Below are 55,597 nucleotides of genomic sequence, written 5' to 3' on the forward strand. Positions count from 1 at the left end.
TTGCCTGAAATTTTACGGGCGCCAGATTACTTCGACATCCGAAATACATGCCGTTTTTAACCGGGGGGCTAACGTGTAGCGAATTCGATCAAGCCCTCAAAAAAAACATGTCTGGCGACTTCAGCAACGCTTTTTCACCGCCGTAAAAAGGGCAAAGCTCCACCCCTTCCGGTGTCACCATGAGAACCCCCGCGCAAATCCTGCGACTGAAATCGACCACCCGCACCGCCACTGCGGCGCGCACCGCCGGCTGCGGCGCCACCGCGCGCACGAGCGCAGCGCCGCGTGCGCGCCGCGCGCCGTCGCGCAGCGCTCATGCGCTTACCGGCACGTCGCGTCACTACGCCGTGCGCCGCCTCGCGGCGCAGGTGCGCACACGCAGAATCTAAAGCCACACGGACATCGAGACACGAGACAGGAAACCGTGGCGGCCATGCCCGATCGCGCCGCTGCCTTGAATCCCACGGCGGCGCTTGCCTGTCAGTGCGTGCGCGCGCAACGTCGCGCGCCTTGCTGAACGTGGATCGTGCGGCGAACGAGGCGTGGCTCGAGCGTCTCGTCGAGCCGGCCTGACCAGGTTGACCCGTAGTACTTTGAGAATGAAAAGGTAGACAACATGTTTGTAGCAATTGGCTGGATCGTCGTGCTCGGATCGGTGATCGGGAGCTTCGTGGGCGTGGGGGGGCACCTGCCCGCGCTCGTTCAACCGTTCGAACTCCTGTGCATTTTCGGCGCGGCGCTCGGCGCGTTCGTGGTGAGCAACCCCACCGCCACGCTCGGCAAGACGCTCAAGGCGCTGCCCACCTGCTTCGAGGGCGGTGGCTATACGAAGGCGCAATACCTCGAGCTGATCGCCCTCCTTTACGAGCTGCTGCAAAAGGCGCGCAAGGAAGGCATGATGGCGCTCGAGGCCGACATCGAAGCGCCAGAGAACAGCCCGACTTTCCAGAAGTACGCACGCGTGCTCGACGACCATCATCTGCTCGACTTTATCGTCGACTATCTGCGCATGATGTCGAGCGGCAACGTGAATCCCCTGGAAATGCAGGACCTCATGGACGAAGAGCTCGACACGCACCACTCCGAGGTGTCGATTGCGCCCAACGCCATCCAGAAGATGGCCGACGGCCTGCCGGCATTCGGCATCGTGGCCGCCGTGATGGGCGTGGTGCACACCATGGGCTCGGTCGGCAAGCCGCCCGCGGTGCTCGGCGAGATGATCGCGGGCGCGCTAGTGGGCACGTTCCTCGGCATTCTGCTCGCCTACGGCTTCGTCGGTCCGCTCGCCGATCTGCTCAACGCCAAGGGCCGCGCCGCCAGCAAGCCGTTCCAGTGCGTGAAGGCCGTGCTGCTCGCGTCGCTCGCCGGCTACGCGCCGCCCGTGGCCGTGGAATTCGGCCGCAAGGTGCTGTTCACCGCCGACCGCCCGAGCTTCCAGGAGCTCGATGAAGCGGTGCGCGCCACCAGGACGCCGAAAGCCGCTTAGGAGTCCAGAGATGGCAGAACGTACTCCAGGCTCGCGCGCCGCGCGCGACACAGAGGGCAGCAAGACCACGCTCGTGGTGCGCCGCGTGAAGAAAGGCGGCCACGAGGGTCACCACGGCGGTGCATGGAAGATCGCCTATGCCGACTTCATGACCGCGATGATGGCGTTTTTCCTCTTGTTGTGGCTGCTCGGCTCCACGTCGCAGTACGATCGCGACGGCATCGAGAAGTACTTCAACACGCCGCTTTCGGCCATGCTCGGCAGCAAGCCCGACGCCGCGAACCCGAACCCGAGCGTGGTGCAAGGCGGCGGCCGTGACCTTTCGAGCAGGACGCCGGCCGTGGGCGGCTCGAACGCACAGCCCACGCTCTCGCACGCCGTGCCCGCGGAAACGCTCGACAAGTCGCGCCTTTCGCAGCTCAAGGAAAAACTGTCGGCGCTCATCGAGCGCAAGCCTGAGTTGCGCGCGTACCGCGACCAGATCCGCATGTCGATCACCGACGAGGGCCTGCGCATCGAGCTGGTCGATTCGCTCAAGCGCCCGATGTTCGCGACCGGCAGCGCGAAGCTCGAGGACTACGCGTACGAGATCCTCGTGCAGATCGGCAGCGCGCTGAACGACGTGGAGAGCGGCGTGTCGATCGCGGGGCACACCGACTCGGTACCTTACTCGGGCGGCCTCGCGGGCTACTCGAACTGGGAGCTTTCGAGCGAGCGCGCCAACGCCGCGCGCCGCGCACTGGTGGCCGGCCACCTGAGCGAGGAGAAGCTGCTCCAGGTGCGGGGCCTCGCCGATGTCCTGCCGCTCGACCACGACACGGCGGACAGCCCGCTGAACCGGCGCATCAGCATTCTGGTGATGAACAAGGCCGCCGAGCGCGCGTTCTTCGAGCAGGCGAAACGCTACGACGTCGACACCCCGCGAAAGGCGGCCACGCCGGCTTCATAAGGCATTGACGGCGCGGCCCGGAATGGGTCTCCAAAGCGGGTCCAAAGCCGTCTCCAGAGAGGCACGAACTGCCCCGATGCGCCGCGCGCCAGCGCGTCGAACCGGGAACGCGACGCGGTACGCCGCTTGCTGTATCGCCAGAACGCGGCCAGAACCGCCGGGGCATCGCCTGCCGCCTGAACACGGGAATCGTCGGGAGTCTGGCCGGACTCAACATTGTTCCCCTCACATCTGGAGACCAGCATGCCCACCTTCATTCCTCCGCCCATGCCAACCGGCAATGGCGTGCGCATCGTCGGCAAGGGCCGCGTGAGCGCCGCGGGGCCGGGCCCCGACGTGATGGCCGCCAGCACGCTCGACAGCGACCGCGTGCTGAGTTCGGACGGCCAGGAAGTCGGCAAGATCAAGGAAATCATGCTCGACGTGCAGAGCGGCCGCGTGGCCTACGTGGTGATGTCGAGCGGCGGCTTTCTCGGCATCGGCGACAAGCTGCTCGCCATTCCCTGGAGCGCGCTCATGCTCGATACGAGCCGCAAGTGCTTCCTGCTCAACGTCTCGTCCGAGCGCGTGAAGGAAGCGCCGGGCTTCGACCGGGACAACTGGCCGTCGATGGCCGACGCGAGCTGGGGCAGCACGCTGCACGCGTATTACGGCGCCGAGCCGTACTGGGCCGCGGTCGAGCCGGTGACGCCGCGTCACTGAGCGTAGTAGTCCAGCACACGGCTCCGAGCGGGTAAGCTGGCGTTCGGAGCCGCGTATCGCATCGAGCGCGCGCCGGAATGCGCGCGTGGGGATGGGAACGGGGAACGGCTGATCGGATCGGCCCATTGGACCAGTTTTTGGTTCCCGATGGCGACAGGCGCAAAATACGCGCTGTTGCAGCACGACGTCGATGTCACTGCAATCAGCGAACACTAGGCAACACAGCCAACGCCTGGCAACCCTACAGATAACCCCGAACCCATGACCCAGTTCTTCAGCGAAGCCGCCTCCGCCGACGCCGTCAATGCGCGTATCGGCGAAAACGCCGACGAGCGTCTGCGCGAGGTGATGAGCGCGCTCGTGCGCCATCTGCACGCATTCGCGAAAGAAGTGCAACTCACCCAGCCGGAATGGGAAACCGCCATCGACTTTCTCACCACGGCGGGCCAGCTCTGCAGCGCCGAGCGCCAGGAGTTCGTCCTGCTCTCGGACACGCTAGGGTTTTCCATGCTCGTGGACGCCATCAACAACCGCCAGCCCGGCGCCGCCACCGAAAACACCGTGTTCGGCCCGTTCCACGTGGCCGGCGCGCCCGAGCGCGAGATGGGCGCGTGCATCACTGCGGACGGCAAGGGCGAGCGCTGCCTGTTCGAGGGCCGCGTGCTCGATCTTGATGGCCGGCCGGTGGAGGGCGCGCGCATCGACGTGTGGTCCGACAACGCCGACGGCTACTACGACGTGCAGCAGCCCGGCGTGCAGCCCAGGTGGAACAACCGCGGCATCTTCACGACCGGCGCGGACGGCGCCTATCGCTTCGTCGGCATCAAGCCGGTCTCGTACCCGATCCCGCACGACGGCCCGGTGGGCAAGATGCTCGCAAACCTCGGCCGCCACCCGTACCGGCCCGCACACATGCATTTCCTTATCACCGCGCCGGGCTTTCAGAAGGTGGTCACGCATACCTTCGTGGGAGACGATCCCTACCTGCAGTCGGACGCCGTGTTCGGCGTGAAAGCATCGCTCGTCGCGCCGTACGAGCGGGTGGCAGACAGCGCCACGCCCTGGCGCTCCACGTTCGACTTCGTGCTCATGCCGCTCGCGGCGCCCGCCTGATCCGGCAATGCGGCGAACTGGACGCGATATCGCGCCTTGCTCGCCGCATCGTCCGCCGCTCCCGGGTCATAGACTGGTCTCGCAGTCGAACGAACAACCGGGAACACCTTTGGGGGCGGCGATGCGGGTTACGAACTGGATTCTGGTGCTGGAATGCGCGTATATGGAATTTTCCAGCTGGCGCGGCAAGAACGTGTATCGCCGTACCGTGGCGTACGACAGCGTGGTGTGGTGCTAACCCCTTCCGCAACCCTCTAGCCATCGACGCAACGGCGTTCCTCTACTACAGTCGAAGACTTTACCGTCATCACTGCCGGAATCGAGGATTCGAACATGTTGTTCCCCGCCGTTGCCACCGCCGCCCTGCTGATCGTCGTGTATGTCCACGCGAACATTCCGCGCTTCACCGAGCGCGGCCCGAAGCGCCTCATCGCCCACGCCACGCTGTTGCTGGCCGGCCTGTGCTTCGGCGTGGTCGGCGCGATGATGTCCGGCACGATCGCGCCGCCGTGGGCGGTGATTGCGTGTGGCATGGGCGTCGTGCATTTGCCGGCGCTCTGCGTGCTCGTGCTCAAGCGCCTGAGGCATTCGGGGCGCAGCTAAAATGCCGTGCCCAGGCGCCTCACTGGCACTGCAACACGACGACGCCACCCATGCCCTGCCCGTCGGCAACGCGGCCGAGTAACCAACGGCAACCAGCGGCTTCGTCGCGTCGTGCCCCACGACAACCGACTGAACGGACAACCGCCCGGTCGTCGAAATGCCATCAACGGCGACTGAGAGTTCGTCAGCGCATACTGCGTAGGTCCGTGGCGCACTGAGGCGCTTGCAATTTTCCCCGATTGACTGGGGAAAACCACCATTGCGCAAGAGGTCCAGCGGGCTCCCGCGCTGACCTTCAGTTCCTTCGCCCAGCGCCGTAACATGTTCAGTGCTTTGCCGTCTCACGCTCGAAGCACGACCGTTTTTCTGCTACATAGCCCCTTGCGTTCTGGAGCCCTCTTCGTGTTTGCACGACTCTCTATCTCTGTTCGTCTGCGCATCGCGGTCGGCCTGCTGGCCTTGCTGATCTTGGCAGCCGGCGTTTCCGGCCTTGCAGGCATGTCGCGCACCAATACGGCGCTCGGCTATGCCTATTCGAACCAGCTGGTCGCCGCCATCAACATCGGCAAGTCGAACCTGAACCTGACCATCGCGCGCACGACGCTCGACCGGATCCTCCTGCACCCGGACGCGCCCGATGTTCAGCCGTTGCTCGACAAGGCACAGAACTATCTCGACACCTCGAACAAGGCCTGGGAGGTCTACCGCTCGCTGCCGCACGCTCCCGAAGAGCAGGCGCTCGCCGACGGCGTTCAGGCCGCCCTCACCGGCATGCTGGAGCAAGGCATCCAGCCGCTCATGGCCGCGATCAAGCAAGGCGACCGCCAGGCCCAAGACGATATCGCGATGAAGCGCATTCCGCCGCTCTCGGTCGCGCTCACCAAGGCCTCGACCGCGCTCGAGGCATGGCAGAAGGCGCATGGCGAGCAGGCGTTCGACCGCGCGCAGGACCGCTATTCGTGGCTGCGGGCCGGCAGCATCGCGCTGATCGTGCTCGGCCTCGCGGTGGCGGGCGTCTGCGCCGCGGGACTGCACCGCGCGATCGCTGCGCCTCTCGAAAACGTACAGGGCGCGCTCCAGCGCATCGCGGACGGCGACTTGACCGCCAACCTCGAAACGCGTTCCAGCGACGAAATGGGCCGCCTCGTAGCGAGCCTCAAGGCCATGCAGGACGCGCTCGCCCAAACGGTGCGCAAGGTCAGCCACAGCTCCGAGTCCATTTCCACGGCGACGCGGCAGATCGCCGCCGGCAACGACGACCTGTCGCAGCGCACCGAAGAACAGGCGGCCTCGCTGCAGGAAACGGCCGCGAGCATGGAGCAGCTCACCGCCACGGTCAAGCAGAACGCCGAGAACGCGCGCACCGCGCAGACGCTCGCCAACAGCGCGCAGGAAGTCGCCGATCGTGGCTCGCAGGTCGTGAGCAACGCGGTGCAGACGATGGAGCGCATCGACGGCAGCTCGCAGAAGATCGCCGACATCACCGGCATCATCGAAGGCATTGCTTTCCAGACCAATATCCTCGCGCTCAATGCGGCGGTGGAAGCCGCGCGCGCGGGCGAACAGGGCCGCGGATTCGCCGTGGTCGCGAGCGAGGTGCGCTCGCTTGCGCAGCGTTCGGCGGCGGCCGCCAAAGAGATCAAGACGCTGATCGCCGAATCGGTCGAGCACGTTTCGACGGGCTCGGACTATGTGCGCTCGGCCGGCGAGACGATGAACGAGATCGGCGAGTCCATTGGCCGCGTGACGACGATCATGCACGAGATCGCGAACGCCTCCGAAGAGCAGCGCGACGGCATCGAGCAGGTGAATCTCGCGGTCTCGCAGATGGACCAGGTCTCGCAGCAGAACGCCGCGCTAGTGGAAGAAGCGGCCGCGGCCGCCATGGCGCTCAGCGAGCAGGCCGACTCGCTACGCGATGCCGTTGGGGCGTTCAGGCTCGCGCGCTGAGCGCAGGACCAGGCGTTAGAGCCGCTCGATCGAGGCGCGGCCGGCGAACCGGCCGCCTCGATTCGACGCGCTGTTCAGCAAGATCATGCCGTGGATCCTGGCAAGCGCCTGCTGCCATGCGGCGGTGTCGCGCGTGGCGTCGCCTTTCTCGATCAGCGGCTCGAGCATCGAGAGCAGGTCAGTCGAGCGTGAGGTGCCTTTCGGCGAGTTGACGTCGGAAACGAGCCCACCTCGGCGAGATCTCGCCCTCGCGCGCCGTGCCTTCGAATTGCGTGCTTTGCGCAACCCCGTGTGTCAGCTTGCCCAGGCCAACTCCGGCATCCGGCGGGAGGCGTCGAAGCCCCTGGCTTTCATGGCAGCCGCTGCGCAGCCGCGCCTTTCCAGCCGCTCGGCCAGCAGCCAGCAAAACACGTCCAGTTCGGCCCTGCCGTGCGTCGCGATGAATTCGTGCATCACTTCTTGCACGGCGCTTTCCTGTGTCGCCGTCGAAAGCATGCTGGAAATATGCGACGCGCCGCGCGCGAGTTCGAGCGAATACGCCGCTTCGTAGTAGTACAGGCCGCCTTGACGCGGCCTTTTGTGGGCCCTTTTCATGTTTCCCCCGTTTGCCTGGATCTCGCAGGCGTCTGCATCTTTGCAGTCGGCGCATGACGCGGCAATGAATCGGCAGTGCCTCGGGGCAAATCTGTCCCTATGTCTCAAATACTTGTTGTTTTGTCTCACACGCGGCTTGCATGATCGGGGCGTTTCATGCTCAACGCATCAAGGCCATCCAGTAGCGCCAGTCGTCCGCGCTCGCCTCTTTCGCCACTTCGGTATCGCCATTGAGCGCCAGCATCCGTACCGCCCGCGGTGAGAGGCCAATCGAGCGGCGAAATGCGCGTGTGAAATTCGCCGCGTCGGTGAAGCCGTGTGCGGCGGCGATGTCGGCAATCGTCATGATGCGTCGCGCCGGGTCGGCGAGCATCTGGCGGCAGCGCCGCAAGCGACGCTCGCGCACATAAGTCGCGAAGCCGCCCTCCTGCTCGAAAAGGCGGTACAGCGTGGCGCGCGAGATGCCGAAGGCATGCGCAACGGATTGCGCGTTCAGTTGCGGATCGGTCAGGCGCTTCTCCACATAGCGGCAGATCGACACGAATGCGCACTGCTGAACGGCCGGCACGTGTTCCGGGCTCACGCTCGCGTTGAGCGCGCTGGCCGCGAGCTGAAGCGTTGCCGGCATGACGGCCTGGGCGTGGGTGCGCGTCATCTGTGGGGCGTGCCGGTAAAGCGCGCCCAGATGCTCGCGCAGCAGCGCAACCGCAGGATCGGCGCCGCGTATTACTCGCATGCTCTGCTGGTCGGGCGCCGTCAGGAGAGGGGCAAGCAAGCGCCGCGGCACCGCCAGATTGATGAATTCGCTCTGCGTGGTTTCGGTCGCGAGCGCTTGGGCCGCGTCCACGATGAACATGTCGCCCGGTTGCGTACACGCTTCCGGGCCCCCGTCGCGCGCCCGGCAATGGCCGCCTAGATAGAACTGCAGAACATATTGATCTTGGCCGTCGCGCCCGATCTTGGCGTTCGAGCGGTCGTAGCGCTGCGCGCCCGTGCGTATCGAGCCCAGCACCACGTCGCCGAACAGATAGCCGGTCACGCTGGTGCCGAATCCCGCATCGCGCGATTCGGCAGTCTGCGTGTCGAAGATGACGCTCACCGCCTCGCGCCACGCGGAAAACTGCTGATCGCGAGGCAGGACGCTGGTATCGAACGCGGAATACGGCAGGGAATTGGGCGTTGGGCTCATGAGCCACCTTGGTATGCGAAACGACTAGGGGATGGTATATCCTCCACTCGACTACTGCGCTATCGGTTGCGCGCGCAAATTCTTTAGGGTCGTGCTCGCCGCATGGACTTCAGGATTTCGAAATACCGATATTGTTTCTCAATGTATATGCTGCGCGGGCGAATACATTGTCATGCAATAAGCCACTCTCCCGACACAAACCAGATACCTCGCCCAGTTTTAATGCACTCAACGACGGCAATCTGATGATTTTCGAAATGCTATGGAAGCGCGGATGACGCGTTCCACGTCGTCGTGCCATCGATACCCGGCTTCGGTTTCCCGGAGCAGCCGCAGACGACAGTTGGGGCTCGGATCACATCGCGTCCAGATGGAGACAAAGGACATGACGCGTCCGAGAGAGTAGCAGCAGCTATCGGATCAGTTTAGTGGTCCACTTTGAATCGGTCCGGCCTTGGCCGCACCCATTCCCAGTATCAGGAGCTTTGATTCCATGTTCGATCTCGGATTGACCAAAATGGCGCTGATCGGGGTCGTCGCACTCATAGTGCTAGGGCCAAAGCGCTTGCCAGGCGTGGCGCGGACGGCGGGCGTGCTGTTCGGCCGTGCGCATCGGTATGTCGACGACGTCAAGGCGGAATTCGCCCGCGAGATTGAACTCGACGGTTTGAAGAAGATGCGCGCGGGGTTTGAAACAGCGGCATCGGATGTCGAGAACAAGGTTCAAGAGGTACTGCGCTCGCGGGAAAGCGAACTCGACGACGCACGGGATTCGGGCCCATCAGTGCCGGACAGTGGGGCAGGCGTCGAAGGTCGAGGTCTAAGGCGCGTCGACCGTGATACCTCTGGTGTCGTCATGGGCATCGGCAAGGCGTCGCAAAGGAAGCGCAGGAACTGGCGCGTCCAGAAGGGCGCTATCCCGACTTGGTACAAGCACGCGACAGTGCGTAAAACGCGCTTGCAATCGCGGGCGTCGCAGACTGTGGGGTGTATTCCCGAGGCGACGCGCCGTGCGTGGCTTTTCTGATGGCTTTCCCGTTGTCATTTGGCACTGACCCATTTTTCTCCCATCGATGATTCCCGCGGAGGCCTGGCATGAGCGACCTGCAACACACTGGAGACGAGCCAATCGAAGAGACGCTCATTTCACACCTTGTCGAACTGCGCGAGCGGATTATCCGCGCCGGCGGTTCAGTGGTCCTGGTGTTCCTGGGACTGGTTTACTGGGCGCCCTATATCTTCCGACTGCTTGCGCACCCGCTTATCCAGAACCTGCCGAAGGACGGCAAGCTGATTGTCACCGACGTCGCCGGCTCGTTCTTCGTCCCGGTGAAAGTCACCATGATGGTTGCGCTCGTCATCGCACTGCCTGTCGTGCTGTACCAAATCTGGGCGTTTATCGCTCCGGGGCTTTATCGGCACGAGAGGAAGCTCGTCGTGCCGCTGGTCAGCAGCAGCTACACGCTGTTTCTATGCGGCATGGCATTCGCCTATTTCGTCGTGTTTCCCAACATTTTCCATGTGATGGCGCATTACAACGCTCCACTCGGCGTGGAAATGACCACGGATATCGACAAGTATGTGAGTTTCGTCCTCACCATGTTTCTTGCCTTTGGCGTGACGTTTGAGGTGCCGATCATCGTGGTGATCCTCGCACGCACGGGGATCGTGACGGTGAAGAAGTTGCGTCAGATCCGGCCGTATGTGATTGTCGGTGCGTTTGCGGTTTCCGCCGTGGTGACGCCACCGGACGTGTTCTCTCAGTTGATTCTCGCCTTCCCGCTGGTCATTCTTTACGAAATTGGAATCGTTGCAGCCTGGATATTTACACGCAAGGACGGGATCAGGGAGCAGGAAGCAGAAGGACAGTGATGGGCGTGTGGCGGCCCAGGAAAGCGCCTTCTCACTCACTCACTTTCGCGCGCCGCACCGAGAGAAGCGCCCTTTACAACATGCTGTTGTGGAAGGCCTTGCGGTAATTCTTTGCTCTGTTAATGACTGTCTAGTCGCCAGGTTGATGAAAGGAGATTTGAAATGTCTAAAGTTTGGCTTATCACTGGAAGTGGAAGCGGTCTGGGTCGATTCATTGCCGAGGCAGCGCTGGCAGCGGGCAATCAGGTCGTCGCAACCGCCCGTAACGTTCGCCAGCTCGACGAACTGGTGGGCCTCTATGGCGAGAGTGTCAGGACGGTCAAACTCGACGTCACGGACGAGCCTCAAGGCCAGGCGGCGGTCGACGCAGCGATCGATGCTTTTGGCCGGCTTGACGTGCTCGTCAATAATGCCGGTTATGGGGATACCCGTCCGTTTGAGCAGGTTCCCTCAGACGAGTTTCGCCGACTGGTCGAGACGTGTTTTTTCGGAGCCGTGAATCTCGCGCGCGCGGCGCTACCTGTCATGCGGCAGCAGCGCAGCGGACACATCATCCAGATTTCTTCGTTGGGTGGTCGCACGGCGTTCCCGGGCAACGCGGCCTATTTCGCGTCGAAATGGGCCGTCGGCGGCTTCACCGAAGGCCTGGCGCTGGAGACTGCACCTTTCGGTGTCAAGGTTACCGCTCTTGAGCCGGGCGGCATGCGCACCAATTGGGGAGCACGTGCTCACGCAAACCGACCGGTCTTGCTGCCAGATTACGAACCATCAGTCGGCGCCAGCGTGAAACAGATGGAAGGCTATTGGGGTAATGAGTCCGGGGATCCCGTCAAGGTTGCACAGGTGGTCCTCCAGATTGCTGACGCCGAAACCCTTCCGCCGCACATTCTGCTCGGAAGCGACGCTTTCCATTTTGCTCGTCAGGCCGAGCAGGCAAGAGCGGCCGAGGCAGACCGTTGGCACGCGGTCAGCGTATCAACCGACGTCGATGCCGTCGGCCCCGTTCCGCCGTTTCCGACGATTTGAATTGGGTGTAATTCACGACTCACTTGTTCTGACCGGGCCACTTTGAAGAACGGCGACTGCCTGCAGTGGGCCGTTACGGCCGACTGCATCAGGCGGTGGCTGCCAGTTTCGCCGTTCATCACTTATCCTACGTACTCGGGTGACGGGCATTCATCCAGCGCTGAGTTCGGACGATGCGACTGAGCGCCCGGCCCGAACGCGACGACGCTGAGCAGTGCCACAGCCCATACACAGGTCGCGGCGTACAGCTCTTCCGTTGAAGACTCTTTGCGCGATCGATGCACTGGTTACCGAAATTCCGCCGATGAACCTCGTTTGAGGCTGGAGTGGCGTGCCCCGCAAAAAACGTGCTATTCGTCGCCGAACTGCTGAACTAGTGCGTGCAGAAACTCGTGCCTCACGCCTGGCGTGACTGCGCGCTCACGCACTCCGGCGAACACTCAGGCACGCACCACCGTCACGCCGGCCGCTTCGATCGGCTCGGTCAGCTTCGCATCGGTCGAACGCTCGACGACGATGGTCTGCGCCATGCCGATCGGACCGATGCAGTACGGCGATGCGGCGTTGAGCTTCGCGGCGGAAGCGAGGACGACCGTTTCCGCCGCGCGCGCGGCCAGCGCGCGCTTTACATAGGATTCCTCGAAATCTCCTGTGCTGAGCCCCGCCTGCACGTGCACGCCCGTCACGCCCATGAAGTACAGGTCTGCGTGAATGTGCGCGATCGCCTCCACGGCCGCCGCGCCCACGGTGACCACCGAATGCTTGTAGAGCTTCCCGCCGATCAGCACGACCTCGATAGCGGGATGCTCCGCGAGCGCCACCGCGACGCCGGGGCTATGCGTGACGATGGTCGCCTGCAGATCGCGCGGCAGGCACTCGACCAGCAGCGCCGAGGTCGTCCCGCCATCGACGATCGCCACCTGCCCCGGCGCGATCATGTCCGCGGCCTTTTGCGCGATGCGCCGCTTGGCCGCCACCTCCATGCCGCGCCGCTCGGCAATGGGCGCCACCGCCGGCGAAGCCGGCAGCGCGCCGCCATGCACGCGCTGCAAGAGGCCTTCGGCGGCCAACTCGCGCAAGTCGCGCCGCACCGTGTCCTCGGAAACGCCGAATTGCGCGCTCAGTTCGCCGGCGAGTACCTGGCCGTCGCGCTTGAGCGCCGCGAGTATCGCTTTCTTTCGTTGATCTGTGAGCATGGGAATGGTCGGCAACGGGTGACACCGGTTTGCACGAATTTTCTTGATTTTGCACGAAACTGCACGATACCATGAATGGCGAATGCCGACCAAGGGGAACGAAATGACTGCAACGAAAGACCGCGTGCGAATGATCGAAACCACCGTGCTGTCCGACGACTGGTATGTGCTGCGCAAGGTGACCTTCGACTTTCTGCGCAGCAACGGCACGTGGCAGCGCCAGAGCCGCGAAACCTACGATCGCGGCAACGGCGCGACCATCCTGCTGCACGACCCGAAGAGCGGCAACGTCGTGCTCACGCGGCAATTTCGCATGCCGACGTTCGTCAACGGGCATGACGGCATGATGATCGAGGCTCCGGGCGGACTGCTCGACGACGCCGCCCCCGACGAGCGCATTCGCGCCGAAGTCGAGGAAGAAACGGGCTACCGCGTGCGCAACCTGCGCAAGATGTTCGAGGCGTACATGAGCCCGGGCTCCGTGACCGAGAAGCTTTATTTCTACCTTGGCGAATACGACCCCGCCGAGCGGCCCGGCGCGGGAGGCGGAGTCGAGGAGGAAGGCGAGGATCTGGAAGTGGTCGAAGTGCCGCTTGGCGAGGCGCTGAGGATGATCGAGCGCGGCGAGATCGTCGACGGCAAGACGATCATGCTGTTACAGCACGCGGCGTTGCGCGGTCTCGCGCGCTAACATACGCGTTTCGCTCGCTTTCTACCGACCACCCATGTACATCGTCTCGCTGTTCTATACCGCTTCGCTCGAACGCATCGACGACGCCCTGCCCGCGCATCGCGCGTACCTGGACGCGCAGTTCGAAGCCGGCAATTTCATCGCTGCCGGCCCCAAGATGCCGCGCGACGGCGGCGTGATCATCGCCTCGCATATGCCGCGCGAGCGGCTCGATGCGCTGCTCGCCGCCGATCCTTTCGCTCAGCAGGGCGTCGCCAACTACGAAGTGACGGAATTCAAGGCCACGCGCCTCGCGCCCGGCCTCAATCTGCCGCGGCCCGAAACGCCTTGAGTGTTGGCGCTGCGGGCTAGCGCCGGTTCAGTTCGGCGAGCCCGCAACCGGCACCACCATGCCCGACCACACGATCTCCAGCTCCACCGCAATGGATCGCGCGAGCCCGTCGAGCCCCGGAAACAGCGATGCATTCGTGATGTTCATGCGGTAGAGCCACTTCATCGCGTCCATGCGGATGCGCTCGGGCAGCACGATCTTGTGCAGCAGCTCCTCGTGGCTCTCGTAGCCTTCCAGAATGGCCTGCAAGGGCTTGTCGATCACGCCCGGCACGACGAACGTGCCCGACTGCGCGACGAGCCGGTCGTCCATCTCGGTGGGCTCACCCGACCAGAGAATTTCGTTCGTGTTGCTAAAGAAGTAGCGCTCGAAGTTGTCGTGCGCGCGCGGGTCGATCACGTCGCGCGTGAGCGTGGGATTGGCCTTGGGCAGTGCGCGGCTGTTCCAGAGCGCCGGCGTGTTCAGCGCGTAGACGGCCGCGTCGCCGGTTGCGCGTTCGAGCGCGAAAAAGGCCGCGACGAACGGGCTCTTGGTGAAATCGAGCAGCCGCGTGGGCGCGCCGTGGTGCTGCATGAGCGCGAGACAGCGCAGATCGTCCTTGAGCAGGTCCGGATGCGCGAGAAAGTTGTGCGCCTTGCGGCGAAACACGCGAATGGCGCGCTCCTCGCGCTGGCGCCATTGCAGCCGGTCGCCCACGTAGTCGCGCATGTAGCGCGTGAGCGAGCTTTCCAGGTGCCACTGCGCGTTCTGCTGGCCGCGAAACGCCCAGCCGTCGAGCTGCGTCGTCAGCGACATGAACTGCTGCCAGTCTGTGAGTACCGTGGTTTGCATCGTGGTTCCGGTAGCGTTTGTTGTTGCGTTGCGCTGGGCCGCCTGAAGCGCGCGCCCGCTGGAGACGCTAGCACATCGACAATGACAACGTCACGAAGGCCTCTCCATGCACGGTGTGCAAACTCAGGCGAACGTACGCAGCATCGCGATCTGCTCGCGCCAGCGCGAGAGCGCCTGCGCGGGCTCGTAGAGCCGGAACGTCACGCCGCTCAGCACCTCGGCATACTTCGCGCGATGCCCGCTGACGGATTCGATTTCCACGCGAAATACGCTCAGTTCGAGTGCCGTTTGCCGCTGCGCCACGGCATGTGAGCGTGCGCGAATTTCCAGCAGCGCGCCGTCATGCACGAGCGAGAGCGTGAGGCGGCCGTCGCGCATGAGGTTCGCGGTGGTGCTGGATTGCGGCCAGAGCGCGATGAGCAACGTGGTGGCGTTGACGGCCAGGATCTCGCCGGCGCTCAGTTGCGCGCCGTGGGGCCAGCCGTCCTCGCTGACGGTCGAAAGGCGAACCGCATCGGCAAGCCGCGCTTCGAGGTGCTCGCCGTCGAATTCGCGCACGAGCGCTGCGGGCAATTGCGTGGGCGACGCGGGTTGCATGGCCTGCGGGGCGGGTTCGTTTTGCTGCATGGGGGCATTCCTTGCGGGTGTTGCGTGCGTCGGGTCATTCCAAATTGGACCGTAGCGCCGCGCCGAAGTCAAATCGCCCCGCCTTTCAGCAACCGTTCAACCCTTGGTCGCGCCGAACGTGAGCCCCGCCACGAAGTGCTTCTGCATCGCGAAGAACATCATCACCGAAGGCAGCGCAGCAAGGACCGAGCCTGCGGAAACGAGGTTCCATGCCGTCGTCCACTGTCCCTTGAGGGCCGCAACGCCTACCGTGATCGGCGCAGCGTCGTCGCCCTGGGTCAGGCACAACGCCCAGAAGTAGTCGTTCCAGACGAAAGTGAACACGAGAATGGCGAGCGCAGCGAGCGCCGGGCGAATGAGCGGCAGCACGATGCGCACGAACACGGTCCATTCGTTCGCACCCTCGATGCGCGCGGCCTCGACGAGTTCGAACGGCAACTGCTTGATGAAATTTCGCAGGAACAGTGCGCAAAAACCGGTCTGAAACGAAAGATGGAACAGGATCAGGCCGCCAACGGTGTTGTAGAGCCCCAGTCTGAGCGTGAGGTCGCGCACCGGAATCATCAGCACCTGGATCGGCACGAAGTTGCCCGCAACGAAGGTCGCGAACAGCGCCGCATTGCCCGGAAAACGATAGATGGCCAGCGCATAGCCCGCCAGCGCTGCGAGCGCAATCGCCCCGGCCACGGCGGGCAGCGTGATCTGCACGCTGTTCCAGAAGTAATGGAGCATCGGCGAGGTCGTGAGCGCGTCGCGATAGTTCTCGATCATCGCGAAGTGCCTCGGCCAGCCCCAGTAGTTGCCTTCGCTCAGTTCCTCGGTGGAGCGCACCGACGTGACCAGCACGGCAATCAGCGGCAGCAGCCAGATGACGAGCGCCACGGGCAGCGAGAGCTTGTAAAGGCGGCGCGGCGCGGGCTTCCATTTGTCGACCGAAATCGGAAACATGGGGGGCTCCTCGTAGCGGATTCAGTGCTCGCTGCGCAGCAGGCGGCGCAGGTGATAGACGATATAGAGCAGCATGATCGCGAACAGCACGACGGCAATCGCGGCCGAATAACCGAGCCGGTAGTATTTGATCGCCTGGTCGTACATGTAGTACGCGAGCACGGTCGAGCTTTCGAACGGTCCGCCGCCCGTCATCACGGAGATGAGGTCGAAGCTGCGCAGCGCGCCGATGACCGTGACCACCACGGCCATGAACGTGACGGGCCGAAGTTGCGGCAGGATCACGTGCCAGAGCATGGTCCATCCCTTCGCGCCTTCCATGCGCGCGGCCTCGATCTGCTCGCTGTTGAGCGTGGTGAGGCCCGTGAGATAGAGGATCATGCAGTACGCCGTTTGCGGCCAGAGCGCCGCGAAGATGATGCCCGGCGTGGCATAGTTCGGGTCGCCGAGGACGGGAATGCCGCGGCCCAGCATGAGCGCGAGCAGGCCGAACGTGGGGTCGTAGAACCACGAGTAGATGAGGCCCACCACCACGCCCGACAGCACGAACGGTGCGAAGAACAGCGACTTGACGATGCGGATGCCGCCCACGGCCTGGTTGAGGTACAGCGCGATCGCGAGGCCCATGGGCGGCGCGAGCAGGAACAGCACCAGCCAGATCACGTTGTTCTTGAGCGCCGTGTAGAACGTGGGCGAGTGGAACAGTTCGATGTAGTTCGCGAGGCCCACGAAGCTCGCTTCGGTCATGCCGTCCCAGTTGTAGAGCGAGAGACGCAGCGTGGAGAGAATCGGCCAGATCACGTAGACCGCGAACATGATGACCGCGGGCGCGAGAAAGAAGCAGGCGGCACGTCGCTGGCGACGCGCGGTTGGCGACGCGCGGCGGCGCGGCTGAATGCCTCGCCCGCTTGCGTGCGGCATGCCGCCGTTCTCGCCGCCTGCCGGCGCGGCGCCGTCCACGCGATGCGCAACGGTGTGACTCAGTGCCTGTCTCACGGCAAAAACCTCCACTTGATTACCCGGCGGGCAGCGCCGACGCACCGCCCGCCTTCGCTTCGAACACCTTACTTCTTGTAGATCCGCTGACGCGTCTGCTCCAGCTGCGCGAGAATCGAGTCGAGCTTGGTCGGATCTGACACGAACTGCTGCATGCCCTTCATGCCTTCGTCGGCCATTTCCTTCGTCATGTCGCGGTCATAGAACTGCGCAATGCCGCCCTTCGTGTTCGAGAGGATCTGGAAGCCGATCTTCGAAATCGGGTCGTCGGGTTCCGGCGACTTGCTGTTGGCCGAAAGCGAACCCAGTCCCTTGGCAAGCTGCGCGCCAACATCCGGGGTCTCCGCAAACGCGAGGAACGCATGCGCATCGGCCTTGTTCTTCGCCTTGCCCGGAATGTGCAGCGATTCGACCGGACCGTCTTCGGCGGTCGGCACGTTCGGGTCGATGATCGGGAACTGGAAGTAGCCCATCTGCTGCTTGACCGTCGGGCTGAAACCGCCCGTGATGAAGGTACCCATCAGCATCATCGCGGCCTTGCCCTGGAACAGGAACGGCTGCGCCGCATCGAGATCGTATGAGAGCGAATTGGGAATGAAGTCGCCGTCGTCGAGCAGTTGCTTCCATGTGACGTAGACTTTTTTCACGCGCGGGTCGGTGTACGGCACTTCGCCCGCCATCAGCTTCTGGTGGAACGCGTTGCCGTTCAGGCGCAGGTCCAGATAGTCGAACCAGCCGGCCAGCGTCCACGCGTCGCGCCCGGCCACGGCGATCGGCGCGATGCCCGCGGCCTTGAGCTTCTTGCAGGCATCGAGGAATTCATTCCACGTTTTCGGCTCGCTCTTGATGCCTACCTTGTCGAACAGGTCCTTGCGATAGAACATGCCCCACGAGTAATACACCGTGGGCGCGGCGTACTGCTTGCCCTGGTACGACGAAGCTTCCTTCGTCGAGGCGTACATGCTGTCCCAGTTGTTCTTTTTCCAGTCATCCGAAAGATCCGCGAAAAGGCCGCGCTTCGCGTAGTAGGCCATGCGCTCGCCGTCGTGCCAGTTCACGATGTCGGGCGGCGCGGTCGTGAGCCAGTTCGGCAACTGGACCTTGTAGGCTTCCTCGTCGACGAACGACACCTTTACGTCGGTGCCGGGGTGCGTCTTCTTGAACTGGTCGATCACCTGTTCCCACACGGCGCGCTGGCTTGCGCCCTTGTAGGCAATGTTCATTTCGAGCGTGCCGGCCTGCGCCGCGCTCGCGAACGCGCCTGCAAGCGCGCCCGCCGCCAGCGTCGCAGCAACGAGCAGGGTGCGTGGTCTGAAGGTCTTGCCGATCATGCGTGTCTCCTTGGTTATACGTCGTTGTCGGTGCTGCATCGTCAGGAACTACGTCTATTGCGAACGGTAGGCGCTCACGCCCTGCGGCTCTATCGTACGCGAGCCGATCACATATGCATCGTCGGGAATATCCGCAGAAAGCGTGTGCGTGCTGGGCCCGTAGTTGAACACCCAGGTGAAGCCGCCGCGCCGGCTCACACGGATCGCGTCGCCGAGCGGCTGCGGCGTGAGGCCCGCTTCGCGCGCCACGCGCGCAAAGAGCACCTGCGTGCTCGCCTCGTCGAACAGGCTCGCGAGGTAGTGGACCGCGCCGCTCTTCACATACGCGGGATGGCCGTCGCTGAACGTCGCGCGCACTTCCGGCACGGCCCATTCGTTTTCGCCGGTATCGGCGCCGAGTTCGATCAGATCGCGCCAGTGGCGCGCGTGGCCTTCGTGCGTGCCGTCCAGCTCGAAACGCACCGGCTCGCTGATATTGGGCCGCAGCGACTCCACGCGCCACACGCGCAGCGGCAGCAGCGCCGCGAGCGGCCCCGGCGGCAGGTTGGCGGGAATCTGCAGATCGGTGGTTTTCGAGCCCGTGCGCGGCCCGATCACCACTTGCGCGCCCGAACTGGCAAGGCGCTGCGCGAAGTCGTCGGGCACGATGGGCAGCGGCGGCACGACCACGAGCCGGTAACCGTCGAGCGGCGCGTGCACCGAAACGATATCCACGTCGAAGCCGAGCGCGCGCAGCGCCGAGTAGTACTCCACAGCGAAGCGCGGATAGTGGAAATCCGCGCCCTGCGGATGAATGTCGAAAAGCCACTTCGCTTCGTAGTCGAACACGAGCGCAACAGGTGTCTTCACGTCGAACTCGCGGCCGCCCTTCGCCGCCGCGAGCACGGCCTCGATTTCCTCGGCCACGCGCGCCGCCTCCGCACTGCCGAGGTCGGGGCGGTTGTCGGGCGTATTCAGGCCCGCGTGCATCTGCTCCTGCGCGAACGGCGCCTGGCGCCAGCGGAAATACGACACGCAGCCCGCGCCGTGCGCAAACGCTTCCCAGCTCCAGAGGCGCACCATGCCGGGCAGCGGCGCGGGGTTCCAGTGGGCCCAGTTCACAGGACCGGGCTGTTGTTCCATGACCCAGAACGGCAGCTTCGACATGCCGCGATACACGTCGTGATTGAACGAGGCGAAGTCCGGGTGGCCGGTGCGCAGATAGCGCGCCTTCACGTCGGGCGCGAACCATTGCTGGTCGAGTGCGCCGAGCGGATAGCTGTCCCACGTCGCGACGTCGAGATCGGAGGCGACCTTGTAGTGATCGAACTCCATGAATAGCTGCATGAAGTTGTGCGCGATGGGCCGGCCCGGCGAGTGCGCGCGCAGGATATCGACCTGCATGCGGTTGTAGCGCTGCACTTCGTCGGAGGCGAAGCGCTGGTAGTCGAGCCGATGCGACGGATGCGCCTCGGTCACGGTGCCAACTGGCGCCTCGATTTCGTCGAAGCTGCGGTACTCCATGCTCCAGAACACGGTGCCCCAGGCGGTATTCAGCGCGTCGATGCTGCCGTAGCGCGCCTTGAGCCATTCGCGAAAGCGCTGCACCGCCGCCGGCGAGTAGCTGACCACCGTTTGATGGCAGCCGTACTCGTTATCGGTCTGCCAGTACGCGACAGCGGGATGCTGGCCATAACGCGCGGCGACCGCCTCGCAGATGCGCCGCGAAGCCTCGTAATACGCCGGCGAAGAAAAATCGTAGTGCCGGCGCGAGCCGAACCCGCGCACGCGGCCATCGGCGCCCACGGGCAGGATGTCCGGATGCTGGTCTATCAGCCACTTGGGCGGCGTGGCCGTGGGCGTGCACATCACCACTTGCAGGCCGGCGTCGCCGAGCGTGTCGATCGCGCGATCGAGCCAGACCCAGTCGAACTTGCCCGGCGTCGGCTCGATGCGGCTCCACGCGAACTCGGCGATACGCACCTGCGCGATGCCCAGCGCCTTCATGCGCGCGGCGTCGTCTTTCCACATGGCCTCCGGCCAGTGCTCCGGGTAATAGCAGACTCCAAGACGCATCCCTGTGTCCTCGGTTGTTGTTCTCATGCGGGTTGACCGGCGGTGGCGAGCGGCGTAACGGCGAAGCCGTCTTCCGCGAACAGATGACAGGCGCTCGCGCTCGCATGGAACTGCGCGGTGTCGCCGCTAGTGAGCCGGGCGTCGCCGGGCGCCTTGGCGACGAGAACTGCCCCACCCGGCTGATCGAGATGCACATAGCTGTGCTCGCCAAGTTCCTCGACCAGCGTGATGGCGCGCGAAATCGTCAAGGCATCCTCAGCATCGCGCGAGGTGCGCGAGGCCACGCCATCCACCACCAGTTCGAGATGCTCGGGACGCACGCCGAACGTGACCGGCGCGCCCACGGCGAGCCGCGCGCCCTGCACCGGCAGCCGCACCGTTTCGCCGCTTTCGTCGAGCGCGACGCTCACGCCGTGCGCCTCGATGGCGGCCACGCGCGCCGGCAGAAAATTCATGCGCGGCGAGCCGATAAATCCCGCCACGAAGCGGCTCGCGGGCCGGTGATAGAGCTCGAGCGGCGCGCCCACCTGGGCGATGCTGCCGTATCGTTCGGTATCCTTACCGCTATGTAAAAGGACGATCTTGTCGGCAAGCGTCATCGCCTCGATCTGGTCGTGCGTCACGTACACCACGCTCGCCTGCTCGAACTGGCGATGCAGGCGAGCGATCTCGATACGCGTCTGGCCGCGCAACGTGGCATCGAGATTGGAAAGCGGTTCGTCGAACAGGAACACGCCGGGCTCGCGCACGATCGCACGGCCAATCGCCACGCGCTGCCGCTGGCCGCCCGAAAGCGCCTTGGGGTGACGCTCGAGCAACGCCTCGAGCTGAAGAATGCGTGCGGCTTCGCGCACCTTGCGATCGATCTCGGCCTTCGGCGTTTTCGCGAGTTTGAGGCCGAACGCCATGTTCTCGTACACGGTCATGTGCGGGAACAGCGCGTAGCTCTGGAACACCATGGCCACGCCGCGCTGCGCGGCGCTCACGTCGTTCACGAGCTTGCCGCCGATCGATATATCGCCGTCGCTCACGTCTTCCAGGCCCGCGATCATGCGTAGCAGCGTGGACTTGCCGCAGCCCGAAGGGCCGAGGAATACACAGAACTCGTTCCTGCCGATTTCCAGATCGACGTTGCGAATCACCGGCGCATTCTCGCCGTATGCCTTCTGAACGCCGCGCAACGAAATGCTCGCCATCGTGCCGTCTCCATGTTCTAATCAGCGCGACACGGAGATTAAGCGCTTAATCAGCGGCCCATAAAAAGTGATCGCTTGCGCGATCTGGCTGCCTTGTCTCCGATATTCGCTTTGATTGTGGGCCCAATGTTGCAATGCCCCTCTCGATCATGCAAATGTTGAATCGCCTTCCCATATTTTGAGATGGATGTTTGAGTCCCATGCCGACCCTGAACGAAGTCGCGCGCCGCGCCGGCGTCACGCCGGCCACCGTCTCGAACGTACTGCGAGAGCGCGGGCGCGTGGGCGAAGCCACGCGTCAACGCGTGCTCGAAGCGGTCGAGGCGCTCGGCTATCGCCCGCATTTGTCGGCGCGCGCACTCGCCGAAGGGCGGCCGCCCACCATCGCGCTGATGGTGTCGAGCATTGCGAACCCGTTCTATCCGGAGTTCGCGCTTGCCGTGGAAAATGCGCTGCGGCGCAGTGGGCGCTTCCTCATCATCTGCAATACGGATGGCGACCCGCAAACGGGCCGCGCCTACCTCGAACAGATTGCGGGCACGCTCTCGGCGGGCGTGCTCGTGATGAACGCCAATCTCGACTTTGCCGACCTGCGCGCCACCGTGCGGCGCGGCGCGCCGGTCGTGCTGTGCATGTGGGAGCGCCCGCTCGACCCGCCGGGCCTGCCGTGCGTGGCCGTGGACTTTCGGCGCGCGGGCGAGCTTGCCGCGCAGCATTTGCTCTCGCTCGGGCATCGGCGCATTGGCGCGATCGTCGGCAGCAAGGTTTACGGCATTCACGCGGCGCGCTATGACGGCTTCGTCGCGGCCATGCAGGCCGCCGGACTCGACGGCGCGGGCGCGCCTGTACGCTATGCGCCGGACACGACACAAGGCGGCTACGCGGCCACGAGCGAGTTGCTGGCGCGGCATCCCGACCTCACCGCGATCTTCGCGACCAACGACCTGCCCGCGCTCGGCGCGATGCAGGCCGCCGCCGATCTCGGGCTCGACGTGCCGCGCGAGCTTTCCGTGGCCGGCATCACCGATATTCAGCTGGCGCGCGAGTCGCGGCCCGCGCTCACGACCGTTGCGGTCGCAACGACCGAGGCGGCGGAGCTGGCCGTCGAGTTGCTGACGGAGCTGGTCGAAGCGCCCGATTCGGCCGCCGGCGCGGCCGCGCGCGTATGTGTGGTCCCGGCGCCGCGGCTGGTCGTGCGGGCTTCGACGGCGGCGCCGCGGGCGCAAGGCTAACGAAAGAATCGGCACCTATCCCCCACCCGACGCAAAGAAGCCAGCAGCAAACCTTCAGGTTCCGTTCGATCCATCCGTTAAACACGATGGCGCTGCACCTGTGCACCGCCGCAAGAATACAAATCGAAGACGGCTGGAGAAAAACGAACGTGAAGCGAACAACGTTGAATCAGAAAGCCTGGGGCATCGTCGGGCTGCTGTGGATCTCGCTCGTCGTGCTGGTGGTGGCCAACGCCTTCATGACGCGCTCGGGCATGGTGACGGACCGCAAGAGCCTGCTCGAGCAGGAGACGCAAACGGCATTGGGCGTGGTCTCGTACTACCAGAAGGAGGCGGACGCCGGCCACATGAGCGCCGACGACGCGAAGCGCCTCGCCATCGCCACGCTGCGCGGCATGCGCTACGGCGACGACCAGAGCGGCTACTTCGGCATTTACGACAGCAACGTAATGGCGCTGCTCGTGCCGCCCAAGCCGGAAATGGAAGGCAAGAGCCAGGCAAACACGACGGACCCGCGCGGCACGCGGGTGGCGTATGGCATCGTCAAAAGCTCATCCGCGGGCGGCGACGGCTACAGCAGCTACTGGTGGCCGAAGCCCGGCAAGATCGCGCCGGTCGAAAAGATCACCTATTCCGTATTCGTTCAGGGCTGGGACTGGCACCTCTTCACCGGCATCTATACCGACGACATCGACGACGCCTTCCGCAGCGCGCTGATCAGCAACCTTTTGCTCGTGACGGTGATCGGCGCAGCCGTGACGCTCGGCCTCATGTGGCTCATCGGCACGATCCGCCGCAGCCTGGGCGGCGAGCCGGACTACGCCTCGCAGATCTGCCAGCGCATCGCCGAAGGCGATCTCACAGCCCACGTGAATCTCGCGCCCGGCGACCAGCACAGCCTGCTCCATTCGATGCAGCAAATGCAGCGCCAGCTGGTCGAAACCGTGCAGCGCATCCAGACTTCAGCCGAATCGATCACGACGGGCGCCAAGGAAATCGCGGCGGGCAACCTGGACCTTTCCTCGCGTACGGAAGAGCAAGCCGCCTCTCTCGAGGAAACGGCCGCCAGCATCGAAGAGCTCACGACCACGGTCAAGCACAACACCGACAACGCGCGCCAGGGCAATACGCTCGCGGTGAACGCATCGGAAGTCGCCGCGCGCGGCGGCGAAGTCGTGCGCCGCGTGGTCGAAACGATGAACGAAATTTCGAGCAGCTCGCAGCGCGTGGAGCAGATCATCGGCGTGATCGACGGCATCGCCTTCCAGACCAACATCCTCGCGCTCAACGCGGCCGTGGAAGCGGCGCGCGCCGGCGACCAGGGCCGTGGCTTCGCCGTCGTGGCGGGCGAAGTGCGCAGCCTCGCACAACGCAGCGCGACGGCCGCCAAGGAGATCAAGGACCTGATCGGGCAGTCGGTGGCGCAAGTGTCGGAAGGCACGAAGCTCGTCGATGAAGCGGGTAAGACGATCGACGAGGTGGTGATTTCGGCGCGCCGCGTGGCCGACCTGATGGGCGAAATCGCGGCGGCTTCCGAGGAGCAGCACACCGGCATCGAGCAGGTGAACCGCGCCGTTGCGCAGATGGACGAAGTGACGCAGCAGAATGCGGCGCTCGTGGAGGAAGCATCGGCGGCGGCGCAGTCGATGGCGGCGCAGTCGAATGGCTTGCGCGACGTCGTGACGGTGTTCCGGATCGGGACGCAGGCCGAATCGACGGTTGCGCCTGCGGTGGCAGCGCCCGCTCAACGCGCGCGTGCCATGCGCCCGGCCGCACCGCTCAAGCGCCCTGCCCCCGCGCCCGCGAAAGCCACGGCAACCACGCCGGCGCGCAGGGCCGCGAACGCAGCACCCGCGGCAACGGCGAAGCCGGCTGCCGCCAGCCCCGTGGCCACCGCCGCTAATCAGGCGGCAGACTGGGAAACGTTCTAGGCGCTGGTTGGGATGTGATCACGCAAGGCGCGCGCCTTCACCGGGCGCACCTTGCTCCGCCCGCCACCGGGCAAACGTGATCAACCCAGGCGCAAGTCCCGGATCGCCGATACGAGTCCAGCTCGTATAGGTATCGTCGAGTCCCGGCACCGGCTGCGGCGTGGCGAACTCCACGCGCGACATGCCGGGCCGATACGCCTCGTTCGGCCAGTAGACCGGCATGACGCGGCGCGCCGCCATTTCCTCGCGCAATGCTTCGGGGCCGCCTTCGTCGGTCACGACATCGCATTGCGCCGCCCAGTCGTGGCTGTCCCACGCGAGAAACACGCCGGCGTTGCCTTCGGCGTCGAACGTGAGCACGGCGTTCTGCTCCGGGCGCCAGTAATACTCGACGATGCGCTCGCGCTGCGCGACCTCGTGCAGCACGTCGGCGATGCGCCGGTTCGCGTAGATCGCGCCCACGCCATGCACGCCGATATGGCCGCGCCGCGCGCAGAACTTGCGCTTGGCGTCGTCGATCGCGCCGCGCAGCTTGCGGGTCATGGCGGGATCGGACTTCTTCACGTAGAAGTCGATCAGCCCCGCGTTGAATGCCTCCACCGCGTGCGATTCGTCGGCCGTGGCCGTGAGCAGGATGCGCGTGCACGCCACGTCCTTAGCAGCGGCCAGGAAATCGACACCGGTCATCTCCGGCATTTCATAATCCACGACGAGCGCGGCGATGTCGCCAAAGCGCGCCGCGTCGGTCATCACGTCCTCGCCCAGCGCGTTGCCGCCGCGCTTCTCGAACTCTGACCATGCCGCGCCCGCAGCGGGATTGCGCGCACTCTGGCGCGCCTCGTGCGAAGCGACGAAGGCCAGCGCCTCTCTCGCGCTCGCAAAGTAGCGGTCCGTGCCAGCGCCCGGAAAGAGGCCGCGCAGCGCGTAGAGGAAGTCGGGGCTGTCGTCGACGAAAACGACGGAGACGGGATGGTAAACCGGCTGTCTGACGATGGAACTCATGCTGGATCTCGGTAAGCGCGCTGCGCCTCATGCGGCGCACCCGTCACCCGGAGCGGCACCGCGAGGAAAACATGTCGATTATGCGGCGTCTCGCCTGGACACAGCAACCCGAACTCGCAGGTGCGCGCTCAATCGAACGCGCGCAAACGTTATCGCACCCAGCGAGCATGAAGCGGTTTGCGTATGTGGGGAGCACGGTATTGGATGAAGAGGAACGCGAAGAGAATGGTGCATGCCTCCGTTTCTCCGGAGGCACGCGCGGCTGCCGCCTGCAGTCCCTATCTGGAGTCACTCTGATGTACGCACGCGAATCCATTCCCGCCGTCCTGTCCCGTGGCACCGCCGGATTCTCCGACGAAATCATGGAAGCTACGCCGACCAAAACGTTCCATCACGTCATCGACATTTACCTGAAGGACTCGAACGCATTCATGAACACGTATTTCGCCCGCTATTTCGAATGGCAGGGCATTTGCCGCGAACGCTGGTTTCACGAGTGCATTCACAACAATCTGCTCGCCTCGGGCGGCGTGTTCGTCACCAAGCGCGCGCACCAGGAATACGTGCAGGAAACCTTTCCGTTCCAGCGCGTGGATTGCTACCTCAACACCTTCCAGGTGCGTCAGTGCTCCGCGTATCTCGTGTTCCGCTTTTGCGTGGACGGACGGCCCGTTTCGCTCGGCTATCAGCAGATTCTTTTCGCCGGCACCGACAAGCGCATTCGCCGCTTTCCGCCCGGCATCATCGAGCGCGTGAAGGAATACGAGCTGGTCCTGCCTTCGGGTTCGAACTAAGCGTCTTGAACCCGGCTACATGAACTAGCCCGCGAAATCCTGCCCCGCCGGAAAGCGGCGGGGTTTCGCCGGCGCGTCGTGCAGCGCGCGGTCGGCGCTCGTGCCAGGCTCCGGCAGGCGGATCGTGAACGTGGTGTGCACGTGCGGCTCCGACTCGCAGCCGATCGTGCCGCCCAGCGCCTCGGCCACGCGGCGGCAAAACGTGAGGCCCATGCCGGCGCCCCGCCCGTGCGCCTTGGTCGAATAGAACGGGTCGAACACGCGCGGCAGAATATCGGCGGGAATGCCGCAGCCGTTGTCGGTAAAGCGCAGCACGCAAAAGCCCGCTTCGCTCGTCGCGCTGATCTGAACGCGGCCCACGTAGTCGCTCACCTTGTCGCTTCTTTCGGCCATTTCCGCGTGAATCGCGAAGAGCGCGTTCTTGAGCAGATTGAAAAGCACGAACACGACGAGCGAATCCGAGCCCGAGAAACTCAGTTGCGCGTCCATGGGGGCCACCTGCACCATGTCGCGCTCGCCGGTGCGGAATGGAAAACGCTCGAGCGCGGCATTCACGCAGGAGCGCACCGGGTAGGTCTCGAAGCTGCGGCGGTCGAGCCGGTCGAGCGTGAACGAAGCCAGTGACATTTCGACCACGGTGCTCGTGCTGTCCACCTGACGGCGTATCGAGGTGGCAAGCGAGGAAAGGCGCTCGGACTGCCCGGGGTAGAGTCCGTCCACGCACAACTGGTGCTGCACGGCCAGCTGGTAGCCGCGCATGAGTTCGGGCAGCACGTTGCCGATTTCCTCGGCATGCATGCCGATGGCCGCGAGCGGCGTGGCGACCTCGTGCGCCACCGTGGCCGCGATGAGATACGGGCGCATGAGACCGTAGCGCACGATCGTGACCGCGAGAATGCCAAGGCTCACCGCAATGAACACCGCGCCCACGGGATAGAACGCGAACCCGTAATTGACGGCGTAATCGGTGGCGGCGAGCGCGTACAGGCCGAGGCTCACGAAGCACAGGTCGAGCAGCTTGCGGCGGTCGTGCGCCTGCGTCTGGCCGCGCGCCGCGTATAGCAGCCAGGCGCTGCGGCACGCGAGCAGCACGGTCTGCGCCACGTGCACGGGATGCAGCATGCCCGCCTTCGGATACTTGCCGAAGAAGAACGTGCCGTAGCCGTCCACGACGAAATCGCTCAACAGCAGAAGGGCCGCGAGCAGCACGCTGAGCAGATACGAGGCGATCAGGAGCGGTCGTTCACCGCGCCGGGCGCTCACTTCGGTCACGAAGTGATAGAACGTGGTGGGCAGAAAGAGGATGAAGAAATAGCCGACCTTGACGAGCACGGCGGACAGTTCGGGGTCGGACGTCTGGAACAGAAAGGCCCAGGTGCCCTGCCAGAAGAACGTGGTCGCGCACATCAGGGCGAACGGCACCGAGAGGCGCGTGAAGCCCTCAGTCAGGAGCACGTAGACGCCGAATCCGAGAAATAATGCGGACACGAACGCTGGCAGGATCGAATACATAGTCTGTCGCGTGGGTTCTTGTTCTTACCGACCTGGTTGGCGCGGCGCGTTCCCGGCAGCGTCCCCGTGCGCCCGATGGGCGATTCGCGGGCCGGATCTCGCCGCCCGATGCACGGCGCATGAAATGCGCGGCGATCGAATCGATTTTGCCGATTATCGCCGTTAATCCATTGCTGCGGCGATATTTTGCCGCTTTACGAGTCGCTGCTATGCGCCGCGACTCCGCGATGGCCCAATTCCGGTCGAATTGGCAGAAAACCACGGTATCCGTCGATTGAGGACAACCCTGGCGCCGCCCAGAATAGAGGTCATCACCCACCCCTACGGAGCACCCCAGATGACCCCGACCCTTGCCGATGTCGCCATCCCCGACAGCAAGCTTGCCCGCGAAATCACCGAACTCGTGCGCGACACCGAATCGCCGCTGCTCTTCCATCATTCGAGCCGCGTCTATTATTTCGGCGCGCTGGCCGGCCGCCGGCTCGACCTGAAGTTCGATCGCGAACTGCTCTACGCAGGCGCAATGTTTCATGACATGGGCCTCACGCACGCGCACAGCAGCGAGCACGAGCGCTTCGAAGTGGACGGCGCGAATGCCGCGCGCGATTTCCTGCGCGGCCACGGCGTCTCGCAGCACGACATCGACCTCGTGTGGACAGCCATCGCGCTGCACACGACGCCAGGCATCCCGCAGCACATGCATCCGGTGATCGCCCTTGTCACGGCGGGCGTCGAAATGGACGTCCTCGGCATTGCCTACGACCGCTTCAGCGACACCGAACGCGAGGCCGTGGTCCACGCGCACCCGCGCAGCGAGCACTTCAAGGAGGACATCATCCAGACCTTCTATGACGGCATCAAGCACAAGCCCGCCACCACCTTTGGCAACGTCAAGGCCGACGTGCTCGCAGACAAGGATCCGCACTTCCATGCCGGCAACTTCTGCAGCGTGATCCGCCATAGCGCCTGGCGCGGTTGAACAACACCGGGAGCGATCCGGGACGCCCGAGGCAGGGCTAGGCGCGGTTCCGACAGGCGATGCTATGCTCATCGCGCTGCCCGGAAACGCGCCGCCGGGCCACGCCGCAACGCGATGCGCGCGCGCCCATTCGCTGTCCGGGGGCTTCATGCAGCACACGCCAGGCCGCACGCGGCCGCACGGCTTCTCCAGCATGGTCATGAAACGCCCGCACCTCGTCGTGACGGTGTGCTTTCTTGCGGCCATGGCGCTGGTGAGCGGCGTGGGCCTGCGCCAGCTCTACCAGATGACGCGCAACGAACTCCATAACCGCCAGCGCGACCTGGAGGTGCGCGCCGTGGGCGTGGACGCGCTGATTTCCGCGGAGCGCCGGCGCCTGCTGTTCCTGCGCGACTACGCGCAACACGTGCTCGCCTCGCCGAGCCAGCAGAGCGCCGGCTTGCAGAATCCGAAGGTGCAGGCCGCGCTGCGCGACAGCGACAAGCTGCAGTGGGACATTCCCGGCGCAATGGATGGGCCGCTCGTTTTCGGCACCAATGCGCAAGGGCTCGCGGGAATCGAGGGCTTTCACCGCGACGCCGCCACGCTGGCCGCCGACATCGTGCTCGCGCGCGCGATCAGCCCGCTGCTCGCGATCAGCCAGAGCGCCGACGCGGTGCAAAGCACGGTCGCGTACATCTCGGCCAACGGCCTGTACGTGCTCTCGCCGGAACGCCCGGACGCGCACGCGCCCGACCTGTTGCGGCGCTTCAGCGCCATGCCTTACTACCGCCTGCATGTCACCGGCCAGAACCCCGCACGCGATATCGTCTGGACTCCGATCTATACGGAATCGAAAAGAAGCGAGGCCATCTCCACGCTCAGTGCGCCCGTCTACGCGAACGGACAGTTTCGCGGCGCCGTGGTGATGGACGTCGCGCCCTCGCGCCTGCTCGCGCTCCAGCTCGCCACCTCGAACCTGAGCGACGACGAGGCGCCCGCCGAGTTCGGCCTCCTGAACAGTAACGGCGACCTTGTCTATTTCGTCGATGGCAAGATCACCGCGCAGCGTCCCGCGCGGTTCGATCCGTCTCTGCTCGACGCGGCGCGCGCGTCTGCGGCCGCATGGATGAAGCGAGGCCAAGGGTATGCCGTACGCTCGGGCCGGTATCTGCTCTTTCAGCACGTGGGGGATTCGCACTGGATCCTGCTCACGAATACCGACGACTCGGAGCTCACGCTCGCGGCGGCGCGCCGCGTGTTCAGCAGCCCACTGATCGTCGCGTGGCTGGCGATCGCCGTTCTGCTCGTCGGCACGCTGCGCGTCGTCAAGCACATATTCGGCCAGTACGTCGAAGCGAGTACGCGGCTTGAAACGCTCGCGCGCAGCGACCCGCTAACCGGCCTCGCGAACCGCCGGCGCTTCCAGGAAGTGTTCGACGAGACGCTGGAGCGCGCCGCGCGCGAAGGCGGTGATGAGGCGGCGACGCCCGCCATGGCGATGCTGATGCTCGATATCGACTACTTCAAGCGCGTGAACGACCGCTTCGGCCACGCGGCGGGCGACCGCGTTCTGGTGATCTTCGCGGGCATTCTGCGTAACAACCTGCGCAGTGCTGAAATGCCCGCGCGCGTGGGCGGCGAGGAGTTCGCGGCGCTGCTGCCGGGCGCCGATCTCGCGACGGCCGCGGGCGTGGCCGAGCGTATCCGCCGGGCGGTCGAAGCGCACGCGGCAAACGCCGCGCATGCCGCCAGCACGCCGGGCGACGCCGCCAACCAGGATGCGGATACGATTGCGTTCACGGTCTCGATCGGCGTGGCGGCCAGTCCCGCCGACTGCCCCGCCCGCTACGAAGCGCTCATGCAGGTCGCCGACCGGCGGCTCTACGCCGCGAAAGCAGGCGGTCGCAATCGCGTCGTTGCAGAGGATTCCCGATCGATCGATCCCGCGCGTGCCTGACGTGGGCTTGCCAATCCTGTTGGCTGCCGTCATGCGCGGTGCATGAGCGGGAGCGCCGGCGGCCACTGCGATTGCGCCGGCGCGCGGGACAGCAGCGCGTCGCCGCCAGCGGAAAGACGCTACCATCGGCAGCGGCGATCGACGAAAGCCGCGCCTCGCCTTCGTTCGCGACGCCGGAGCCCGACCGTACCATGAGCAGCCGACTCACCGCCCTGACGACGTTTTGTGTCGTGGCGTTCGCCGTCCTGGCAACGCTCACGGCGGCCGTGTACGCGTCGGACGCCGTATTCGAACGCCAGCAGCGCCAGCACGTTGACGTCTTTTCGCATCGCGCGCTGCTGCGCGCCGACCTGGTGACCGCCGAGGCAGAGGCCGCTTTGCGCGAACTGATGCCATACTCCGACACCCCGTGCACGAGCGAGCACACGCAACGCTTGCGGCATGTCGAGGAGCGGTATCGATACATTCGCGAAGTCGCCACGACCGATGGCGCACGGCTGAACTGCAGTTCGCAACGCGGCGCCATCGATACCGCATTGCCGCCGCCCGAATGGACCTATGCCCAAAGCTTCACCGCATGGCATACCGAAGTCGGCAAGCCCGGCAGCGAACGGCGCATGCTCAACATGCGCCTCGGCAATCACGTCGTGGTGATCGATCCGCGCTTCTACCTCGATATCGTGCCGCTCGACGACACCCTCGAGCTGACCGTGCTCGAAACGCAGAACGGCGCCGTGATTTCAAGCTTGACGAACGCCGACCCTGCCCTCGTACGCGCAGCGCTGCAGCGCACCGGCAGGAGCCCGTATTTCGAGGGACGCTATTACGTCGTCGAGCGCTCGCAGCGCTATCCCATCGCGGTGGTCGCGTATGAGCCCGAGGAACGCATGCGCCGCAACCTGCCCGCGCAACTCAGGACCATGATCCCGCCCGCGCTCGTCCTGAGCTTGCTCGGCACATGGCTCGTCCTGCGCTGGCGCCGCAAGCTGCGCACGCCGCGCAACGCGATACTGCAGGGCATCCGGCGGCGCCAGTTCGTGGCATGGCTGCAGCCGCTCGTCTCGCTGGAAAGCGGGCGCTGCGTCGGCGCGGAAGCGCTCGTGCGCTGGAAGCTCGAAGACGGCACCCTCGTCGCGCCGGACACATTCATTCCGATGGCGGAATCACTCGACCTCGTCGAGCCCGTCACCGATCAGGTCATACGTTCCGTGTTCGAGGGTGTGGGCGCAGCTCTCGCGCGGCGCCGCGACCTGCATGTCTCGCTCAATCTTGCCGGCAAGGATCTCGCCGGCACACGTGTGCTCGAAACCCTCAAGGCCAGCCTCGCGAAATATGCCGTGCGCCCCGAACAAATCTGGTTCGAAGCGATCGAGCGCACGCTCATCGACACCGCCCGCTCCGCGCCCGTCCTCGAAGCGTTTCGAGCAGCCGGCCACCGCATTTTCATCGACGATTTCGGCACGGGATATTCGAGTCTCTCGTATCTGCAGGACTTGCCCGTGGACGGCATCAAGATCGACCGCGCATTCATCCGCTCGCTGGCGAGCGGCGAGGAAATGAACAAGATCGTGCCGCACATCATCGAAATGGCGCGCAGCCTCGACCTGCTGATGGTCGCCGAAGGTGTGGAAACCGAGGCGCAAGCCGAGTATCTGCGCGAGCGCGGCGTGCAGTTCGCGCAGGGCTGGCTCTATGCGAAGGCCATGCCCGCCGACGAATTCCTGCGCTACCTGGAGCGTGAAGCGGCGCGCACGCGCGAGACGTGAGCGTGGCGCGCGCTCTCAGGCGAGCGGACCCGGCGACGCGGCGTGCGGCAACCCACCGGGCAGGTGTGGGAGTGTCACGCCGCTGCGCGCCGCCGCGGCCTTGCTGAGCACGGCGCTGTCGTAGCCGCGACCGGCGAAGCGCACGACATCGACGAGACTGAAGCCTTGTGCGCGATAGAACGCGATGAGGTGGGCGGCGGGAAACGGCGTATCCAGCGCGAGCTGCGTATAGCCGCGCGCAGCCGCCCAACGCCCCGCGAAAGCGAGCAGCGCACGGCCGATACCGCGGCTTTGCCATTTGGGCTCGATACCGAACTGATGGACCGAAGCCACGCTGCGCTGCCGATAATGTTCGCACTGCGAATGGCTATCGTGACCTTCCACCGTGAGCGTACCGATGATCCTGCCGTTGCAGACAGCGACGAAGCAATCGCCAGCCAGCGCGCGCTCACGCGTGAGGCTCGCCGCTTGATCGGCACACGAGCAGTGCAATCCGAGCGACGCGAGCCGCGAGAACGCGCGATGCAGCAGACGCGTCAGCGCTTCCCATGAGTCGTGGCGCGGATCGAAGCGCCTCAGCACGAGCCGGCCGAGGCCGGGCTGCACGGAGGTGATCTGCTCATCCGGGCGCTGGGTTGCACGCGAGATCGACATGGCGTCTCCAGTCGTTTCGATGCCTCCAGTCTAGGGTTGGCCCGTAAGGGCAACAAGAAAAAATCTCGTAAAAAACGGCGTGTTGGTTGTGAATGCAGGGGTGTATGCACGCTAGCCTTGCTCGGCCATACGCTCCGCCACGGCGAGCACGATGCGTCGTGCCGAGTCGCTTCGCGCAGCGAGTGCGGCTCACCTCGAGGGCATAATGACGAACCCCTTTTCGATCGAACGGAGAGTCAGCATGGCGCATGGCGAACACACCTACCGCGTTTCGGTGCAATGGACGGGCAATCGCGGCAGCGGCACTTCGGGTTATCGCGACTACGACCGCGATCACGTGATCCGCGCGAGCGGCAAGCCGGACATTCCGGGCTCGTCGGATCCGGCCTTTCGCGGCGACGGCTCACGCTGGAATCCCGAAGATCTGCTCGTGGCCTCGGCTTGCGCGTGCCACAAGCTCTGGTATCTGCACCTGTGCGCCGAGGCGGGCATCGCCGTGCTCGCCTATGAAGACGAGGCCGAAGGCACGATGGCCGATACGCCGCAGCGCGGCGCCTTCACGAAGATCGTGCTGCGCCCGCGCGTGACGATCCGCGCGAGCGACAACCGCAGCCTCGCCGAGCGGCTCCATCATGCAGCGCACGAGCAGTGCTATATCGCCAATTCGGTCAACTTCCCCATCGTTTGCGAGCCGGTCATCGAACTCGGTGCGTAGCGGCTGGCGCAAGCCAGGAACGGCCCGTCCGGCAATCCCAGGAGTGCCGGAAAAAGGGGCTCTATCGAAAGTGACGGCGCATATCGGTCGATAACGTTTTAGCGATCGACTCCCTCCGGAAGCCGCCCCATATATATCGCATACGATTTAATCTCATGCGCTTGACATGCCGGAATTTCTCGTCCATTATGCATCGCATGCGATTCGATCTTACGCGACGCATATGACCTACCCTCTCAAATCCATCCAGGAGCGCAACATGGCAACGATCGACAAAGTGCTGTTCTCGGGCAACACCCACACCACCATCAATCACGACCCCGCGGCCCAACGCGGCGAATTCGGCGTGGTCGACCTCGAACTGTCGTCTTCAAGCGGCGAAACCCTCGACATCGTCGCGAGTGAACCGCATCCGCGGGCCGAGCAGCTGTTCGCCGGCGCATGGTCCGCCTGCTACATCTCCGCGCTCGGCATCGCGGCGTCGCTGAAGAAGGTCGCCCTGCCGGCGGAAGCTTCGGTGGACATTCAGGTCGATATCGGCCAGACCGGCGCCGCCTGGTTCCTCGGCGCGCACTTCACGGTCGCGCTGCCGGGCGTCGAGCAGAACGTGGCAGAGGCCATCGCGCGCAGCGCCCATCAGATCTGCCCGTACTCGAAGGCCGTCCACGGCAACATCGACGTCAGCCTCACCGTCGTCACCGCATAACCGATAAACGCAATCGCCTCTTTCACCCAATTTCACTGCAATTCACCTCGCGAGATCCGATCATGAAGACCCAATTCATCGCCAAGCTCCTCATCGCCCTTTCTGTCAGCGCAGCCGCCCCCGCATTCGCCAGCGGCTACGGACCGGCGCCGTCGTATCGGCCCGAAGTCGGCGCACCGGCATCGCAACGCGGCCAGAGCGTGCAAACGCTCGCCGCCGAGCGCGCCGAAAGCGGCACCGCAGCGACGGCATACGGCGGCATGGCCGACGCCACCTCGGGCGCGGGCAGCCGCGTCTCGATGGAGCGAAACAACCTCTTCGCCCACCATTGATTGCGCCACCGCGTCGTGGCTGTTTCGGCGGACATCGCAATGGCGAGGTGCGGCGGAACCGGTGCCGGCCTGCGATATAATCGCAAGCGATTTATTCAAGTTTGCGAGTCGTTGAGGCCTTTGCCCGAAGAGGATGACCATGAAATCGACGGACCACCCGGCGCAGGGCGCCACGCCCGCGCCGCTCGCAGACTACCTTTGCTTCGCGGTTTACTCGACGAATCTTGCGTTCGGCAAGGCGTACAAGCCGATCCTGGATGAACTCGGGCTGACCTATCCGCAGTACATAGCGATCATCGCGCTCTGGGAGCAGGACAACCAGACGGTGAGCGGCCTGGGCGAGAAACTCTTTCTCGAATCCAACACGCTGACGCCGATGCTGAAAAAGCTCGAAGCGATGGGGTATGTGCAACGGCGGCGCGATCCGGAAGATGAGCGCCAGGTGCGTGTGAGCCTGACCGCGAGCGGCCGGAAGCTGCGCGAAAAGAGCCTGAAAGCCGCGGATCTCACCGACGCGACCGGGCTGGGCCACGACGAATTCATGAAACTGCAAAAGGCGATCGTGAACCTGCGCGCCAATTTGATTCGTTCACTCGACACCGAATAGCCGTCGCAGCCGCGCCCACGTTTTTTGCGGACCGGCTTCGATCATCAATAGTCAGGACTACGACAAATACCGTGGTTGAAGGAAGGCATACGCACGTCCAATGCGTCCTGCTCGCCACGGCCCAACGTCACCATCAGGAATTGATATGTCAAACGAACTTCGTCCCACCCCGCTTTCGCGCCGGCGTTTCATCGGCGCCGCTGCCGTCACGCTTGCCGGCGCCGCAATGAGCCGTTTCGCCTTCGCTGAATCGAAGCCGTCGGCCGGCGGACTCACGCAGATTGCCGCCGGCGATCCGTCTTCGATTCGTCCGCTGCGCGTGCATGTGCCGGAAGCGGCGCTGACCGATCTGCGGCGCCGTATCGTCGCGACGCAATGGCCCGAGCGCGAAACGGTCGACGACGCCTCGCAAGGCGTGCAACTCGCGACCATGCAACGGCTCGCCAGCTACTGGGCCAACGACTACGACTGGCGCAAGGTGGAGGCGAGGCTCAACTCGCTGCCGCAATACGTCACGGAAATCGACGGGCTCGATATTCACTTCATCCACGTGCGCTCGAAGCACGAGAACGCGCTGCCGATCATCGTCACGCACGGCTGGCCCGGCTCGATCATCGAGCAGCTGAAGATCATCGAACCGCTGACCAACCCGACCGCTCATGGCGGGAGCGCATCCGATGCATTCCACGTCGTCATTCCCTCGCTGCCGGGCTACGGTTTCTCAGGCAAGCCGACGAAGACCGGTTGGGACCCCCAGCGTGTCGCTCGCGCCTGGGTCGTGCTGATGGACCGGCTCGGCTACAAGCGCTACGCCGCGCAAGGGGGCGACTGGGGCAATGCCGTGACGGAGCAGTTGGCTCTCCTCAAACCGGCAGGGCTCGTGGGCATTCACACCAACATGCCAGCGACCGTGCCCGACGCTGTCGCCAAATCGCTCAAGGACGGCACGCCGCCCCCGGCCGGGCTTTCGCCGGAAGAGCAGCACGCGTACGACCAGCTCGATTACTTTTACAAGCATGGTCTGGGCTACGCCCTCGAAATGGCGAACCGCCCGCAGACGCTCTACGCCATCCAGGATTCGCCGGTCGGCCTCGCCGCATGGATGCTCGACCACGACGCGAGCGGGCAGGCGATGATCGCGCGCGTGTTCGCAGGCCAGCCCGAAGGCCTGACGAAAGATGACGTGCTCGACAATGTGACGCTCTATTGGCTGACGAAGACGGCGGTCTCCTCTGCGCGTCTGTATTGGGAAAACAAGCTCAACTTTTTCGAGCCCAAACATGTGGAGCTGCCGGTCGGCGTGAGTGTCTTCCCGGATGAAATTTACGCCGCGCCAAAGAGCTGGACGGAGCGCGCCTACCCCAGGCTGGTTCACTACAATCGCCTTCCGAAAGGCGGCCATTTCGCAGCATGGGAGCAGCCTGCTGCGTTCACGGATGAAGTTCGCGCGACCTTCAGGACGCTGCGTCAGCCGGCCTGACGAAATGCTGCATACATGAGCTTTCGGGTGTCCGACGATCTTATCAAGGACTCCGAAGGCTCACATACCGCCGCCACCTGCATCGACCCCGAGCGCCGTCTGATGGCTTGACACAACGGGCGCACCCATTCCCAAATACTGCACTGCGCGGTTACCCGCATCGCTCAAGCGGAAAAAACGGCGCTTATTTCGACGCTTTTCCACGAATAGAAATGCGCGCACTTCGCGGACAATGCCGGTCATAGCCCAATTTGCGGCTATTTCAACCATGCGCCCGCTGGCGCAAGCCAAACTTCGATGTCAAAAAAAGAAAGGTGATTGTTGTGTTTGCCCGGATATTCCTGCTGTGGATGGCGTCCCTGATGCTGGTGCAAGTCGGTTTTCGATATCTCGATGCGGATTCGCCGCTCGATTTTGGCGACGCGGCATTCGAACCGGCTTTCGCGCCGCAGGCCGCCCAGCAGCAGGACGCCGAACTGGAACTGGCCGCGCAAAGTGCGAGCGTCCGCGGGATCGCCCCGCTGGTGTCGATCAAACCGGACATCGTCAATCTCGGCGCCGAGGTAACGCCTCATCTGCGCGATGCCATCTGGGCGCCGCATGCGGGGACGGGCTCGAACGCCGCCTATCTGCGCGAAGCCTGTTCGTCGGGGTTCACGCGCCTGAAGATGGCCGCCCGCTGGTTCGATGCGCGGTTCGCGGCGCTCATGCTGGCGCTCTGCGTTCTGCTGTTCGCGCTGCGCGCCTGGTGGCTACGGACGGTGCGCCACGATCTGCTCGCCATGATCGCCACCCTGCGCGTCGCGACCAGCGGCACCGGCCCGACACCCGCGCTCGCGCTCGTGGACTGCCCGCGCAAGCTGCGTGGCCTCGCCCGCGCGATCGGCGACATGTTGTGCCGCCGCAGCGGCGCGGTCGAAGACCAGTCGGCTACCTTCGCCGCTTTCCTGCGGCAGACCGAATCCCGGGTGGCGCGATTGCGCGCCTACGCCATGAACGTCACGCGCTGGAACTTGCGCGTGGCCCTCGTCGAGGACATCGATCTCTTCCAGGACCTCGCGCGCCAGTTCGTCGACACGGCCGGCCAGGGCGGCGTGAATCATGCGCCCGTGAACGTGGACGCGTATCTGAAAGACCGCTTCGTCTACGGCGCGAACGCGGACGCGAGCATCGTGCTGCGACTGGAAGCCGGCGAGGCGTTTGCGCTGCCGCGCTCCGCGCTCGTGCGGCTCGTCGACAATCTCGTGGGCAACGCGCACGCGCACGGCAAGCCGCCCATCGAAATCTGCACGGCGCGCGGGCCGCGCTCGTGGACCTTGAGCGTGCGGGACCACGGCGAAGGCGTAGCGGCGAATCTGCCCCAGGGCGGCGCGCCGGCGTCGCCGTTGCGCCCCTCGCGCGCGGCGAGCCTTCGGCTCGATACACATTGGGGCATGGGCCTGTCGATCGTCCGGCGCCTCGCGCGCCTGTGCAACGCGAAGCTCAAGATCGGCAATCATCCCGAGGGCGGCCTCTGGGTGCGCGTGATCGTGCCCATGGACAAGGCGCGGCACGCCTGACGCGACACGCTCTCCTCAAGCCCCGAGCAGCACGCCGCTGCGTATCGGCCGCGTGCCCGTCACGCGGCCGAGCGGCGCGCCGGCCGTGACGAAGCGAATCGCCCTGCGCATATAGAAAACGCCTTCCGCGGTGCTCTTCACCGTCGTCGTTGCCCCCGTCATCGGATCGACGATATCGAAGAGCGGGTCGTTTTCGCGGATCCAGTCGCCGATTTTCGCGCGGTGCACGAGAATGCCGCTGCACGGCGCATAGAATTGCGCGCTGCCGGCCAGCGGCGTGGCCGGCATCAGCAGCTCCGGCAGCGGCTTGACGTCGCCGCCGGTGAGCGCACCCCGCCAGCGCAGATAATCGATCAGCGCGTCGGCGTCCTGCTGCGCGGTTTCCCACGACACGTCGCGCTGGCCGCGGCACTCGATCGTCACCGCTGTGGGTCCGGCGGGCACGGGCTGCGCGGCCGGCATGTGTTGCCGCAGTTGCCACCACAGCAGGCTATGCGCCTCGTCGAACGCCTGCGCGCCCGAGTCGGTGGCGAGCAGTTGCGCGCGCGAGCCGAGGTAGCGGGCGAGCGGCTCGACATCGGGCCAGCCGGCCTCGCTCGTGTACACGTGCATGACCGCCTCGAGCGAGCAATGCAGATCGATGATGAGATCGGCGTCGTGCGAGAGCCGCAGCAGCGCCAACTGGAGCGAATCGAATTCCGTGAGCGGCTCTTGCGCGTCCAGTGCTTCGCGCATTAGTTGCCGGATCAGCTCGCGGTTGCGGTCGATGTCCGCGCCGAGCGTCTCCTTCGCGCGCGCGAGCAGCTTCGGAAACGCGTGGAAGTGGCGGTTGAAGTTCCTGCCGCTCGCAAGATCGAACCGGCCGATGAACTGGCCGAGCACGTGCTGGTTCAGGCCCACGGGATTGGCGAGCGGCACGAGCACCACCTGCGCGGCGAGCGCGCCTTGCGCCTCGAGTTCCGCCAGTTGCGTGCGCAACAGCACGGCCGTCAGCATGGCGGGCGTTTCGTCGGCGTGCAGCGACGCCTGGATATAGACCTTCCGGGGCGCGTCGGCGGGGCCGAAATGGAAGCTGGTCAGTTCGCGGTGCGTGCCCGGCGTGGCGCTCAGGAGCGGAATCGTTTGCTGGTTCATGAAGTCAATGCGGTTTCAAAAATGTGTGCAGCGGCTCAGTTGCCGCTCAGTTTCCCGCTCAGTTTCCGTACGGATCGAAGTCGAAATAGCGACGCGCGATCTGCGCGTAGGTGCCGTCCTTGAGCATGGACGCGATCGCGTCGTTCATCTGCGCCTGCAGCGCGGTCTCGTCCTTTCGCATGCCGATGCCCGTGCCGCGGTCGCCCATCGAAATCGGGCCGCCGGCAAACGTGAAGCCGTTGCCTTGCGGCGTGCGCAGGAAGCCATAGTCGGCTTCGACGTAGCCCAATAGCGCGGCGTCGAGCCGCCCGTTGACGAGGTCGGCGAATACTTCGTCCTGGCTCTTGTAGGTGACGACGTGCACGCCCGCCGGCGCCCAGTTCGCGAGCGCATAAGTCTCGAACTGCGTGCCCGCCTGCACGCCGACCGACTTGCCGGCCAGCGACTGCGCGGTAGCGCCGAACGGGGCGCCCTTGCGCGCGACGAGCCGCGACTTGAACTGGAACAGCTTCGACGTGAAGAGAATCTGCTGCTCGCGCTTCGCGGTGATCGCCATCGACGACATGATGGCGTCGATCTTGCGCGCCTGCAGCGCCGGGATCATGCCCGAGAACTCCAGCTCGACCCACTGGCAATGCGCGTGAATACGGCGGCAGATCTCGTTGCCGAGATCGACGTCGAAGCCTTTGAGCGAGCCATCCGGCGCCTTTGCGTCCATGGGCGGATAGGTCGGATCGATGCCGAGGCGCACGGTGTCGCCCTCGCGCGCAAAGGCGCTGCTGCTCAGGGCCAGCGCGAGGGAAAGAAGGATTGACGGGATTATTTTCATGATGAACGGCGAGTGAAAGTGGGGGTCTCCTGCCCGTCCGATGGTAGGACGACGCTGCGTTCGGGAAAAGCTCGAATTCGACTATCATGATCACTAATACCGATCGCAGCCAGTCGTCGCCCATGAGTCTCACGCTTTCCCAGTTGCGCGTCTTCGTCGCCGTTGCCCAGCGCGGCAGTGTGCGGGCGGCTTCGCGTGCGCTCGGCGTGGCGCAAAGCGGCGTGACGCAGCAGTTGCAGAATCTCGAAGTCGAACTGGGCGGCCCGCTGCTCACACGCACGAATCGCGGCGTGACGCTCACGGTGCTCGGGCAGCGCCTGCTGGTGCGAGCGGCCTCGATTCTCGGCGAGTGCGAGCGCGCGAGCGAAGACGCGCAGCAACTGCGCGGCGACTACGCGGGCGAAGTGGCGTTCGGCCTGACGACCGATCCGCTGATGGACGCGCTCGTGCCCGTGCTCGGGCAGTACAGCACGCGGTTTCCGCGCGTCGCGCTGCGTCTGCGCACGGGCACGTCGCGCATGATGATTTCGTGGATACGCGAAGGCACGCTCGATTTCGCGCTCGCACTCGTTTCCGACCAGACCGATACGACCGATCTTTCGGTGACGGAGCTTTACCCGTCGGATCCGGTCGTCGTCTGCCGCCGCGACCATCCGAAGGCAGGAGCGCGCACGCTGCGCTCGCTCACCCACTGCGACTGGCTCGCAACTCGCTCGCCCACTATTGCCGACGCCTTCGCTTCGAGCCGGCTCACGACGTTCTTCACCGACCACGGCCTGCCGCCGCCGCGCATCGTCGCGACGGTGGAGGGGCTCTTCGAAACGCTGCATTGGGTCAGCGAAACGGATTGCCTCGCGCTGGAGTCGTCGGTGGTCGCCACGCGCGGCCCGTTTGCCGAACGGCTCGCGCGCATCAAGATCGCCGAGCGGCCCGCGGCGCAGCAGGTCTGTTTGCTGCAGCGTGCGGCCGTGCCGCTCACGCCTGCCGCACAGGAACTCGCGACGATGCTCGCTTCGTATGCGCGGGCGGCCCGTGCGCCGCGTTGAGGCAATCGTTACGCGCCTTGTCCTTGGATATAAGCACTAAGCCCCGACGCCAGCGCCGCAAAAGTTACGGTGCAACGCGCGCTCGTGCGCAGATCCTCATGCATGGCGACCCACGTATCCAGACTCAGCGAGAACTCGTCGCGCAGAACGCGAACCAGCTTCGGGTCTCTTGCCGCCAACGGCGACTGGCACCCGCCGATGCCGAATCCAGCGCGTATCGCGGCCAACTGGGCAAGGTCGCTGTCGGCGCGAAATGCAAAGTTATGACGGCCGTACGCTGCGAACCTGGGCTGAACCGAACGAATGAACGCGTTCTCATGATCGAAACCGATGATCGAATGGCGCGTCAGCTCTTTCATCGACTTCGGCACGCCATGAAGCGCCAGATATCGTTCGTGGGCATGCAGCCCGACGTCGATCGCGCCAACACGTTTGGCGATCAGCGCCTCCTGCACTGGCCGGAACATGCGTATCGCAATGTCCGCTTCACGACGCAGCAGGTCGTCCGCCCTGTTTGACAGCACGAGTTCGATCCTCAGCTCCGGATATTCGTGGCGCAGCGCCGCCAGGATCGGCGGCAAGACCTCCACGCCAATGACTTCGCTTGCCGACAACCTTACCGTCCCGCGCACGCCCGAGCCGTGACTGCTCGCCGCTCGGCGCAAGGCTGCCGTGGTCATCGCAAGGCCGACGGCGTACGGCCGCAGTTCGTTCGCCGCCTCGGTTGGCGAGAACCCATCGGACGAACGCGTAAATAGCGTGAGGCCCAGCGCCGCCTCCAGACTTTCGACGTGGCGCCCAACGGTCGGCTGCGTGATGCCCAGTGCGCGGGCGGCCGCCGAGAGCGAGCCGCTTTCCAGGACCTGCAGAAAGCTCCGGTACCACTCCCAGTTCGGTTCCTTGTCGGCCATACTTCGTCCCCAATTCAGATCGCAGGCTATGCACAAATGTATAGCTTATGGTCTATTTTCGCCAATTTTCTATTGACGGCAAGCGGCGCAGAATGCTCCTCATCACAGCTCACCCGCAAGGAGAACCCGCATGAACGCCACCCCCATCAATCGACCGAACCGCGCACTCGTACTCGGCGCCAGCGGCGGAATCGGCAGCGAAGTCGCGCGCCAGTTGCTCGACGCCGGCTGGCAAGTCCGCGCGCTGCGGCGCGGCGGTGCGCCGGGCGCGGCTGCCGCCGGCGCCATCGACTGGGTCGACGGCGACGCGCTCTCGCGCGAAGCGGTGGTACGCGCAGCGCAAGGTTGCGCGGTGATCGTGCACGCCGTGAACCCGCCCGGCTACCGGCGCTGGGCGCAGGTCGTGCTGCCGATGATCGACAACACACTCGCCGCTGCGGCCGCCGTGGGCGCGACCGTCGTGCTGCCGGGCACCGTCTACAACTTCGGGCCCGACACCTTCCCGGTGCTGCGTGAAGATTCGCCCCAGCAGCCGCTCACCCGCAAGGGCGCGATTCGCGTGGAACTCGAGCGGCGCATGCGGGCCGCGAGCGAGCATGGCGTGCGCTCGATCGTCGTGCGCGCGGGCGACTTTTTCGGGCCGCACGTGGGCAATAGCTGGTTTGCGCAAGGACTCGTGAAGCGCGACGAGCCGGTGCAGATCGTGCGCCAGCCGGGTACGCGCGGGGTGGGCCACGCGTGGTCTTACGTGCCCGACGTCGCGCGTACGATGCTCGAACTGATCGAGCGGCGCGATACGCTGCCCGCGTTCGCGGTGTTCCACATGGCCGGCCACTGGGATGCCGATGGCTCGCAGTTCGTCGAAGCGATTTGCCGCGTCGCCCGGCGCCACGGTCTGAAGCCGCAAAGCAAGCCCTTCGCCTGGGCCTTCGTGCGCGCCATCTCGCCCTTCGTGACGACGCTGCGCGAGTTGATGGAGATGCGCTATTTGTGGAGCGAGCCGTTGCAGCTCGACAATGCCCGCCTCGTCCGCGAACTCGGGCGCGAGCCGCATACGCCGCTCGACGAAGCCGTCGAGGCGACGCTCATGGGCCTGAACTGCCTCGGCGCCGAAGAGCGGGCGCCAAAGGCAGCTTGATGGTTACGCCTTCAGACGCCATGCAATTTAATATGGATTCCGAAAGTCAGTGCGAGTGGCTCGGCACGTCCGAGCCGCGGCAGCCCACCAGGAAGTCGAAATCGCAACCCTCGTCGGCCTGCAACACGTGCTCGACATAAAGCTTGCGATAACCGCTGCGATCGGCGGGGATGGGACGCTGGTTCGCGGCCCACTTGTCGAGCCGCGCGACGATCGCCTCGTCGCTGATATCTACACGCAATACGCCCTTCTCGCAGTCGAGCTCGATCCAGTCGCCGTCGCGCACGATCGCGAGCGGGCCGCCCGCGCGCGCTTCAGGGGCCACGTGCAGCACCACCGTGCCGTACGCCGTGCCGCTCATGCGCGCGTCCGACACGCGCACCATGTCGGTCACGCCCTGCGCAAGAAGCTTGGGCGGCAGGCCCATGTTGCCCACCTCAGCCATGCCCGGATAGCCCTTGGGCCCGCAGTTCTTCAAGACGAGCACGGAATCGGCCGTGACGTCGAGATCGGGGTCGGCGATGCGCGCCTTGTAGTCGTCGAAGTTCTCGAACACCACGGCGGGCCCGCGATGTTTCAACAGCTTCTGCGTGGCCGCCGACGGCTTCAACACCGCGCCGTTCGGTGCGAGATTGCCGCGCAGCACGCACAGCGCGCCGTCTTTCACGAGCGGATTGTCGAGCGGGCGAATCACTTCGGCATTGTGAATGGGCGCTTCGCGCACGTTTTCCCACAGCGTTTTGCCGTTCGCCGTGAGCGCATCGGGATGCGGCAGTAGATTCGCTTCGCCGAGGCGACGCAGGACGGCGGGCAAGCCGCCCGCGTAATAGAACTCCTCCATCAGAAAGCGGCCCGACGGCTGCAGGTCGACGATAGTCGGCGTACCTTGCCCGATGCGCGTCCAGTCGTCGAGTTCAAGCGGCACGCCGATGCGTCCCGCGATCGCCTTCAGGTGGATCGCCGCATTGGTCGAGCCGCCGATCGCCGCGTTCGTGCGAATAGCGTTCTCGAACGCCGCGCGCGTGAGCAGCTTCGAGAGGCGCAGGTCTTCGAGCGCCATCTCCACGATGCGCATGCCCGACATATGCGCGAGCACGTAGCGGCGCGCGTCCACGGCCGGAATCGCCGCGTTGTGCGGCAGCGTGACGCCCAGCGCTTCGGCCATGCACGCCATGGTCGACGCCGTACCCATGGTGTTGCAGGTGCCCGCCGAGCGCGACATGCCCGACTCCGCCGACATGAACTCGTGGATCGAAATCTTGCCCGCCTTCACCTGCTCGCTCAGTTGCCACACCACCGTGCCCGAACCGATATCGCGCCCTTCGTGCTTGCCGTTGAGCATCGGGCCGCCGGTCACGGCTATCGCAGGCACGTCGCAACTGGCCGCGCCCATCAGCAGCGCGGGCGTGGTCTTGTCGCAGCCCACCAGCAGCACGACGGCATCGACCGGATTGCCTCGTATGGATTCCTCAACATCCATCGAAGCGAGGTTGCGTGTGAACATGGCCGTGGGCCGCAGGTTCGACTCGCCGTTCGAGAACACAGGAAACTCGACCGGAAATCCGCCGGCTTCGTAGATGCCTCGCTTGACGTGCTCGGCGAGCTTGCGAAAATGCGCGTTACACGGCGTGAGTTCCGACCACGTATTGCAAATGCCGATAATCGGCTTGCCGGCGAACTCGTGATCCGGGATTCCCTGGTTCTTCATCCAGCTCCGGTACATGAAGCCGTTTTTATCCGTGGTGCCGAACCACGCGGCCGAGCGAAGCTTGGGCTTACGGGTGTTCATGGCTTTGCCCACTTAGTGAGAAAGTGCTATAAATAGCATGACTATATGGACCGCGATTATCGGGAAAACGCTAATCGAAACCGTTCCGGTGGTTGCATATAGTTTGTCTATTGTGGTCAGCAGGGGCGGCCAACGGTATACCGCAAGGATATAACCGGCGGCCAGGGATGGCGCGATACTTCTCGTGATACTGTCCGGCCGTGATGGACGCGGGTGTAGCGCCATGAATTAAAGAAATACAACGCGCAGAGCTACATCGGAGACACGCATGAAACTGGCAACACGCATGGTAAGCGGGTTGGTCGCTGCGGCGGCCGCTTTCTCGTTGGCGGCGGGCGTCGCACACGCCGAAGACAAGCAGATTACGCTAGGTTTTGCGCAGGTCGGCGCGGAAAGCGCCTGGCGCACGGCAAACACGGTGTCGGTCAAACAGGCCGCCAAAGACGCCGGCATCAACCTCAAGTTCTCGGACGCCCAGCAGAAGCAGGAAAACCAGATCAAGGCGATCCGCTCGTATATCGCCCAGAAGGTGGACGTGATCGCGTTCTCGCCCGTGGTCGAATCGGGCTGGGAGCCGGTGCTTCAGGAAGCCAAACGCGCCAAGATTCCCGTGATCCTCACGGACCGCAACATCGACGTGAAGGACCAGTCGCTCTACGTGACGATGATCGGTTCGGACTTCATGGAAGAAGGCCGCCGCGCGGGCAAGTGGCTTGAAGATCACTACAAGGACAACCCCGGCCCGATCAATATCGTCGAGCTGCAGGGCACCGTGGGTTCCGCGCCGGCCAACGACCGTCACTCGGGCCTCATGGAAGTGATCAAGAACGATCCGAAGTTCAAGATCATCGCGTCGCAAAGCGGCGACTTCACGCTGGCCGGCGGCAAGCAGGTCATGGAAGCGTTTGCGAAGACGTATGGAAACAAGATCAACGTGGTCTACGCGCATAACGACGACATGGCGCTCGGCGCGATCCAGGCCATGGAAGAAGCCGGCATGAAGCCGGGCAAGGACATCAGCGTCGTGTCGTTCGACGCCACCAAAGGCGGCTTCCAGGCGATGATCGCCGGCAAGATGAATGTCGACGTGGAGTGCAGCCCGCTGCTCGGGCCGCAGCTCATGAGCGCCGTGAAGGACGTGGTGGCGGGCAAGCAGTTGCCCAAGCGCATCGTGACGAACGAAACGGTGTTCCCGGAGGACGTGGCGGCACAGGTGCTCCCGTCGCGCAAGTACTAAACTTCGCTGCAAGCGGCGCGGCGTGCTTCGTTGCCCTTAGTATTTAAGGAGTTGACTCAGCACACCGCGCGCTCTGGCCTCTTTCACGGTTGCTTATGAGCGTTGCCCCGATCCTCGAAACCGTCGGTCTTACCCGAACCTTCCCCGGCGTGCGTGCGCTCGACCGGGTCGATTTTCGTCTGTACCCCGGCGAAATCCATACGCTGATGGGGCAGAACGGCGCCGGCAAGTCCACGCTCATCAACGTGCTGACCGGCGTGCACCAGCCCGAGGCGGGCGAGATACGCCTCGCGGGCGAGGCGGTGCACTTCCCGACGCCGCAGATGGCGGAAGCCGCCGGCATCCAGACGCTCTACCAGGAGGTCAATCTCTGCCCGAACCTCTCGGTCGCGGAGAACATTTTCGCTGGCCGCCAGCCGCGCAAGCGCGGCCTCGGCCTGATCGACTGGAAAACGATTCATCGCCGTGCGGCAGAAGCGCTCGCGGAACTGAATCTTTCGCTCGACGTCACGCAGTCGCTCGACACCTACCCCATCGCCATGCAGCAGATGGTGGCGATCGCGCGCGCGGTGTCTGTCGATGCGCGCATTCTCATTCTCGACGAACCGACTTCGAGCCTCGACGAAGGCGAAGTCGCGCGCCTGTTCGAGGTGCTGCGCAAGCTGAAAGCGTCGGGCATCGCGATCCTGTTCGTCACGCATTTTCTCGAGCAGACCTATGCGATCTCCGACCGCATCACGGTAATGCGCAACGGCGAGCGCGAAGGCGAATATCTTGCCGCCGATCTGCCGGTGCAAACGCTGGTCGCGAAGATGGTGGGCCTGCAGAACGCGGGCGAACGGCTCACGCAAGCCGAAGCCGCACACGGCGAAACGGCGGCAACGAACGCCGAACCGTACCTTGCTGCGCAAGGCGTGGCGCGCCGCGGCGTGCTCAATCCGCTCGATCTGGAAGTGCAGCCGGGCCAGATTCTAGGCCTCGCCGGCCTGCTCGGTTCGGGCCGCACCGAAACCGCGCGCCTGCTGTTCGGCGCGGACAAAGCCGATGCGGGAACGGTGCACATCAATGGCAAAGCGGTGAAGCTTTCTTCGCCGCGCGACGCGGTGCGCCACGGCATGGCCTATTGTCCCGAAGACCGCAAAAAGGAGGGCATCGTCGCCGATCTGTCGATACGCGAAAACATCGTGCTCGCGCTGCAGGCGCAACTGGGCTGGTGGCGCATGATCCGGCGCTCGCGCCAGCGCGAACTGGCCAACGAATATATCGAGCAGCTCGGCATCAAGGCGCGCGACGCCGAGCAGCCTATCGGCCTGCTTTCGGGCGGCAACCAGCAGAAGGTGCTGCTCGCGCGCTGGCTTGCGACGAAGCCGCGTTTGCTGATCCTCGACGAACCCACACGCGGCATCGACGTGGCCGCCAAGTTCGAAATCATGGACCGCGTGCGCGCGCTCTGCGCAAAGGGCCTCGGCATTCTGTTCATTTCGTCGGAGATCAGCGAGGTGGTGCGTGTCTCCGACCGCATCGCCGTGCTGCGCGACCGGCGCAAGGTGGCCGAGCTTTCGGGCGCGGCGCGCTCGGAGCACGAAGTCTACGACCTCATTGCCGGAGACCGTCGATGACGCGCCCCGCCCTCCCCGCCTGGCTTTCGCTCGTCATCCGGCATCCGCTGGTGTGGCCCGCGGTGACGCTCATCGCCCTTTTCGTCGTCGACGTCGTGCATCGCGGCAATTTCCTCTCGATCACGATGCTGGGCGGCCACCTGTTCGGCGCGCCCATCGACATCCTCATGCGCGCCGCGCCGCTCGTCGTGGTGTCGCTCGGCATGACGCTCGTGATCGCCACGCGCGGCATCGATATTTCCGTGGGCGCCGTGGTGGCGATCGCGGGTGCGGCGGCCGCCACGGTGCTCGCCGCCGATCCTTCGCGCGTGGGCCTCGCGTTCGGCGCGGCGCTCGCGGTGGGGCTGCTCGCCGGCATCTGGAACGGGCTGCTCGTCGCGTTCGTCGGCATGCAGCCGATCATCGCCACGCTCATTTTGATGGTGGCTGGCCGCGGTGTGGCGCAGCTGCTCACGGGCGGGCAGATCATCCCCATCGGCGCGCCCGGTTATCTCTTCGCGGGCGGCGGCTATTTCGCGCTGATCCCGTGCGCCGTCTGGATCGCGATTGCCGTTACCGCGCTCACCGCGCTCATCGTCAATCGCACGGCGCTCGGCCTGTTCATCCGCTCGATCGGCGTGAATCCGGTGGCCGCGCGGCTCGCGGGCCTGTCGTCGCAAGCGGTGGTGTTCGGCGCGTACGCGTTCTGCGGCGTGACCGCCGCGATTGCCGGCATTCTCATCAGCTCGAACGTGCGCAGCGCAGACGGCAACAACGCGGGCCTGCTGCTCGAACTCGACGCCATTCTCGCCGTGACGCTCGGCGGCACCTCGCTGCTGGGCGGCCGCTTCAGCCTCGCGGGTACGGTGCTCGGCGCGCTCATCATTCAGACGCTCACCTACACCACCTATTCGATCGGCGTGCCGCCCGAGGCCACGCTCGTCGTGAAGGCCGTGGTCGTGCTGCTCGTGTGCCTGATCCAGTCGCCCGCCGCGCGTACCTTCGCTTTTCAACAACTCAAACGCATCGCTCTCGCGCGCCGCGTGCGCGCCTGAGTCGTCATGCACCCATTCGGGGGAAGCCGAGCATGAACCGCCCTGCCCTGTCCTTTTCGAACACGCTCGCAGCGTGCCGGCGCGGCGCCACCCGCTTCGTCGATCCGCGCGTGCTGCCCATCGTCGTGACCGTCGTGCTCTTTGCCGTGCTGTTCGGCTTCGGCTCGGTCATGTACACCGGCTTCTTCTCGCTTCAGGTGGCCTTCGGGCTGCTGGTCGATAACGCGTTCCTGCTGATCGTCGCCATCGGCATGACGTTCGTGATCATCTCGGGCGGCATCGATCTTTCGGTCGGCGCCGTGGTCGCGCTCACGACGATTCTCTGCGCCGTGGGCACCGAGAAGCTGCACTGGCCCGTGCTCGTCGTCGTGCCGCTCGTGTTGCTCTGCGGCGCGCTCTATGGCGCGGCAATGGGCGCGCTGATCCACTTCTTCCGGCTGCAGCCCTTCATCATCACGCTCGCAGGCATGTTCCTGGCGCGCGGCACCTGCTTTCTCATCACCACCGAATCCATCCAGATCAACGATCCCGGTTTTCACGCGCTCTCCGAATTCAGCATTCCGGTAGGCAGCGGCTCGCTGACCACGGGTTCGCTCACGGCCATCGCCATGCTCGCTGCGGGCATCGTCATCGCGCACTTCACGCGTTTCGGGCGCAACGTCTACGCGATCGGCGGCAACGAGCGCTCCGCGCTGCTCATGGGCCTGCCGGTGGCGCGCACCAAGATCGGCGTGTATGCGCTCTCGGGCTTCTGCTCGGCGCTCGGCGGCGTGGTGTTTACGCTCTACGTGCTCTCGGGCTACGGGCTGCAGGCCCAAGGCATGGAACTCGACGCGATCGCCGCTACCGTGATCGGCGGCACGCTGCTCACGGGCGGCGTGGGCTATGTGATCGGCTCGGTGTTCGGCGTGGGCATCCTGGGCACGATCCAGACGCTCATTACCTTCGACGGCACGCTGAGTTCATGGTGGACGCGCATCGTGATCGGCGCGCTGCTCTGCGCGTTCTGCCTCATGCAGCGCGCGACCGAGCGCCACGCCGCGCGCCGCAAATCGACGGGCACAGGACGCGGCGCACCGCGCACCGCTCGCCCGCGCACGCAAGCCGCCACGCCGATGGACCAGGCCAAGCTCGCCAGCCCGCCGCCGCACATGCAGGAGGCAAAAGGCGGTGCGTAAGCCGCTTGTCATGGACGATCGTCGCCATGGCAGCGCGTATGGAGTAGTTACGGGTATACATGGATTAGGAGGCCTCATCACGCTGCACTAAGATTTTTGCGGTACCGTCGGCGCCTGGCGAACCCATGTTCGCTGCGGATGTCTAGCGCGTTCCCCCGGTACTGGCCAGTATCTGCACGCTTTTCGACGAAAAGTCGCCTACATCGACCACGATGACAAGACCGGAGGAAAACATGGCGCAGGATCGGGATGACGCAAAAGACGGTAAGAGCTTGATCGACACGGGCCGGCGCGGCCTGATGCAGGGTGCGGGACTGGGCGCGGCGCTTTCGCTGCTCGGTGCGGTGGGCGGCGGCGGATTCATTTCCACGGCGCAGGCCGCCGAGTCGGGCTTCCCTTCGCACAAGAAGTGGAAGATCGTGTTCGTCAATCACGTCACCACGAATCCGTTCTTCGTGCCGACGCAATACGGCATTCAGGACGCGTGCTCGCTGCTCAACATGGACTACCAGTGGACCGGCTCGGCCACGTCCGACGCGGGCGAAATGGTGCGTGCCGTGAATTCGGCCATCGCCGCGAAGGCCGACGCGATCGCAGTGCCGATCGTCGACCCCACCGCCTTCGACAAGCCCATTCAGGCAGCGCTCGACGCGGGCATCCCGGTCTTCGCGTACAACGCCGATGCGCCGCGCGGCAAGAAGAACCCGCGCCTCGCCTATATCGGCCAGGACCTGTATCTCTCGGGCTACCAGATGGGCGAGCGCATCGTGAGCCTGATCGACAGCGGCCTCGTCGGCCTGTTCATCGCCACGCCTGGCCAGCTCAACATCCAGCCGCGTCTGGACGGCGCGAGCGACGCCATCAAGAAGTCCGGCAAGAAGATCGACATCCAGACCGTGGCCACGGGCGCGACCGTCAACGAAGAGCTTTCGAAGATCAAGTCGTTCTACCTGGGCCACCAGGACCTCAAAGGCATGTTCGCCGTGGATGCGGGCAGCACGCAGGGCGTCGCGCAGGTGATGAAGGAAAACAACCTGCCTTCGAAGGGCGTGCACGGCGGCGGCTTCGACCTGCTGCCGACCACGGTTCAGCTCATTCACGAAGGCTACCTCGACTTCACGATCGACCAGCAGCCGTACGTGCAGGGCTTCTACACCGTGATGCAGGCATTCGTGACGCTCGCCTCGGGCGGACTGGTCGGGCCGGCCGACACGAACACGGGTCTGAAGTTCGTGACGAAGGAAACCGTCGAGCCGTACCTCAATACCTCGACGCGTTTCGAAGGCAAGACCACCAAGCCGCAAATCGTTCCGATGAGCGGTGCGATCAAGTCGTAATGAACCCAGTGCAATGAACTACGAGTGATGAACTCTGTGAACGAAACCGGCAAGGCTGAAGTCTCCGCGCGGGCTGTTGTCCGCCCGCGCGGGCAATGGCTCTCCGCGTGGGCGCCCGAGTTGCGTATTCTGCTCGTGGCGATGATCCTCGCGGCGTACTTCGAATTTTCAAACCGGGATTTCCTGCTCACCAACGCGAGTCTCGTCAACCTCTCGCAGTTCATCGCGCCGGTGGCGATCATCGCGTTCGGCGAAATCATGCTGATGATCGGCGGCGACATCGATCTCTCGGCGGGCATGGTGTTCGCCTTCGCGCCGTTCATGATGGTGTTCGCCAACGACGCGGGCGCGCCGATGTGGCTCGCCGTGATCGCGGGACTCGTAGCCGCGGGAATTGTCGGCTTCGTGAACGGGGCCGTGACCGTGTGGCTGCGCCTGCCCTCGTTCGTCACGACGCTCGGCACGCTCTTTCTCATCAACGGCATCACGCTCACCATTTCGCGCGGCACGCCGGTGCAGACGCCGGGCTCGCCCGAATTCGCGGCCTTCATGGGCGCGTGGGGCTATAGCGAGATCCTCTGGACTATCGTGATCGCCTTTGCCATGCACGTGCTGTTGCGCCACACGCGCTGGGGCCTGCATACGCAGGCGGCGGGTGCGAATCCGCTAGGCGCGAGCGAGGCCGGTATTCATGTGAACCGGCTGCGCCTCGGCAACTTCATCATTGCCGCCGTGCTCGCGGGCTTCACCGGCATTCTGGAAGGCTTTCGCATCACCTCGATCGACCCGCAGGCGGGCGGCAACCAGATCATGTTCCTCGCCGTGGCTTCGGCCGTGATCGGCGGCACGCCGCTCACGGGCGGCTCGGGCACGATCGTGGGCGGCCTGATCGGCGCGGCGGTGCTCGGCATTCTCAACGACGGCTTCACGCTCATCGGCATCAACGCGTTCACCTTCAACATCATCCTCGGCGCCGCGATTCTCGCCGCCATGGTCTTCAACATCCACGTTGGGCGCCTGCGCCGCAAAGGGAGCCGATGATGGACGAATCGCAAGCCTCCCCCGGCGGCGCAACCGCCACGGCCAACGCCCCGCTCGCGCTGCGGGGCGACAACATCGTCAAGCGCTTCGGCGCGGTCACGGCGCTCGACGGCGTTTCGCTCACGCTCGGCCGCGGCGAAATCCTCGGCATTCTCGGCGACAACGGCGCGGGCAAGTCCACGCTCGTGAAAATCCTCACGGGTTTTCATCAGCAAACGAGCGGCACACTGCAGATCGACGGCAGCGAAACGCTGCTGCGCTCGGTGGACCATGCGCGCTCGCTCGGCATCGAATGCGTTTATCAGGACCTCGCACTGGCGAATTCGCTGAGCATTTACCACAACATGTTCCTGAACCGCGAGATCGTGCGCCGCGGGCCCTTCAAATTGCTCGATCACAAGCAGATGCGCCAGCGAGCGGCGCAGCTGCTCGACGACATCGGCGTGCACGTACCCTCGGTGGACCTGCCTGTGGAGCGGCTTTCTGGCGGTCAGCGCCAGGCGATCGCGGTGGCGCGCGCCGTCCATTCGAACGCAAAGATCCTGCTGCTCGACGAGCCGCTCGCCGCGATGGGAGCGCGCGAAGCGGGTCTCATCATCGATCTCATCATGCGTTTGAAGGAAAAAGGCGGCCTATCGATTATCATGATCATGCACAACTATGCGCAGACGCTCGATATTGCGGATCGCATCATGTTGATGCAGCGAGGCCGCGTGACATACGAACAGCACAGCGCCAATACATCGGTGGCTGAACTGATGGATATCGTGCGGCGGGAATACCGGGCCATGCGCGCCACCAGCGCGTAGTGACCCAATAACAAAGGGGGACGCTCTGATCGGGTAGCCCCCGGCCGGACAATCATGGATTACCGCAATCTAGAGAAACGCAAGAGCATGCACGCGCGCATCGTGCAAGAGCTCGGCATGCAGATCGTGGGCGGCACGCTCCCCCCCGGGCAGCGCCTGCCCGCCGAACCCACACTGTGCGAGACCTACGGCGTGAGCCGCCCGGTGCTGCGCGAGGCCACGCGCGTGCTGGTCGCCAAGGGCCTGGTCGTTTCGAAGCCGCGCGTCGGCAGTGTCGTGCGACCGCGCGAAGAATGGCACATGCTCGACCCCGACGTGCTGTACTGGACCGTCAACAGCATTCCCGAAGGCGAGTTCTTCCGCTCGCTCATGACCGTGCGGCAGATCATCGAACCCGCCGCCGCGGCGCTCGCCGCGATTTCAGCAAACGACGAAGACCGCGCCCGCATTACCGCAGCCTACGCGCGCATGGAGCAGGCGCAAACGGCCGCCGACCTGCTCGAGCCCGACCTGGAATTCCACCGCGCGATCATGGCCGCCACGCATAACAACATGCTGGCGTACATCGGCAACATGCTCTCGCTCGCGCTTTCCGAGTCGATCAAGCTCACTAGCCGCCATCCCAACACGCACGCCCTTTCGTTGCCGCGCCACAAGGCGATTCTCACGGCGATCGAGCACGGCGACGCACTCGCGGCGCGGCAAGCGAGCGTCGTGCAGCTCGACAATGCGCGCGCCGACGCCAAATCGATTCTGGGCGGGGCGGGGCTGGAGACCTGAGGCTCGCAAACTAGAGCAGCGCCGCGCCAGGGCCGCATTGCGGCCCATCGGCGTGCCCTTCCCTCACACTGCGCGCTTGCTGCGGCGGTACTGGTCGAACAGCACCGCGAGCAGCAGAATACCGCCGCGAATCAGGTACTGATAGAACGTCGGTACGTTCATGAGGCTCATGGCGTCTTGCACCGAGCCCATGATCAGCACGCCCACGAGCACGCCCGAGATCGTCGCCACGCCGCCCGTGAGCGACACGCCGCCCAGCACGCAAGCCGAGATCACGCCGAGCTCGAGGCCAACCGAAGTCTTCGGGTCGCCCAGACTCATGCGCGAGGCCAGCATCACGCCCGCAAAGCCCGTAATGAGCCCTTGCAGCACGAACACCGTGATCTTGATGCGCGTGACCGGCAGGCCTGCCAGGCGCGCCGCTTCGCTATTGCCGCCCACCGCGAGCACGTTCTTGCCGAACACGGTTTTCTTGAGCAGGAAGCCGAACACCACGAAGCCGATGATGTTGCTCCAGATCGGGAACGAAATGCCGAGGAAGGAGCCGCCGCCCAGATCGAAGAAGCGCTCTTCGGAGATCATCACGGCGTCGCCGTTCGAGGTGAGGAACGCGAGACCGCGCACCGCTTCCATCATCGCGAGCGTGGCGATCAGCGAGTTGATCTTGAAGCGCGCTATCAGCACGCCGTTCACGAGCCCCACCGCCCCGCCCGCGAGCACGCCGGCCGTAATGCCGAGCAGCACGCTATGCGACTGCGTGATGACCGTGGAGGCCACCACGCCCGCGAAGGCCACGATCGAGGCGACCGAAAGATCGACCT

Annotated in this window: 54 protein-coding genes and 2 pseudogenes (1 of these 56 running past the window's edge); 35 read left to right on the forward strand and 21 right to left on the reverse strand. The window is 64.8% G+C overall.

Going from position 1 to position 55,597, the window contains the following annotated elements; translation table 11 throughout:
* The first annotated feature begins 179 nt into the window (after positions 1 to 179).
* From M3I53_RS10480 to M3I53_RS10505, 6 genes are all read left to right on the forward strand, one after another.
* Complete coding sequence (locus tag M3I53_RS10480; RefSeq protein ID WP_254315875.1) at positions 180 to 389, forward strand: hypothetical protein; 210 nt, start codon at positions 180 to 182, stop codon at positions 387 to 389.
* Between the two features lie 227 nt (positions 390 to 616).
* A complete protein-coding gene (motA, locus tag M3I53_RS10485) occupies positions 617 to 1,486 on the forward strand; it encodes a flagellar motor stator protein MotA (protein ID WP_254315876.1) in 870 nt (289 codons plus the stop codon).
* Positions 1,487 to 1,496: 10 nt separating this feature from the next.
* Positions 1,497 to 2,435, forward strand: coding sequence for a flagellar motor protein MotB (motB, locus tag M3I53_RS10490; RefSeq protein WP_254315877.1), 939 nt, complete (start codon positions 1,497 to 1,499; stop codon positions 2,433 to 2,435).
* A gap of 243 nt (positions 2,436 to 2,678) precedes the next feature.
* Positions 2,679 to 3,137, forward strand: a complete 459-nt coding sequence (locus M3I53_RS10495) for a PRC-barrel domain-containing protein (protein ID WP_254315878.1) — start codon at positions 2,679 to 2,681, stop codon at positions 3,135 to 3,137.
* A 261-nt stretch (positions 3,138 to 3,398) separates the two neighbouring features.
* On the forward strand, positions 3,399 to 4,250 hold the full coding sequence (locus M3I53_RS10500) for an intradiol ring-cleavage dioxygenase (RefSeq protein WP_254315879.1): 852 nt from the start codon (positions 3,399 to 3,401) through the stop codon (positions 4,248 to 4,250).
* A 333-nt stretch (positions 4,251 to 4,583) separates the two neighbouring features.
* The gene (locus tag M3I53_RS10505) at positions 4,584 to 4,853 is read left to right on the forward strand and encodes a hypothetical protein (RefSeq protein ID WP_254315880.1); all 270 of its coding nucleotides are present in this window, start codon (positions 4,584 to 4,586) and stop codon (positions 4,851 to 4,853) included.
* A 19-nt stretch (positions 4,854 to 4,872) separates the two neighbouring features.
* On the opposite strand, the pseudogene M3I53_RS38595 reads toward M3I53_RS10505, so the two are convergent.
* Positions 4,873 to 5,053 (reverse strand): annotated as a pseudogene (locus tag M3I53_RS38595) (hypothetical protein); the annotation flags it as partial.
* Between the two features lie 202 nt (positions 5,054 to 5,255).
* On the opposite strand from M3I53_RS38595, the gene M3I53_RS10510 reads away from it, so the two are divergent.
* Complete coding sequence (locus M3I53_RS10510; protein WP_375542492.1) at positions 5,256 to 6,803, forward strand: methyl-accepting chemotaxis protein; 1,548 nt, start codon at positions 5,256 to 5,258, stop codon at positions 6,801 to 6,803.
* A gap of 15 nt (positions 6,804 to 6,818) precedes the next feature.
* Here M3I53_RS10510 and M3I53_RS10515 read toward each other — a convergent pair whose 3' ends face one another.
* The 3 genes from M3I53_RS10515 to M3I53_RS10525 form a co-directional block, all read right to left on the reverse strand.
* On the reverse strand, positions 6,819 to 6,971 hold the full coding sequence (locus M3I53_RS10515; protein WP_254315882.1) for a hypothetical protein: 153 nt from the start codon (positions 6,969 to 6,971) through the stop codon (positions 6,819 to 6,821).
* A 126-nt stretch (positions 6,972 to 7,097) separates the two neighbouring features.
* Positions 7,098 to 7,397 carry a hypothetical protein gene (locus M3I53_RS10520; RefSeq protein ID WP_254315883.1) on the reverse strand — a complete coding sequence of 100 codons (300 nt, stop codon included), beginning with the start codon at positions 7,395 to 7,397 and terminating at the stop codon, positions 7,098 to 7,100.
* A gap of 160 nt (positions 7,398 to 7,557) precedes the next feature.
* Entirely contained in the window at positions 7,558 to 8,586 is a 1,029-nt protein-coding gene (locus tag M3I53_RS10525; RefSeq protein WP_254315884.1) for a helix-turn-helix domain-containing protein, read from the reverse strand.
* Between the two features lie 267 nt (positions 8,587 to 8,853).
* Between M3I53_RS10525 and M3I53_RS10530 the strand changes: the two are divergent.
* The 4 genes and pseudogenes from M3I53_RS10530 to M3I53_RS10545 form a co-directional block, all read left to right on the forward strand.
* A pseudogene (locus tag M3I53_RS10530) lies at positions 8,854 to 8,960 on the forward strand (alpha/beta hydrolase); the annotation flags it as partial.
* A gap of 119 nt (positions 8,961 to 9,079) precedes the next feature.
* Positions 9,080 to 9,613 carry a Sec-independent protein translocase protein TatB gene (tatB, locus tag M3I53_RS10535; protein WP_254315885.1) on the forward strand — a complete coding sequence of 178 codons (534 nt, stop codon included), beginning with the start codon at positions 9,080 to 9,082 and terminating at the stop codon, positions 9,611 to 9,613.
* Between the two features lie 68 nt (positions 9,614 to 9,681).
* Positions 9,682 to 10,458: a twin-arginine translocase subunit TatC gene (gene tatC / locus M3I53_RS10540; protein WP_254315886.1), complete on the forward strand. Its 777-nt coding sequence runs from the start codon at positions 9,682 to 9,684 to the stop codon at positions 10,456 to 10,458.
* Positions 10,459 to 10,620: 162 nt separating this feature from the next.
* A complete protein-coding gene (locus M3I53_RS10545; protein ID WP_254315887.1) occupies positions 10,621 to 11,484 on the forward strand; it encodes an SDR family NAD(P)-dependent oxidoreductase in 864 nt (287 codons plus the stop codon).
* Between the two features lie 440 nt (positions 11,485 to 11,924).
* On the opposite strand, the gene M3I53_RS10550 is transcribed toward M3I53_RS10545, so the two are convergent.
* On the reverse strand, positions 11,925 to 12,680 hold the full coding sequence (locus M3I53_RS10550) for a DeoR/GlpR family DNA-binding transcription regulator (protein WP_254315888.1): 756 nt from the start codon (positions 12,678 to 12,680) through the stop codon (positions 11,925 to 11,927).
* Positions 12,681 to 12,783: 103 nt separating this feature from the next.
* Between M3I53_RS10550 and M3I53_RS10555 the strand changes: the two genes are divergently transcribed.
* Positions 12,784 to 13,371 carry an NUDIX domain-containing protein gene (locus M3I53_RS10555; protein WP_254315889.1) on the forward strand — a complete coding sequence of 196 codons (588 nt, stop codon included), beginning with the start codon at positions 12,784 to 12,786 and terminating at the stop codon, positions 13,369 to 13,371.
* A gap of 34 nt (positions 13,372 to 13,405) precedes the next feature.
* A complete protein-coding gene (locus M3I53_RS10560) occupies positions 13,406 to 13,702 on the forward strand; it encodes a YciI family protein (RefSeq protein WP_254315890.1) in 297 nt (98 codons plus the stop codon).
* 27 nt (positions 13,703 to 13,729) lie between these two features.
* Here the strand turns inward: M3I53_RS10560 and M3I53_RS10565 are convergent, their stop codons facing one another.
* The 7 genes from M3I53_RS10565 to M3I53_RS10595 form a co-directional block, all read right to left on the reverse strand.
* Positions 13,730 to 14,533 carry an FRG domain-containing protein gene (locus tag M3I53_RS10565; protein ID WP_254315891.1) on the reverse strand — a complete coding sequence of 268 codons (804 nt, stop codon included), beginning with the start codon at positions 14,531 to 14,533 and terminating at the stop codon, positions 13,730 to 13,732.
* 123 nt (positions 14,534 to 14,656) lie between these two features.
* Positions 14,657 to 15,160, reverse strand: coding sequence for a pyridoxamine 5'-phosphate oxidase family protein (locus M3I53_RS10570; protein ID WP_254315892.1), 504 nt, complete (start codon positions 15,158 to 15,160; stop codon positions 14,657 to 14,659).
* A gap of 96 nt (positions 15,161 to 15,256) precedes the next feature.
* Positions 15,257 to 16,108, reverse strand: coding sequence for a carbohydrate ABC transporter permease (locus M3I53_RS10575; protein ID WP_254315893.1), 852 nt, complete (start codon positions 16,106 to 16,108; stop codon positions 15,257 to 15,259).
* A 21-nt stretch (positions 16,109 to 16,129) separates the two neighbouring features.
* Entirely contained in the window at positions 16,130 to 17,092 is a 963-nt protein-coding gene (locus tag M3I53_RS10580) for a carbohydrate ABC transporter permease (protein WP_375542496.1), read from the reverse strand.
* 80 nt (positions 17,093 to 17,172) lie between these two features.
* Positions 17,173 to 18,435: an ABC transporter substrate-binding protein gene (locus M3I53_RS10585; RefSeq protein WP_254315894.1), complete on the reverse strand. Its 1,263-nt coding sequence runs from the start codon at positions 18,433 to 18,435 to the stop codon at positions 17,173 to 17,175.
* A gap of 54 nt (positions 18,436 to 18,489) precedes the next feature.
* A complete protein-coding gene (locus M3I53_RS10590) occupies positions 18,490 to 20,490 on the reverse strand; it encodes a beta-galactosidase (protein ID WP_254315895.1) in 2,001 nt (666 codons plus the stop codon).
* Positions 20,491 to 20,513: 23 nt separating this feature from the next.
* The gene (locus tag M3I53_RS10595; protein ID WP_254315896.1) at positions 20,514 to 21,686 is read right to left on the reverse strand and encodes an ABC transporter ATP-binding protein; all 1,173 of its coding nucleotides are present in this window, start codon (positions 21,684 to 21,686) and stop codon (positions 20,514 to 20,516) included.
* Positions 21,687 to 21,886: 200 nt separating this feature from the next.
* Here M3I53_RS10595 and M3I53_RS10600 point away from each other — a divergent pair, with 200 nt between their 5' ends.
* Positions 21,887 to 22,918, forward strand: a complete 1,032-nt coding sequence (locus M3I53_RS10600; protein ID WP_254315897.1) for a LacI family DNA-binding transcriptional regulator — start codon at positions 21,887 to 21,889, stop codon at positions 22,916 to 22,918.
* Positions 22,919 to 23,082: 164 nt separating this feature from the next.
* Positions 23,083 to 24,849 (forward strand): methyl-accepting chemotaxis protein, encoded by a 1,767-nt coding sequence (locus tag M3I53_RS10605; protein ID WP_302057632.1) that lies wholly within the window; start codon positions 23,083 to 23,085, stop codon positions 24,847 to 24,849.
* Between the two features lie 18 nt (positions 24,850 to 24,867).
* Here the strand turns inward: M3I53_RS10605 and M3I53_RS10610 are convergent, their stop codons facing one another.
* Complete coding sequence (locus M3I53_RS10610; RefSeq protein WP_254315899.1) at positions 24,868 to 25,851, reverse strand: response regulator; 984 nt, start codon at positions 25,849 to 25,851, stop codon at positions 24,868 to 24,870.
* Between the two features lie 296 nt (positions 25,852 to 26,147).
* On the opposite strand from M3I53_RS10610, the gene M3I53_RS10615 reads away from it, so the two are divergent.
* Positions 26,148 to 26,645 (forward strand): thioesterase family protein, encoded by a 498-nt coding sequence (locus tag M3I53_RS10615; RefSeq protein ID WP_069265858.1) that lies wholly within the window; start codon positions 26,148 to 26,150, stop codon positions 26,643 to 26,645.
* Between the two features lie 24 nt (positions 26,646 to 26,669).
* Here M3I53_RS10615 and M3I53_RS10620 read toward each other — a convergent pair whose 3' ends face one another.
* Positions 26,670 to 28,157, reverse strand: a complete 1,488-nt coding sequence (locus M3I53_RS10620) for a sensor histidine kinase (RefSeq protein WP_254315900.1) — start codon at positions 28,155 to 28,157, stop codon at positions 26,670 to 26,672.
* A gap of 337 nt (positions 28,158 to 28,494) precedes the next feature.
* Between M3I53_RS10620 and M3I53_RS10625 the strand changes: the two genes are divergently transcribed.
* The 3 genes from M3I53_RS10625 to M3I53_RS10635 all read left to right on the forward strand — a co-directional run bounded on the left by M3I53_RS10625 (position 28,495) and on the right by M3I53_RS10635 (position 32,841).
* A complete protein-coding gene (locus tag M3I53_RS10625; RefSeq protein ID WP_254315901.1) occupies positions 28,495 to 29,136 on the forward strand; it encodes an HD domain-containing protein in 642 nt (213 codons plus the stop codon).
* A 199-nt stretch (positions 29,137 to 29,335) separates the two neighbouring features.
* Positions 29,336 to 31,075, forward strand: coding sequence for a diguanylate cyclase (locus M3I53_RS10630; protein WP_254315902.1), 1,740 nt, complete (start codon positions 29,336 to 29,338; stop codon positions 31,073 to 31,075).
* Positions 31,076 to 31,266: 191 nt separating this feature from the next.
* Positions 31,267 to 32,841 (forward strand): EAL domain-containing protein, encoded by a 1,575-nt coding sequence (locus M3I53_RS10635; protein ID WP_254315903.1) that lies wholly within the window; start codon positions 31,267 to 31,269, stop codon positions 32,839 to 32,841.
* A gap of 15 nt (positions 32,842 to 32,856) precedes the next feature.
* Here M3I53_RS10635 and M3I53_RS10640 read toward each other — a convergent pair whose 3' ends face one another.
* Complete coding sequence (locus tag M3I53_RS10640) at positions 32,857 to 33,495, reverse strand: GNAT family N-acetyltransferase (protein WP_254315904.1); 639 nt, start codon at positions 33,493 to 33,495, stop codon at positions 32,857 to 32,859.
* A gap of 241 nt (positions 33,496 to 33,736) precedes the next feature.
* On the opposite strand from M3I53_RS10640, the gene M3I53_RS10645 reads away from it, so the two are divergent.
* From M3I53_RS10645 to M3I53_RS10665, 5 genes are all read left to right on the forward strand, one after another.
* Positions 33,737 to 34,210, forward strand: coding sequence for an OsmC family protein (locus M3I53_RS10645; RefSeq protein WP_254315973.1), 474 nt, complete (start codon positions 33,737 to 33,739; stop codon positions 34,208 to 34,210).
* Positions 34,211 to 34,469: 259 nt separating this feature from the next.
* Entirely contained in the window at positions 34,470 to 34,916 is a 447-nt protein-coding gene (locus M3I53_RS10650; protein ID WP_254315905.1) for an Ohr family peroxiredoxin, read from the forward strand.
* 62 nt (positions 34,917 to 34,978) lie between these two features.
* Positions 34,979 to 35,248, forward strand: a complete 270-nt coding sequence (locus M3I53_RS10655; protein WP_254315906.1) for a hypothetical protein — start codon at positions 34,979 to 34,981, stop codon at positions 35,246 to 35,248.
* Positions 35,249 to 35,387: 139 nt separating this feature from the next.
* Positions 35,388 to 35,855, forward strand: a complete 468-nt coding sequence (locus M3I53_RS10660; RefSeq protein WP_254315907.1) for a MarR family winged helix-turn-helix transcriptional regulator — start codon at positions 35,388 to 35,390, stop codon at positions 35,853 to 35,855.
* Between the two features lie 145 nt (positions 35,856 to 36,000).
* Entirely contained in the window at positions 36,001 to 37,335 is a 1,335-nt protein-coding gene (locus M3I53_RS10665) for an epoxide hydrolase family protein (protein WP_254315908.1), read from the forward strand.
* Between the two features lie 60 nt (positions 37,336 to 37,395).
* On the opposite strand, the gene M3I53_RS10670 is transcribed toward M3I53_RS10665, so the two are convergent.
* The gene (locus M3I53_RS10670; protein WP_254315909.1) at positions 37,396 to 37,578 is read right to left on the reverse strand and encodes a hypothetical protein; all 183 of its coding nucleotides are present in this window, start codon (positions 37,576 to 37,578) and stop codon (positions 37,396 to 37,398) included.
* A 119-nt stretch (positions 37,579 to 37,697) separates the two neighbouring features.
* Here M3I53_RS10670 and M3I53_RS10675 point away from each other — a divergent pair, with 119 nt between their 5' ends.
* Entirely contained in the window at positions 37,698 to 38,894 is a 1,197-nt protein-coding gene (locus M3I53_RS10675) for a HAMP domain-containing sensor histidine kinase (RefSeq protein ID WP_254315910.1), read from the forward strand.
* A 15-nt stretch (positions 38,895 to 38,909) separates the two neighbouring features.
* On the opposite strand, the gene M3I53_RS10680 is transcribed toward M3I53_RS10675, so the two are convergent.
* Positions 38,910 to 40,028 carry a succinylglutamate desuccinylase/aspartoacylase family protein gene (locus M3I53_RS10680; RefSeq protein WP_254315911.1) on the reverse strand — a complete coding sequence of 373 codons (1,119 nt, stop codon included), beginning with the start codon at positions 40,026 to 40,028 and terminating at the stop codon, positions 38,910 to 38,912.
* 58 nt (positions 40,029 to 40,086) lie between these two features.
* Entirely contained in the window at positions 40,087 to 40,857 is a 771-nt protein-coding gene (locus M3I53_RS10685; RefSeq protein WP_254315912.1) for a transporter substrate-binding domain-containing protein, read from the reverse strand.
* A 122-nt stretch (positions 40,858 to 40,979) separates the two neighbouring features.
* Between M3I53_RS10685 and M3I53_RS10690 the strand changes: the two genes are divergently transcribed.
* Positions 40,980 to 41,903, forward strand: coding sequence for a LysR family transcriptional regulator (locus M3I53_RS10690; protein WP_254315974.1), 924 nt, complete (start codon positions 40,980 to 40,982; stop codon positions 41,901 to 41,903).
* 8 nt (positions 41,904 to 41,911) lie between these two features.
* Here M3I53_RS10690 and M3I53_RS10695 read toward each other — a convergent pair whose 3' ends face one another.
* Positions 41,912 to 42,814 carry a LysR family transcriptional regulator gene (locus M3I53_RS10695; protein WP_254315913.1) on the reverse strand — a complete coding sequence of 301 codons (903 nt, stop codon included), beginning with the start codon at positions 42,812 to 42,814 and terminating at the stop codon, positions 41,912 to 41,914.
* Between the two features lie 130 nt (positions 42,815 to 42,944).
* On the opposite strand from M3I53_RS10695, the gene M3I53_RS10700 reads away from it, so the two are divergent.
* Positions 42,945 to 43,952: an NAD-dependent epimerase/dehydratase family protein gene (locus M3I53_RS10700; protein WP_254315914.1), complete on the forward strand. Its 1,008-nt coding sequence runs from the start codon at positions 42,945 to 42,947 to the stop codon at positions 43,950 to 43,952.
* A 46-nt stretch (positions 43,953 to 43,998) separates the two neighbouring features.
* Here M3I53_RS10700 and M3I53_RS10705 read toward each other — a convergent pair whose 3' ends face one another.
* Positions 43,999 to 45,741 carry an IlvD/Edd family dehydratase gene (locus M3I53_RS10705; protein WP_254315915.1) on the reverse strand — a complete coding sequence of 581 codons (1,743 nt, stop codon included), beginning with the start codon at positions 45,739 to 45,741 and terminating at the stop codon, positions 43,999 to 44,001.
* Between the two features lie 268 nt (positions 45,742 to 46,009).
* Between M3I53_RS10705 and M3I53_RS10710 the strand changes: the two genes are divergently transcribed.
* The 8 genes from M3I53_RS10710 (at position 46,010) to M3I53_RS10745 (ending at position 54,776) form a co-directional block, all read left to right on the forward strand.
* Entirely contained in the window at positions 46,010 to 46,978 is a 969-nt protein-coding gene (locus tag M3I53_RS10710; protein ID WP_133179094.1) for an ABC transporter substrate-binding protein, read from the forward strand.
* Between the two features lie 95 nt (positions 46,979 to 47,073).
* The gene (locus tag M3I53_RS10715; protein ID WP_254315916.1) at positions 47,074 to 48,597 is read left to right on the forward strand and encodes a sugar ABC transporter ATP-binding protein; all 1,524 of its coding nucleotides are present in this window, start codon (positions 47,074 to 47,076) and stop codon (positions 48,595 to 48,597) included.
* On the forward strand, positions 48,594 to 49,631 hold the full coding sequence (locus M3I53_RS10720) for an ABC transporter permease (RefSeq protein ID WP_309249516.1): 1,038 nt from the start codon (positions 48,594 to 48,596) through the stop codon (positions 49,629 to 49,631). Before M3I53_RS10715 ends, M3I53_RS10720 begins: the two co-directional genes overlap by 4 nt.
* Before the next feature lie 32 nt (positions 49,632 to 49,663).
* Positions 49,664 to 50,809: a galactofuranose ABC transporter, permease protein YjfF gene (yjfF, locus tag M3I53_RS10725; RefSeq protein WP_254315917.1), complete on the forward strand. Its 1,146-nt coding sequence runs from the start codon at positions 49,664 to 49,666 to the stop codon at positions 50,807 to 50,809.
* A gap of 233 nt (positions 50,810 to 51,042) precedes the next feature.
* Positions 51,043 to 52,146, forward strand: coding sequence for a sugar ABC transporter substrate-binding protein (locus M3I53_RS10730; protein WP_254315918.1), 1,104 nt, complete (start codon positions 51,043 to 51,045; stop codon positions 52,144 to 52,146).
* A 27-nt stretch (positions 52,147 to 52,173) separates the two neighbouring features.
* Complete coding sequence (locus tag M3I53_RS10735) at positions 52,174 to 53,187, forward strand: ABC transporter permease (RefSeq protein WP_254315919.1); 1,014 nt, start codon at positions 52,174 to 52,176, stop codon at positions 53,185 to 53,187.
* Entirely contained in the window at positions 53,187 to 53,996 is an 810-nt protein-coding gene (locus M3I53_RS10740; protein WP_254315975.1) for an ATP-binding cassette domain-containing protein, read from the forward strand. Before M3I53_RS10735 ends, M3I53_RS10740 begins: the two co-directional genes overlap by 1 nt.
* Before the next feature lie 54 nt (positions 53,997 to 54,050).
* On the forward strand, positions 54,051 to 54,776 hold the full coding sequence (locus M3I53_RS10745) for a FadR/GntR family transcriptional regulator (protein ID WP_028202385.1): 726 nt from the start codon (positions 54,051 to 54,053) through the stop codon (positions 54,774 to 54,776).
* Positions 54,777 to 54,839: 63 nt separating this feature from the next.
* Here M3I53_RS10745 and araH read toward each other — a convergent pair whose 3' ends face one another.
* Positions 54,840 to 55,597, reverse strand: the 3' portion of a protein-coding gene (gene araH, locus M3I53_RS10750; RefSeq protein WP_254315920.1) for an L-arabinose ABC transporter permease AraH. It continues 253 nt past the right edge of the window; only the last 758 of its 1,011 coding nucleotides appear in the window; its start codon lies beyond the right edge, outside the window; the stop codon is at positions 54,840 to 54,842.

The organism is Paraburkholderia sp. CNPSo 3272 (assembly GCF_024206495.1).
Classification (GTDB): domain Bacteria; phylum Pseudomonadota; class Gammaproteobacteria; order Burkholderiales; family Burkholderiaceae; genus Paraburkholderia.

Excerpts from the sequence above, each read along its gene's own strand:
- M3I53_RS10600 (WP_254315897.1), top strand. The coding sequence starts at position 21,887 with ATGCCGACCCTGAACGAAGTCGCGCGCCGCGCCGGCGTCACGCCGGCC.
- M3I53_RS10650 (WP_254315905.1), top strand. The coding sequence starts at position 34,470 with ATGGCAACGATCGACAAAGTGCTGTTCTCGGGCAACACCCACACCACC.
- M3I53_RS10655 (WP_254315906.1), top strand. The coding sequence starts at position 34,979 with ATGAAGACCCAATTCATCGCCAAGCTCCTCATCGCCCTTTCTGTCAGC.
- M3I53_RS10515 (WP_254315882.1), bottom strand. The coding sequence starts at position 6,971 with ATGCTCGAGCCGCTGATCGAGAAAGGCGACGCCACGCGCGACACCGCC.
- M3I53_RS10745 (WP_028202385.1), top strand. The coding sequence starts at position 54,051 with ATGGATTACCGCAATCTAGAGAAACGCAAGAGCATGCACGCGCGCATC.
- M3I53_RS10690 (WP_254315974.1), top strand. The coding sequence starts at position 40,980 with ATGAGTCTCACGCTTTCCCAGTTGCGCGTCTTCGTCGCCGTTGCCCAG.
- M3I53_RS10480 (WP_254315875.1), top strand. The coding sequence starts at position 180 with ATGAGAACCCCCGCGCAAATCCTGCGACTGAAATCGACCACCCGCACC.
- M3I53_RS10505 (WP_254315880.1), top strand. The coding sequence starts at position 4,584 with ATGTTGTTCCCCGCCGTTGCCACCGCCGCCCTGCTGATCGTCGTGTAT.
- M3I53_RS10670 (WP_254315909.1), bottom strand. The coding sequence starts at position 37,578 with ATGACCGGCATTGTCCGCGAAGTGCGCGCATTTCTATTCGTGGAAAAG.
- M3I53_RS10705 (WP_254315915.1), bottom strand. The coding sequence starts at position 45,741 with ATGAACACCCGTAAGCCCAAGCTTCGCTCGGCCGCGTGGTTCGGCACC.
- M3I53_RS10715 (WP_254315916.1), top strand. The coding sequence starts at position 47,074 with ATGAGCGTTGCCCCGATCCTCGAAACCGTCGGTCTTACCCGAACCTTC.
- M3I53_RS10570 (WP_254315892.1), bottom strand. The coding sequence starts at position 15,160 with ATGCAGCAAAACGAACCCGCCCCGCAGGCCATGCAACCCGCGTCGCCC.
- tatB (WP_254315885.1), top strand. The coding sequence starts at position 9,080 with ATGTTCGATCTCGGATTGACCAAAATGGCGCTGATCGGGGTCGTCGCA.
- M3I53_RS10615 (WP_069265858.1), top strand. The coding sequence starts at position 26,148 with ATGTACGCACGCGAATCCATTCCCGCCGTCCTGTCCCGTGGCACCGCC.
- M3I53_RS10565 (WP_254315891.1), bottom strand. The coding sequence starts at position 14,533 with ATGCAAACCACGGTACTCACAGACTGGCAGCAGTTCATGTCGCTGACG.
- M3I53_RS10560 (WP_254315890.1), top strand. The coding sequence starts at position 13,406 with ATGTACATCGTCTCGCTGTTCTATACCGCTTCGCTCGAACGCATCGAC.
- M3I53_RS10555 (WP_254315889.1), top strand. The coding sequence starts at position 12,784 with ATGACTGCAACGAAAGACCGCGTGCGAATGATCGAAACCACCGTGCTG.
- M3I53_RS10700 (WP_254315914.1), top strand. The coding sequence starts at position 42,945 with ATGAACGCCACCCCCATCAATCGACCGAACCGCGCACTCGTACTCGGC.
- M3I53_RS10665 (WP_254315908.1), top strand. The coding sequence starts at position 36,001 with ATGTCAAACGAACTTCGTCCCACCCCGCTTTCGCGCCGGCGTTTCATC.
- M3I53_RS10640 (WP_254315904.1), bottom strand. The coding sequence starts at position 33,495 with ATGTCGATCTCGCGTGCAACCCAGCGCCCGGATGAGCAGATCACCTCC.
- M3I53_RS10590 (WP_254315895.1), bottom strand. The coding sequence starts at position 20,490 with ATGCGTCTTGGAGTCTGCTATTACCCGGAGCACTGGCCGGAGGCCATG.
- M3I53_RS10625 (WP_254315901.1), top strand. The coding sequence starts at position 28,495 with ATGACCCCGACCCTTGCCGATGTCGCCATCCCCGACAGCAAGCTTGCC.
- yjfF (WP_254315917.1), top strand. The coding sequence starts at position 49,664 with ATGAACCGCCCTGCCCTGTCCTTTTCGAACACGCTCGCAGCGTGCCGG.
- M3I53_RS10720 (WP_309249516.1), top strand. The coding sequence starts at position 48,594 with ATGACGCGCCCCGCCCTCCCCGCCTGGCTTTCGCTCGTCATCCGGCAT.
- M3I53_RS10585 (WP_254315894.1), bottom strand. The coding sequence starts at position 18,435 with ATGATCGGCAAGACCTTCAGACCACGCACCCTGCTCGTTGCTGCGACG.
- M3I53_RS10660 (WP_254315907.1), top strand. The coding sequence starts at position 35,388 with ATGAAATCGACGGACCACCCGGCGCAGGGCGCCACGCCCGCGCCGCTC.
- M3I53_RS10675 (WP_254315910.1), top strand. The coding sequence starts at position 37,698 with ATGCTGGTGCAAGTCGGTTTTCGATATCTCGATGCGGATTCGCCGCTC.
- M3I53_RS10575 (WP_254315893.1), bottom strand. The coding sequence starts at position 16,108 with ATGTTTCCGATTTCGGTCGACAAATGGAAGCCCGCGCCGCGCCGCCTT.
- M3I53_RS10730 (WP_254315918.1), top strand. The coding sequence starts at position 51,043 with ATGGCGCAGGATCGGGATGACGCAAAAGACGGTAAGAGCTTGATCGAC.
- tatC (WP_254315886.1), top strand. The coding sequence starts at position 9,682 with ATGAGCGACCTGCAACACACTGGAGACGAGCCAATCGAAGAGACGCTC.
- M3I53_RS10500 (WP_254315879.1), top strand. The coding sequence starts at position 3,399 with ATGACCCAGTTCTTCAGCGAAGCCGCCTCCGCCGACGCCGTCAATGCG.
- M3I53_RS10550 (WP_254315888.1), bottom strand. The coding sequence starts at position 12,680 with ATGCTCACAGATCAACGAAAGAAAGCGATACTCGCGGCGCTCAAGCGC.
- M3I53_RS10630 (WP_254315902.1), top strand. The coding sequence starts at position 29,336 with ATGAAACGCCCGCACCTCGTCGTGACGGTGTGCTTTCTTGCGGCCATG.
- M3I53_RS10685 (WP_254315912.1), bottom strand. The coding sequence starts at position 40,857 with ATGAAAATAATCCCGTCAATCCTTCTTTCCCTCGCGCTGGCCCTGAGC.
- M3I53_RS10610 (WP_254315899.1), bottom strand. The coding sequence starts at position 25,851 with ATGAGTTCCATCGTCAGACAGCCGGTTTACCATCCCGTCTCCGTCGTT.
- M3I53_RS10495 (WP_254315878.1), top strand. The coding sequence starts at position 2,679 with ATGCCCACCTTCATTCCTCCGCCCATGCCAACCGGCAATGGCGTGCGC.
- M3I53_RS10680 (WP_254315911.1), bottom strand. The coding sequence starts at position 40,028 with ATGAACCAGCAAACGATTCCGCTCCTGAGCGCCACGCCGGGCACGCAC.
- M3I53_RS10525 (WP_254315884.1), bottom strand. The coding sequence starts at position 8,586 with ATGAGCCCAACGCCCAATTCCCTGCCGTATTCCGCGTTCGATACCAGC.
- M3I53_RS10695 (WP_254315913.1), bottom strand. The coding sequence starts at position 42,814 with ATGGCCGACAAGGAACCGAACTGGGAGTGGTACCGGAGCTTTCTGCAG.
- M3I53_RS10710 (WP_133179094.1), top strand. The coding sequence starts at position 46,010 with ATGAAACTGGCAACACGCATGGTAAGCGGGTTGGTCGCTGCGGCGGCC.
- M3I53_RS10545 (WP_254315887.1), top strand. The coding sequence starts at position 10,621 with ATGTCTAAAGTTTGGCTTATCACTGGAAGTGGAAGCGGTCTGGGTCGA.
- M3I53_RS10595 (WP_254315896.1), bottom strand. The coding sequence starts at position 21,686 with ATGGCGAGCATTTCGTTGCGCGGCGTTCAGAAGGCATACGGCGAGAAT.
- M3I53_RS10620 (WP_254315900.1), bottom strand. The coding sequence starts at position 28,157 with ATGTATTCGATCCTGCCAGCGTTCGTGTCCGCATTATTTCTCGGATTC.
- M3I53_RS10645 (WP_254315973.1), top strand. The coding sequence starts at position 33,737 with ATGGCGCATGGCGAACACACCTACCGCGTTTCGGTGCAATGGACGGGC.
- motB (WP_254315877.1), top strand. The coding sequence starts at position 1,497 with ATGGCAGAACGTACTCCAGGCTCGCGCGCCGCGCGCGACACAGAGGGC.
- M3I53_RS10735 (WP_254315919.1), top strand. The coding sequence starts at position 52,174 with ATGAACTCTGTGAACGAAACCGGCAAGGCTGAAGTCTCCGCGCGGGCT.
- motA (WP_254315876.1), top strand. The coding sequence starts at position 617 with ATGTTTGTAGCAATTGGCTGGATCGTCGTGCTCGGATCGGTGATCGGG.
- M3I53_RS10520 (WP_254315883.1), bottom strand. The coding sequence starts at position 7,397 with ATGAAAAGGGCCCACAAAAGGCCGCGTCAAGGCGGCCTGTACTACTAC.
- M3I53_RS10635 (WP_254315903.1), top strand. The coding sequence starts at position 31,267 with ATGAGCAGCCGACTCACCGCCCTGACGACGTTTTGTGTCGTGGCGTTC.
- M3I53_RS10740 (WP_254315975.1), top strand. The coding sequence starts at position 53,187 with ATGGACGAATCGCAAGCCTCCCCCGGCGGCGCAACCGCCACGGCCAAC.